General features: G+C 69.3%; 41 protein-coding genes (2 of these 41 cut by a window edge). 27 read left to right on the forward strand and 14 right to left on the reverse strand.

What is annotated here, in order from left to right:
• The 9 genes from Q0654_RS21375 to Q0654_RS21415 all read left to right on the forward strand — a co-directional run.
• A protein-coding gene (locus Q0654_RS21375) for a S8 family serine peptidase (RefSeq protein WP_298857221.1) crosses the window boundary here: on the forward strand, window positions 1-2,851 show its 3' portion. The gene continues 1,262 nt to the left of window position 1, outside the view; 2,851 of the gene's 4,113 nt are visible here — the last part of the coding sequence; its start codon lies off the left edge, out of view; its stop codon occupies window positions 2,849-2,851.
• 160 nt (window positions 2,852-3,011) lie between these two features.
• Window positions 3,012-4,160: a pyridoxal phosphate-dependent aminotransferase gene (locus Q0654_RS21380; protein ID WP_298857223.1), complete on the forward strand. Its 1,149-nt coding sequence runs from the start codon at window positions 3,012-3,014 to the stop codon at window positions 4,158-4,160.
• Window positions 4,161-4,164: 4 nt separating this feature from the next.
• Entirely contained in the window at window positions 4,165-4,980 is an 816-nt protein-coding gene (locus tag Q0654_RS21385; protein ID WP_298857225.1) for an amidohydrolase, read from the forward strand.
• Window positions 4,981-5,180: 200 nt separating this feature from the next.
• The gene (locus tag Q0654_RS21390) at window positions 5,181-5,900 is read left to right on the forward strand and encodes a CsgG/HfaB family protein (RefSeq protein WP_298857227.1); all 720 of its coding nucleotides are present in this window, start codon (window positions 5,181-5,183) and stop codon (window positions 5,898-5,900) included.
• A 152-nt stretch (window positions 5,901-6,052) separates the two neighbouring features.
• The gene (locus Q0654_RS21395; protein ID WP_298857229.1) at window positions 6,053-6,367 is read left to right on the forward strand and encodes an Mpo1-like protein; all 315 of its coding nucleotides are present in this window, start codon (window positions 6,053-6,055) and stop codon (window positions 6,365-6,367) included.
• 110 nt (window positions 6,368-6,477) lie between these two features.
• Window positions 6,478-7,203: a response regulator transcription factor gene (locus tag Q0654_RS21400; protein ID WP_298857231.1), complete on the forward strand. Its 726-nt coding sequence runs from the start codon at window positions 6,478-6,480 to the stop codon at window positions 7,201-7,203.
• 313 nt (window positions 7,204-7,516) lie between these two features.
• A complete protein-coding gene (locus Q0654_RS21405) occupies window positions 7,517-8,842 on the forward strand; it encodes a HAMP domain-containing sensor histidine kinase (protein WP_298857233.1) in 1,326 nt (441 codons plus the stop codon).
• Window positions 8,843-9,047: 205 nt separating this feature from the next.
• Window positions 9,048-10,160 carry a DUF4397 domain-containing protein gene (locus Q0654_RS21410; RefSeq protein ID WP_298857235.1) on the forward strand — a complete coding sequence of 371 codons (1,113 nt, stop codon included), beginning with the start codon at window positions 9,048-9,050 and terminating at the stop codon, window positions 10,158-10,160.
• Between the two features lie 152 nt (window positions 10,161-10,312).
• Complete coding sequence (locus tag Q0654_RS21415; RefSeq protein WP_298857237.1) at window positions 10,313-11,767, forward strand: S8 family serine peptidase; 1,455 nt, start codon at window positions 10,313-10,315, stop codon at window positions 11,765-11,767.
• A 13-nt stretch (window positions 11,768-11,780) separates the two neighbouring features.
• Here the strand turns inward: Q0654_RS21415 and Q0654_RS21420 are convergent, their stop codons facing one another.
• A complete protein-coding gene (locus tag Q0654_RS21420; protein WP_298857238.1) occupies window positions 11,781-13,094 on the reverse strand; it encodes a hypothetical protein in 1,314 nt (437 codons plus the stop codon).
• A gap of 178 nt (window positions 13,095-13,272) precedes the next feature.
• Here Q0654_RS21420 and Q0654_RS21425 point away from each other — a divergent pair, with 178 nt between their 5' ends.
• The 3 genes from Q0654_RS21425 to Q0654_RS21435 all read left to right on the forward strand — a co-directional run bounded on the left by Q0654_RS21425 (window position 13,273) and on the right by Q0654_RS21435 (window position 20,190).
• A complete protein-coding gene (locus Q0654_RS21425) occupies window positions 13,273-15,459 on the forward strand; it encodes a TonB-dependent receptor (protein WP_298857240.1) in 2,187 nt (728 codons plus the stop codon).
• Between the two features lie 197 nt (window positions 15,460-15,656).
• Entirely contained in the window at window positions 15,657-16,694 is a 1,038-nt protein-coding gene (locus tag Q0654_RS21430; protein WP_298857242.1) for a PHB depolymerase family esterase, read from the forward strand.
• Between the two features lie 175 nt (window positions 16,695-16,869).
• Window positions 16,870-20,190, forward strand: a complete 3,321-nt coding sequence (locus Q0654_RS21435; RefSeq protein ID WP_298857244.1) for a PAS-domain containing protein — start codon at window positions 16,870-16,872, stop codon at window positions 20,188-20,190.
• A 293-nt stretch (window positions 20,191-20,483) separates the two neighbouring features.
• Here Q0654_RS21435 and Q0654_RS21440 read toward each other — a convergent pair whose 3' ends face one another.
• Window positions 20,484-21,794, reverse strand: coding sequence for an amidohydrolase family protein (locus Q0654_RS21440; protein ID WP_298857246.1), 1,311 nt, complete (start codon window positions 21,792-21,794; stop codon window positions 20,484-20,486).
• A 222-nt stretch (window positions 21,795-22,016) separates the two neighbouring features.
• On the opposite strand from Q0654_RS21440, the gene Q0654_RS21445 reads away from it, so the two are divergent.
• From Q0654_RS21445 to Q0654_RS21455, 3 genes are all read left to right on the forward strand, one after another.
• Window positions 22,017-23,009 carry a zinc-dependent alcohol dehydrogenase family protein gene (locus tag Q0654_RS21445; protein ID WP_298857248.1) on the forward strand — a complete coding sequence of 331 codons (993 nt, stop codon included), beginning with the start codon at window positions 22,017-22,019 and terminating at the stop codon, window positions 23,007-23,009.
• Between the two features lie 202 nt (window positions 23,010-23,211).
• Entirely contained in the window at window positions 23,212-24,348 is a 1,137-nt protein-coding gene (locus tag Q0654_RS21450) for a glycosyltransferase family 1 protein (protein WP_298857250.1), read from the forward strand.
• Entirely contained in the window at window positions 24,345-24,881 is a 537-nt protein-coding gene (locus Q0654_RS21455; protein WP_298857252.1) for a phosphatase PAP2 family protein, read from the forward strand. The genes Q0654_RS21450 and Q0654_RS21455 overlap by 4 nt, the downstream gene beginning before the upstream one ends.
• Before the next feature lie 156 nt (window positions 24,882-25,037).
• Here Q0654_RS21455 and Q0654_RS21460 read toward each other — a convergent pair whose 3' ends face one another.
• Window positions 25,038-26,420 (reverse strand): GGDEF domain-containing protein, encoded by a 1,383-nt coding sequence (locus Q0654_RS21460; protein WP_298857254.1) that lies wholly within the window; start codon window positions 26,418-26,420, stop codon window positions 25,038-25,040.
• A 140-nt stretch (window positions 26,421-26,560) separates the two neighbouring features.
• On the opposite strand from Q0654_RS21460, the gene Q0654_RS21465 reads away from it, so the two are divergent.
• Window positions 26,561-26,989, forward strand: coding sequence for a universal stress protein (locus Q0654_RS21465; protein WP_298857255.1), 429 nt, complete (start codon window positions 26,561-26,563; stop codon window positions 26,987-26,989).
• Window positions 26,990-27,011: 22 nt separating this feature from the next.
• Here the strand turns inward: Q0654_RS21465 and Q0654_RS21470 are convergent, their stop codons facing one another.
• From Q0654_RS21470 to Q0654_RS21500, 7 genes are all read right to left on the reverse strand, one after another.
• Window positions 27,012-27,869, reverse strand: a complete 858-nt coding sequence (locus Q0654_RS21470; RefSeq protein WP_298857257.1) for an NYN domain-containing protein — start codon at window positions 27,867-27,869, stop codon at window positions 27,012-27,014.
• Between the two features lie 32 nt (window positions 27,870-27,901).
• Window positions 27,902-28,222, reverse strand: coding sequence for a DUF1820 family protein (locus tag Q0654_RS21475; RefSeq protein ID WP_298857259.1), 321 nt, complete (start codon window positions 28,220-28,222; stop codon window positions 27,902-27,904).
• A gap of 93 nt (window positions 28,223-28,315) precedes the next feature.
• Entirely contained in the window at window positions 28,316-28,999 is a 684-nt protein-coding gene (locus Q0654_RS21480) for a rhomboid family intramembrane serine protease (RefSeq protein WP_298857319.1), read from the reverse strand.
• Between the two features lie 16 nt (window positions 29,000-29,015).
• Entirely contained in the window at window positions 29,016-29,867 is an 852-nt protein-coding gene (locus Q0654_RS21485; protein ID WP_298857261.1) for a general secretion pathway protein GspB, read from the reverse strand.
• Window positions 29,868-29,877: 10 nt separating this feature from the next.
• Entirely contained in the window at window positions 29,878-31,494 is a 1,617-nt protein-coding gene (locus tag Q0654_RS21490; RefSeq protein ID WP_298857264.1) for an ExeA family protein, read from the reverse strand.
• Window positions 31,495-31,601: 107 nt separating this feature from the next.
• Window positions 31,602-32,222, reverse strand: coding sequence for a thymidine kinase (locus Q0654_RS21495; RefSeq protein WP_298857266.1), 621 nt, complete (start codon window positions 32,220-32,222; stop codon window positions 31,602-31,604).
• A gap of 87 nt (window positions 32,223-32,309) precedes the next feature.
• Window positions 32,310-34,634, reverse strand: a complete 2,325-nt coding sequence (locus Q0654_RS21500; protein ID WP_298857268.1) for a hypothetical protein — start codon at window positions 34,632-34,634, stop codon at window positions 32,310-32,312.
• Between the two features lie 199 nt (window positions 34,635-34,833).
• Here Q0654_RS21500 and Q0654_RS21505 point away from each other — a divergent pair, with 199 nt between their 5' ends.
• From Q0654_RS21505 to pyrF, 4 genes are all read left to right on the forward strand, one after another.
• Window positions 34,834-35,406 carry a hypothetical protein gene (locus tag Q0654_RS21505; protein ID WP_298857271.1) on the forward strand — a complete coding sequence of 191 codons (573 nt, stop codon included), beginning with the start codon at window positions 34,834-34,836 and terminating at the stop codon, window positions 35,404-35,406.
• The gene (locus Q0654_RS21510; protein WP_298857273.1) at window positions 35,403-37,889 is read left to right on the forward strand and encodes an Ig-like domain-containing protein; all 2,487 of its coding nucleotides are present in this window, start codon (window positions 35,403-35,405) and stop codon (window positions 37,887-37,889) included. The genes Q0654_RS21505 and Q0654_RS21510 overlap by 4 nt, the downstream gene beginning before the upstream one ends.
• Window positions 37,890-37,990: 101 nt before the next feature.
• Window positions 37,991-39,973, forward strand: coding sequence for a UvrD-helicase domain-containing protein (locus tag Q0654_RS21515; RefSeq protein WP_298857275.1), 1,983 nt, complete (start codon window positions 37,991-37,993; stop codon window positions 39,971-39,973).
• A gap of 387 nt (window positions 39,974-40,360) precedes the next feature.
• Window positions 40,361-41,071, forward strand: a complete 711-nt coding sequence (gene pyrF, locus Q0654_RS21520; protein WP_298857277.1) for an orotidine-5'-phosphate decarboxylase — start codon at window positions 40,361-40,363, stop codon at window positions 41,069-41,071.
• A 487-nt stretch (window positions 41,072-41,558) separates the two neighbouring features.
• Here pyrF and rpsT read toward each other — a convergent pair whose 3' ends face one another.
• Window positions 41,559-41,822: a 30S ribosomal protein S20 gene (rpsT, locus tag Q0654_RS21525; RefSeq protein WP_091243082.1), complete on the reverse strand. Its 264-nt coding sequence runs from the start codon at window positions 41,820-41,822 to the stop codon at window positions 41,559-41,561.
• A 401-nt stretch (window positions 41,823-42,223) separates the two neighbouring features.
• Between rpsT and murJ the strand changes: the two genes are divergently transcribed.
• From murJ to lspA, 4 genes are all read left to right on the forward strand, one after another.
• Complete coding sequence (murJ, locus tag Q0654_RS21530; RefSeq protein ID WP_298857281.1) at window positions 42,224-43,831, forward strand: murein biosynthesis integral membrane protein MurJ; 1,608 nt, start codon at window positions 42,224-42,226, stop codon at window positions 43,829-43,831.
• Window positions 43,832-44,195: 364 nt separating this feature from the next.
• Complete coding sequence (locus tag Q0654_RS21535; RefSeq protein WP_298857283.1) at window positions 44,196-45,173, forward strand: bifunctional riboflavin kinase/FAD synthetase; 978 nt, start codon at window positions 44,196-44,198, stop codon at window positions 45,171-45,173.
• Between the two features lie 56 nt (window positions 45,174-45,229).
• On the forward strand, window positions 45,230-48,058 hold the full coding sequence (ileS, locus tag Q0654_RS21540) for an isoleucine--tRNA ligase (protein WP_298857321.1): 2,829 nt from the start codon (window positions 45,230-45,232) through the stop codon (window positions 48,056-48,058).
• Window positions 48,058-48,564: a signal peptidase II gene (lspA, locus tag Q0654_RS21545; RefSeq protein ID WP_298857285.1), complete on the forward strand. Its 507-nt coding sequence runs from the start codon at window positions 48,058-48,060 to the stop codon at window positions 48,562-48,564. Before ileS ends, lspA begins: the two co-directional genes overlap by 1 nt.
• A 67-nt stretch (window positions 48,565-48,631) precedes the next feature.
• Here lspA and Q0654_RS21550 read toward each other — a convergent pair whose 3' ends face one another.
• From Q0654_RS21550 to Q0654_RS21560, 3 genes are all read right to left on the reverse strand, one after another.
• Window positions 48,632-50,752 carry a GGDEF and EAL domain-containing protein gene (locus tag Q0654_RS21550; protein ID WP_298857287.1) on the reverse strand — a complete coding sequence of 707 codons (2,121 nt, stop codon included), beginning with the start codon at window positions 50,750-50,752 and terminating at the stop codon, window positions 48,632-48,634.
• A gap of 143 nt (window positions 50,753-50,895) precedes the next feature.
• Complete coding sequence (upp, locus tag Q0654_RS21555; RefSeq protein ID WP_298857289.1) at window positions 50,896-51,522, reverse strand: uracil phosphoribosyltransferase; 627 nt, start codon at window positions 51,520-51,522, stop codon at window positions 50,896-50,898.
• 70 nt (window positions 51,523-51,592) lie between these two features.
• The gene (locus Q0654_RS21560) at window positions 51,593-52,456 is read right to left on the reverse strand and encodes a PhzF family phenazine biosynthesis protein (RefSeq protein WP_298857291.1); all 864 of its coding nucleotides are present in this window, start codon (window positions 52,454-52,456) and stop codon (window positions 51,593-51,595) included.
• Window positions 52,457-52,707: 251 nt separating this feature from the next.
• On the opposite strand from Q0654_RS21560, the gene Q0654_RS21565 reads away from it, so the two are divergent.
• The 3 genes in view from Q0654_RS21565 to murD are tightly spaced (each overlapping or abutting the next) and all read left to right on the forward strand, a layout consistent with a single transcriptional unit that may run on beyond the window.
• On the forward strand, window positions 52,708-55,338 hold the full coding sequence (locus Q0654_RS21565; RefSeq protein WP_298857292.1) for a bifunctional aspartate kinase/diaminopimelate decarboxylase: 2,631 nt from the start codon (window positions 52,708-52,710) through the stop codon (window positions 55,336-55,338).
• The gene (murL, locus tag Q0654_RS21570) at window positions 55,331-56,692 is read left to right on the forward strand and encodes a UDP-N-acetyl-alpha-D-muramoyl-L-alanyl-L-glutamate epimerase (protein WP_298857293.1); all 1,362 of its coding nucleotides are present in this window, start codon (window positions 55,331-55,333) and stop codon (window positions 56,690-56,692) included. The genes Q0654_RS21565 and murL overlap by 8 nt, the downstream gene beginning before the upstream one ends.
• Window positions 56,673-57,671, forward strand: partial view of a UDP-N-acetylmuramoyl-L-alanine--D-glutamate ligase gene (murD, locus tag Q0654_RS21575; protein ID WP_298857294.1) — the 5' portion only. The gene runs 618 nt beyond the window's last position; 999 of the gene's 1,617 nt are visible here — the first part of the coding sequence; it begins with the start codon at window positions 56,673-56,675; the stop codon falls past the right edge of the window. Before murL ends, murD begins: the two co-directional genes overlap by 20 nt.

A 57,671-nucleotide genomic window follows, 5' to 3' on the forward strand; every position in this document is an offset into this window, starting at 1 on the left:
CGCGCGCGTCGTGTTCCCCGCCGATTTCCCCGGCTGCGGCATCGGCACCGGGCTGGGGCTCGATATCGCCGGCACGCCGGACGGCAGCAGCAATCCCTGGGCTGACATCCCCAATCGCTTCAACGGCGAGATCGTGGTTTGCCTGCGCGGTACCCAGGCGCGGCTGGCCAAGAGCGACAACGTGCGGCGCGCCGGCGGCGGCGGCATGATCCTGGTGAACACCATCGGCGACGGCGAAAGCATCGCCAGCGATCCGCACCTGGTGCCCTCGACCCATCTGGGCTACCAGGCGGGCGAGCAGCTGAAGGCTTGGCTGTTTGCCGGCGGCCAGAGCGCCCGCATCGAGGGGGCGCGGCTGATCGAGGACGCTTCGCTCGGCAATCGCCTGTCCGCGAGCAGCGGCCGCGGCCCGATCGCTTACGGCGGCGTGATGCTGCCCTCGATCGCCGCGCCGGGCACCAGCATCCTGGCGGCGGCCCCGACGGGTGACGGCGTGAGGACGATGAGCGGCACCTCGATGGCCGCGCCCCACGTGGCTGGCGCCGCGGCCCTGCTGCGCGCGCTGCGGCCGGACTGGCGGGTCGACCAGATCCAGTCGGCGCTGATGCTGAGTGCGCGCCCGGGCCTGCTGGCCGAAGACGCGGTGACGCCAGCACGCCGGATCGACATCGGCGCCGGCGGGCTTGATGTGGCCGCCGCCGCCAGCGCTGGACTGGTGCTCGAAGTGAGCGGCGCGCAGTTCCGCGCGGCGCGGCCGAGCCAAGGCGGTGATCCGCGAAGCCTGAACCTGCCGGGCCTGCTGCATGAGCACTGTCGCGGCAACTGCAGCCTGTCGAGAACCCTTCGGGATGTCGCCGGCGGTGCCCGCTGGAGAGCCAGCGTGAGTCTGCCGGGCGGTGTCGCCAGCGTCAGCCCGTCCAGCTTCGAGCTGGCCGCGGGCGCAAGCCGCCGGCTGGACGTGAACGTCGACCTCAGCCAGGGCGCCGACATCGGCCGATGGCTGGACGGCGAGATCAGGCTCGAACGACTCGATGCGCCCGGCGAGCTGCGCCTGCCGCTGGCGGTGTACGCCGATCCGGGCGACCTGCCGCAGCGGATCGAGCTGGGCGCCCAGCCGGATGCCGGCATGCGCGATGTCGAGCTCACCGGTCTGGCCGAACTGCGTGATCTGGTGGTGGACGCCGGGGCATGGAGCAAGGTCAGCAGCGAAACCTGGAACCTCGCGCCGGCGCCGATCTCGGGAACGGCCTACTCGGCGCCCGGCGAGGGCAGTTTCCATTACCTGTTGGAGCTGCCGGCCGCGACGGCGGGTGCTCCCCGCAGCTTCCGTCTGCTGGCCGAAGCGTCCGGTGCCAGCACGCTGGGTGTGTACGTCGGTGTCGACTACAACGGCAATGGCAAGCCGGAGGAGGTCGAGCAGCTCTGCGCGGCTCAGGGAGCGTCCCCACGCTGTGAGCTCGACATCGCCCAGAGCGGCAGCATGAACCGGATCTGGGTGATGGCGCGCAACCAGACGGCGGTCACGACGCCGCCGGCAGCGGTCGAGCTGCGCGCCGTGCTGCTCGACCCTCAGCCCGCTCAGAAGCCGAAAGCAGTGGCGAGTGCGCCCGCTGTCACGTCCGCGGGCGCCAGCCTGCCCATTCGCCTGTCGTGGAACGACCCCGACTGGCCGGCCGGCGAGCGTCGAGCCTTCCTGTTGAGCCTGCGCTCGCGCGACGGCGCCGAGCCCTTCGCGCGGATTCCGATCACCCTGCAGCGCGATGCGTCGGCACCGGTGCCGCGGCTACTGGTCGAAGGCCGGGACATCAGCGTGACGCTGGCGCCCGGCGAAACCCGCACGGCCTTCTTCATCGACGTGCCCGGCGACGCGCGGCGCCTGCTGATGTTCGCCGACGGTGGCCGCAATGTCCGCATCGACCTGGCGCGTGACAGCGCGCCCAGCATGCCGGCCGCGATCCCACCCCCGAACCTTTCGGCTGCGACCAACGGTGTGGTCGGCAATGCGATCGGCGCCGAGATGGTGACTTACCAGCTCATGCCTGGTCGGGTATGGGCGATCCTCCGCAACATCGGCACGGAGCCCACCACCGCCTCGATCAAGCTGAGCATTGACGCCCAGCAGCGCATCGAGCCGCGCTTCGGCGCCTGGTACAACCCGCAGCGCAGCGGATCGGGTCTCTTCCTGTACCGCTTCGGCGGCAGCTGGGGCTATGTCTGGTACACCTATCTCCAGGACGGGACGCCGACCTGGTACATCGGTTCCGCGCCCGCGCCGGAGGGCGTCAACGCGCGCTGGTCGGCGCCGATCCTGCGCATGACCTGGAACGGCAGCGTGGCGCGCCCGGTCGAAGTCGGGCGGATCGTGATCGCGCCGCTCGCAGACGACCGCATGCAGTTCGCCTACGAGCTCGATGGCCAGTTCGGCAGCGAGCCCTTGCGCTGGATCGGCGGCGAGCGCTGCGCGGCGGCGCAGGGTCAGTCGCTGGACCTGAACGGGCTGTGGTACGACCTCTCGAACTCCGGTTTCGGCTACAGCCTTGATGTCTCGCCTGATGCCGAGGTGGTTGCGAGCTTCCTCTACGACGGCCGCGGCTGGCCGCGCTGGGTCCTGGGCGCAGGACGTCCCTTCGGTGGCGGAATGATCGATCTGATGCAGTACCGCGGCAACTGCCCACTTTGCGTCTATGGCGAGGTGCAGTCGCAGGTGGTGGGCGGCGTGCAGGTGGTGTACGCCAATGGTGAGCCCGCACGGCTTGATACCGCCTTGGACTTCGCGGTGCCGCTGTCCGGCAGCTGGGCACGCAGCCATCCCATGAACCGGCTTTCCACCAGCCTCGGGTGTCCGCCCTGAGCCAGAGGCTCCGAGCGTCGCTCCCCTGCCTGATTTCGCCAGCGTCGCCTGGTGACCCGTTTCGGTGGAGATCTGCAGCTTTCGCAGTCGCGCCACGACGCCCTGCGACGGGGATTCCGCTAACCTTGCGCGCCCCTTCGATGCCGAGCGCGAGAGCCTGATGCAGATCGAGACCAAGCTGCCCAAGGTGGGCACCACCATCTTCACCGTGATGTCGCAGCTGGCCGCCCAGCACGGCGCCGTCAATCTGGGCCAGGGATTCCCCGATTTCGAGACGCCGGCCTTCCTGCAGGACGCCCTGGTGCGCGCCATGCGCGCCGGTCGCAACCAGTACGCGCCGATGCACGGCGTGGCCCCGCTGCGCGAGCAGATCGCGGCGAAGACGCTGGCGCTGTACGGCGCGAAGATCGACGCCGAGCGCGAAATCACGGTCACCAGCGGTGCCACCGAGGCGATCTTCGCCGCGATCCACGCGGTGGTACGGCCGGGCGAGGAAGTGATCCTGCTCGATCCCTGCTACGACTGCTATGAGCCGGCGGTGGATCTGGCCGGCGGCGTGGCCGTACACATCCCGCTGAATCCCGGCGACTTCAGCGTCGACTGGCAGCGCGTGCGCGAGGCGGTGACGGCAAACACCCGGATGATCCTGGTCAACTCGCCGCACAACCCCTCGGGCGCGGTGTTCGCCCAGGCCGATCTGGATGCGCTCGCCCAAATCGTGCGCGACACCGGCATCTTCGTGCTCTCCGACGAGGTCTACGAGCACATCGTCTTCGACGGCCAGCCGCACATGAGCGTGCTGCGCCACCCGGAGCTCGCCGCACGCAGCTTCGTGGTGTCTAGCTTCGGCAAGACCTACCACTGCACCGGCTGGAAGCTCGGCTATGCGGTGGCGCCGGCCGCGCTCACGGCCGAGTTCCGCAAAGTCCACCAGTACCTGACCTTCTGCAGCTTCGCGCCGGCGCAGTGGGCGCTGGCCGAGATGCTGGAACAGCATCCCGAGCATCACCTCGAGCTGCCGGACTTCTACCAGCGCAAGCGCGACGCCTTCCGGGCCCAGCTCGCTGCGACGCGCTTCCGCTGCCTGCCAGTGCCCGGCGGCTACTTCCAGCTGGTCGACTACTCGGCGATCTCGGACATGGGCGATCTCGAATTCTGTCGCTGGCTCACCGTCGAGAAGGGCGTCACCGCGATTCCGCTGTCGCCGTTCTATGCCGAGGCGCCCGCCAACCAGCGGGTGATCCGACTGTGCTTCGCCAAGACCGAGGCCACCATGGCCGCAGCGGTCGAGCGTCTGGCGAAGGTCTGAGCCCATGCATGCTCCCACCGCTCCGAGCCGCGACCTGCGCGTTTCGCTGGTGCAGGCCGCCACCGTCTGGCATGACCCCGCCGCCAACCGCGCCCTTTATGGCGAGCTGGTGCGGCCGCTGGCCGGTCAGACCGATCTCGTGGTGCTGCCGGAAACCTTCACCTCGGGCTTCTCCAACGCCGCGATCGGTGAGGCCGAAACCATGGACGGCCCCAGTGTGGCCTGGCTGCGCGCGCTGGCCATGGAGATCGGTGCCGCCGTCACCGGCTCGATGGTGATCCGCGAAGGCGACACCGTGTTCAACCGTCTGCTGTTCGCCACCCCCGACGGCGCGCTGGCGCAGTACGACAAACGCCACCTGTTCCGCATGGCTGGCGAGCACGAGCGCTATGCCGCCGGCGGCCCGAAGCTGGTGGTGGAGTGGTGCGGCTGGCGGATCTGTCCCCAGGTCTGTTACGACCTGCGCTTCCCGGTGTTCGCCCGCAACGTGTTCGACGAGGCCGCGCAGCGTTTCGACTATGACCTCATCCTCTGGGTCGCCAACTGGCCGGCCGCCCGCCGCTACGCCTGGCAGACCCTGCTGCGCGCCCGCGCCATCGAGAACCTGTCCTGCGTGATCGGCGTGAATCGCGTCGGAGTCGACGGCAACGAGATTGCATATGCCGGTGACAGCGTCGCGCTCGATGCCCTGGGCCAGCCCCTGGTCGAACTCGGCCCCCTGCCGCAGGTGGTGACCTCCAGGCTGGAGGCCGCCGTCCTGAACGCCCACCGCGCGCGTTTCCCGGCCCAGCTCGACGCGGATCGGTTCCAGCTGCTGTGAGTCTGCCCTGGAGGGGCTCGCCCGGCTGGAACATGAACAGCGCGGATGCGGTCGCCGGGGAGGATGGCTTGTTTTGCCGCCCAGCCCCGTTTGTGCTGTCTGAGTCCGGGGTGAAGGCGTAGGCTTTCACGCGGGGTTTGCAGTTGGGACGCTCCGCGCCGGAGTCGTTCCTCATGGGGTTCCAACAGGGAGAACACGCAATGATCAAGTCGATGATGGCCTGCGTTCTGGCGGTGGCGGCGCTGGCCGGCATGCAGAGCGCGAACGCGCAGCGCGGCGAGCGCGTGAGCGTGGCCGTGGCCGAGTTCAAGAACGAGTCGGGTGCAGGCTGGTGGCGCGGTGGGGTCGGCTGGGAACTGTCCGGCATGCTGGCCAACGAGCTGGTCGCCACCCGCGCCTTCAGCGTCGTAGAGCGTTCGCGGCTGGAGTCCGTGCTGCAGGAGCAGAACCTCGCCGCTTCGGGCCGGATGGCGCCAGGCCAGGGCGCGCGGATCGGTCAGCTGACCGGTGCCCAGTACCTGATCATGGGCACGGTCACGAGCTACGAGGAGCAGACTTCCAGCACGGGCGGCGGCATCAGCTTCCGCGGTGTGTCGCTGGGCGGCAAGTCGAGCAAGGCCTACGTGGCCGTCGACCTGCGCGTGGTCAACAGCGAGACCGGCGAGATCGAGTTCGTGCGCACCATCGAGGGTGAGGCCAAGAGCGGCGGCATGAGCGTGGGTCTGTACCGCGGCGGCTTCGGCGGCGCGCTGGCCAACGAGAACAACACTCCGGCCGGCAAGGCCATCCGCGCGGCCCTGGTCATGATCACCGACTATCTCGAGTGCGTGATGGTCAAGCAGGACCGCTGCATGCGCGAGTTCGACGCGGCCGACGACCGCCGCCGCGAGCGTACCCGCGGTGCCCTGAGCATCGACTGAGAGCGGGTCCGCGCGATGCGCTCGCGCGCCGGCCGATCATGCAAACGCCCCGGTCTGCCGGGGCGTTTGCACGTCTGCCTGCACCGCGCTGCAGCTTGATTCCTGGCGCCCCCGGCAGCAGGGTTGCTGCCTGCGCCCAGCCGGAGCTGTCCATGGCCACTGCCGACACCCGCTTCCAGAGCTTCAGCGAGTTCTATCCCTACTACCTTGCCGAGCACGCCAACCGCAGTTGCCGCCGGCTGCATTTCGTCGGCAGCAGTGGCGCGCTGGTCTGCGCGCTGATCGCGCTCGCCAGCCTCGATCCGCGCTGGCTGCTGGCCGCCCTGGTCTGTGGTTACGGCTTCGCCTGGATCGGCCACTTCGTGTTCGAGAAGAACCGCCCGGCGACGTTCAAGCACCCGCTCTATTCCTTCCTCGGCGACTGGGTGATGTACCGCGACATCCTGATCGGACGGATTCCCTTCTGAACCGGGCGGAAGCGCCCCGAGGCATCGGCACTTTGTCAAGAGCGGTTCACGCGCGTCTCACTCGCCCCGTGGTCAATTCACGTCCGTGAAAACCCCACCGGAGCCCAGCCATGAAGTCTCGCGAAGAATCCGCCGGTCTGATCCTCCTGATCGAGGACAACCGCAACATCTCTGAAATGGTCGGCGAATACCTCGAGCGCAAAGGCTTCGGGGTGGATTACGCCAGCGACGGCGCCGACGGCCTGCGCCTCGCCGTTGAAAACAGCTACGACGTGATCGTGCTTGACCTGATGCTGCCGCGCATCGATGGCCTGGAGGTGTGCCGCCGCCTGCGCCAGGAAGCCAAGAAGTCGACGCCGGTGCTGATGTTGACCGCGCGGGACACCCTTGATGACAAGGTCCGCGGCCTGGAGGCCGGGGGAGACGACTACCTGGTCAAGCCTTTCGCCATCCAGGAACTCGAAGCGCGCGTACGTGCCCTGATCCGCCGCGATCGCCGCCAGGTCAGCGCCGAAGTGCTCAAGGTCGGCGACCTGGTGCTGGACACGGCCACCCTGCGCCTGACCCGTGGCGGTCGCGACCTGCAGCTGTCGCCGATCGGCTTGAAGCTGCTCACCATCCTGATGCGCGAATCGCCGCGCGTGGTCAGCCGTCGCGACATCGAGCGCGAGATCTGGGGCGACGCGCTGCCCGACTCCGACACCCTGCGCAGCCACCTGTACAACCTGCGCAAGGTGATCGACAAGCCCTTCGAGAAGCAGCTGCTGCACACCATCCACAGCGCGGGCTACCGCCTGGCTGAGCTGGAGACCGAGCCGGCGCAGCGGGTGGGGTGATTCAAAGCCGGGATTGGAGATTCGGGATTCGGGATTTGCAAGAGCAGCGTTCGGCAAGGCTCACCACCGCGCTTCGAATCCAAGACCCAGTCCTTCGCGTCACGCTACGCTGAAAAACGGGCTCCGCGCACTACGCGGAGCCCGTGTGCTTTCCGGGCTTCAATGCCTGACGTGGCAGCTGCAGCCTGTACGGTCGTCGTCCAGCGGCCACCGCGCTTCACGGCCGCATCCATCGCTGTGCGACATGCTCGCCCCGCCTGCAGCCTCAATGCCGCGGGCTGCGAATCCCCAATCCCGAATCCCGGCAAAGAAAATGCGCATCTCCACCGGCCTGCGCCGCAAGATCTGGGCGGCGTTCATCCTGCAGATCGCGGCGATCAGCTGCGCCACCGTGCTCGGCGTCTACGGCGCCTCGGCCGTGCTCAAGGACGTGCTGATCCAGCGCGCACTGACCGACGAGGCCGCGCACTACCGCGAGCGTCTGGCGCGTGACCCGCAGGCGCCGCCGCCCGATACCTACAACATGCAGGGCTACCTGCAGCGACACGGCGAGAGCGAGAACGTGCTCCCCGAGAACCTGCGCGGCCTGGCCTCGGGCTACTACGGTCTGCCGGCCGAGCGCGGTGGTTCGCTGGTGCTGGTGCAGGAGGGCGAGGGCGGCACGCTCGTTCTGGTGTTCGACGCCGAGCAGGTCAATGCGCTGGCCTTCTTCTTCGGCGCGGTGCCGTTGGTGCTGGTGCTGGTGGTGATCTACATCATCGCCTGGGCCACCTACCGCATCTCGCGCCGCGCGGTCTCGCCGGTGATCTGGCTGGCTGGCGTGGTCCAGCACTGGGACCCCAAGAACCCCAATCTTGAAGCGCTGTCGCCGGAACAGCTGCCGCTCGATGTCGAGGGCGAGGTGCTGGTGCTGGCCCAGGCCCTGCACGAGTTCGCCTCGCGCATCGATGCCTTCGTGCAGCGCGAACGCGACTTCACCCGCGATGCCAGCCACGAGCTGCGGAGCCCGCTGACGGTGATCCGCATCGCCTGCGACGTGCTCTGTGCGGAAGACGATCTGCCGCCCTACGCGAAGCGGCAGATCAAGCGCATCCTAGGCTCGGCGCGCGACATGGAGGGACTGATCGAGTCCTTCCTCATCCTTGCCCGCGAGGGCGATGCCGATCTGCCGGAAGAGGACTTCGTGATCAACGAGGTCGTGGCCGACGAGGTCGAGAAAGCCCGGCCGCTGCTCGGGGACAAGCCGGTGGAGCTGCGCATCGAGGAGCACGCCGCGTTTTCCCTGCACGGCAGTCCACGTGTGCTGCGGGTGATCCTGTCCAACCTGATCCGCAATGCCTGCGCCTACACCGATCGCGGCAGCGTGGTGGTGCAGATCCACAACGACCACGTCTGCGTTCAGGACACCGGCTGCGGCATGACGCCCGACGAGCTTGAGCGCGCCTTCGATCCGTTCTTCCGCGGCGGCCTGCGCAAGGAAGGGGGCCAGGGCGTCGGTCTGACCATCGTGCGCAGGCTGTCCGCGCGTTTCGGCTGGCCGGTCACCCTGGAAAGCGAGGCGGGGCAGGGCACCCGTGCCCTCGTGCGATTCCCGAGCGCGTTCGCGGCAGGTCGTGCCGAGGCGGCTGCGGAGGTCTGATCGACCGCCTATCCCTGGCTGCGTGCCGTCCATCGGTGGTCCTGCATGCCCGTTTCACCCGGGGGCGATGGCGCTTTGATCGATGTGCAGGCGGGGTCGGCTCACCTTGATGGTGCCGTCATTTTTCGTGCAGCGTCGCTTGACGTTCAGGCGGATACATATTCGCCGCGCCTCATTTCAAGCGCGCCCTACGGAGACCCCATCCATGAAGCCGATCCACGCCCTGCTGCCCGCCGGACTCTCCGGCATTCTCCTGCTTGCACCCGCGCTTGCCCTCGCCGACGCCCGCGTCCTCGTCGGCCATTTCGCCCCGTTCAGCGACGATCTGGCGGCGACCGCGGTGGACGTCCGCATCAACGGCGCCACGGCGCTGACCAACGTCCGCTATGGCGACTTCACCAGCTATATCCCGCTGCCGGCGGGCGCCTACGCGCTGGAGGTCGTTCTGGCGGGAACCAACACCGTGGCGATCAGCGCCAACGTGACCCTGGCCGACAATACCGATTACACCGTGCTTGCCACCGGCGGTGCCAACGGCCAGCCGCTGGCGCTGCAGCCGCTGGTCGACGACAACCGCCCGCCGGCGACCGGGAACCTGAAGCTCCGCGTGATCCACGCCGCGCCCTTCGGCCCGGATGCCGAGTCCACGGCGGTATCGATCCGCACCGACCGCGGCGCCGTGGTGGGTGGACTCACCAACGTGCCCTTCTTCGCCGCCAGTGGTTACCTGGAGATCCCGGCCGGCAACTACGACCTGAAGGTGGCAACGCCGGACGGCGGGACCAATCTGATCGACCTGGCGCCGGTCGACCTGCCTGCAGGCGCGGTGCTGTCGGTGCTTGCGACCGGCGATGGCGTCAACCAGCCGCTCGGCTTCACCGCGCTGCCGCTGGGCGCGCTGCCGACCGAGACGCCGGTCGATCTGAGCGTCAACGGCATGTGGTACACGCCCGAGTTCAGCGGCCAGGGCTTCGTGTTCACGCCGCGCCCGGGCGAGAACCGCCTGGTTGGCAGCTGGTACGCGTTCGATGCCAACGGCGGCAAGATCTGGTTCACCCTCGACAGCGCCGCGGTCTCGCTGGGTACCGCAGCGGTCACCGGCGGCGGCTTCAACGGTCGCAGCGCCGAACTCGCGGTGCTCAACACCACTGGCGGCCGCTTCCTCGCGCCGAACCCTGTGCAGACCGCGCCGATCGGTCGGGTGCGCATCGACTTCGCGGACTGCAATTCCGCGGTTGCCGAGATCCTGCTCGACGGCCAGCCCGCGCGCAGCATTCCGCTGCTGAACATCACCCCCTCGGGTATCTGCTCGCTGTAAGCCCAGCCTGGGCGAGCCCTGTGCATCGGGGCTCGCCCTGCTCTTTGGGCTCCAGTGGCGGCCTGCGCAGGCGCCCCAAGCCCTTTGCCTGATCCACGCATTCGTCGTGATGCGCTAGCCTGTCGCTCTCCTTGCAGGTGGTGGACCGCGACATGCCGAGTTTTTCCCTCGCAGTATTCGCGGCAGCCGCCGTGCTCGGCAGCGCGCAGCCCGCGCAAGAGCCCGTCCTCGTGGTCTGGGAGGCGCAGGCGGATCTGTCGTCCATGGCCGGCCTCGCCGGCGATGCGCGCGCGCTGTCGGCCTACCGGCACCTGCAGGCGGTGGCTTCAGCCCAGCGCGAGACCGCGGAACGGCTGGCGGCGGCACACGGTGGCCACGTGCTGCGCCACTACACCGTCCTCAACGCCAGCCTGATCCGCCTGCCCGCGGCCGCGCGTGCGGCCGTGCGGAGCGAGGCAGGCGTGGCTTTCCTGGTGCCGGAGCGCAGCTTCAAGATGCGACTGCCCGAGCCGACCGACATTGGAGACAACTCGGCGACGCAGCGCGCGGTGGAAGCCAGCCTCAGCCTGATCCGCGTGCCCGAAGTCTGGGCCCTGGGGCACGAAGGGCAGGGCATCACCGTGGCCGGCGCCGACACCGGCGTGCGCTGGAATCATGAGGCCCTGATCGACCAGTACCGCGGCAACAGCGGCGGCAGCGTCAGCCACGCCTACCACTGGCACGACGCCGTGCACGTCGCCGGCAGCAGCTGCGGCGCGAACAGCCCCGTACCCTGCGACGACCATTCGCACGGCAGCCATACCGTCGGCACCATGGTGGGCGCCGGCGGCGTCAACCAGATCGGCATCGCCCCGCAGGCGAAATGGATCGCCTGCCGCAACATGAATGCGGGCGATGGCTCGCCGGCGACCTATCTCGAGTGCATGGACTGGTTCCTGGCCCCGACCGACGCGGCCGGGCAGAACCCGCAGCCGCTGCTCGCCCCGCACGTGATCAACAACTCCTGGGGCTGTCCGCCCAGCGAAGGCTGCACCACGCAGCAGAGCGCACTGCTGGAAGCGGCGGTCAACAACCTGCGTGCCGCCGGCATCCTGTTTGTCGCAGCGGCCGGCAATTCCGGCTCCAGCTGCGGCTCGATCACCGATCCGCCGGCCTATTTCGCGGGCTCGCTGACCGTCGGCAACAGCCGGCTCGACGGCACCATCAACAACAGCAGCTCACGCGGCCCGATCACCATCGACGGCAGCGGACGCATGAAGCCCGACCTGAGCGCGCCGGGCACGACGATCCGTTCGGCTCTGAACAGCGGCGGCTACGGCAACATGACCGGCACCAGCATGGCGGCCCCGCATGTGGCCGGTGTCGCCGCCCTGGTGATGTCCGCCTTTCCGCAGTACCGGCGCAATCCCGAAGCGCTGGAGGTTCTGCTGACGCGCGCCGTGGTGCCGATGAGCCTCACCCAGACCTGCGGCGGGGTGGCGCCGACCACGTATCCGAACCCGGTCGCGGGTCACGGACGCATCGACGCGCTGCTGGCGATCCAGCTGGCCGCCGAGTCGGCTGGCCCGATGTTTGCCAACGGTTTCGAGCTGCAGGCGGTGCGCTGATCCTGCCTTGCGCTCATAGCCCCAGCGCGAACAGCAGCAGGCAGAGGATCAGCCCCAGGCCCGGCACGATCACGGTGAGTGCAGCCATCGGCCCGTAGGCCGCGCGATGGGTCTCGCCGCAGATGGCGCGGATGGTGGTGACCACGTAGCCGTTGTGCGGCAGCGAGTCGAGCACGCCCGAGGAGATGGCCACCGAGCGGTGCAGCTGCTCGGGGTTGACGCCCTGCCCGAGGAAGATCGGTGCGAGGATCGGCAGTGCGATCACCTGCCCACCCGAGGCCGAACCGGTGATGGCGGCGACGATGCTGACCGCCACCGCGGCGCTGACCAGCCCCCCGCCCGGCAAATGGGTCACCCAGTCGACGATCAGCAGGAAGGCCGGCGCGACCTTGGCGACGGCGCCGAAGCCGACCACCGCAGCGGTGTTGCCGATCGCGATCAGTGCGCCAGTGCTGCCCTCGGCGATCGCCTTGCCAGGGTCGCGTCGCGAGCTGAAGCACAGCGCATACACGCCGATGCAGCCGGCCAGCAGGGCGAGGATCAGGGCCGAAGTCTGCAGGCTGTCGTGGAAGACGAAGCTGACCACCAGCACCAGCGCCGGGCCCACCAGCGCCCGCCATACCGCGGGCAGGGCGATGTCCTGCGGCTGCGGATCGTTGGCGCGGGCTTCGAAGTGCTCGCCGCGCAGCTTGGCGCGCTTCAGCATCCACACCAGCCAGGCGTAGCCGGCTGCGGCCATGAAGATCGCGGTGACCAGGCTGGCCTGCCAGGCGGCCCACGGCGTGGTGCCGAGGTATTGGATGGGAATCCAGTTCTGGATCTCGGGCGAACCCGCCGAGGTCATGGTGAAAGTGACCGACCCGAAGGCCAGCGCGGCCGGAATGAAGCGCCGCGGCAGATCGGCTTCGCGGAACAGGGCCAGCGCCGTGGGGTAGACCGAGAACGCGACCACGAACAGGCTGACCCCGCCGTAGGTGAGGATCGCGCAGGCCACCACCACCGCCAGCGCCGCACGCTGCGCGCCGATGCCGGTGACGATCCAGCGCGCCACGCTGTCGGCGGCACCGGTGTCCTCCATCAGCTTTCCGAAGATCGAGCCGAGCAGGAACATGAAGAACCAGCTGGCGATGAAGCTGGTGAAGCCGCCCATGTAGGCGGTGATCACGTTGGCCTGGCCTTCGCCTGCCAGCGGCGGCAGCAGGGCGATGTCCGAAGTGATCGCCACCAGCAGCGCGCACAGCGGCGTGGCCACGAACAGGTTCATGCCGCGGATTGTCAGCAGCATCAGGAGCAGCAGGGCAGTGACGAGCCCGATCAGGCTGAGCATGGGCAAGCGCTTTCAGTCATCGACGGCGGCGAGTATTCGCAGGCCACGCCGCGCATCGTCACTGTACGAAGGTACAAGTGTCCGCTTCCGGGGCCGCACCTAGGCTTGCGCAGCATCGGCAGCCTGCGCCCGTCGCCCAGGCGCCGTGAAACCACGAACGTCCTGGAGGGGAATCCACATGATGCGCAAGCCGCTCAGCTTCATCATCGGTGCACTGCTGGCCGCACCGTACGCCGTCCAAGCGCAGCAGGCGCCGGCGCAGGGCGAGGAGGCGAAGCCGAACACGCTCGACGCCATCACCGTGTCGGCGCGCAAGCGCGAGGAATCCCTACAGGAAGTGCCGGTCGCGGTGACCGCGTTCACCGCCGACGGACTCGACAAGCTCAATGTCGAAGACATCGGCGACCTCGGTGCCTTCGTCCCCAACCTGACCGTCTACGCCGCGCGCGGCTCGTCCAGTACGCTCACTGCCTACATTCGCGCGGTCGGCCAGAGCGACCCGCTGTGGGGTGTCGATCCGGGTGTGGGCCTGTACCTGGACGACGTCTATGTGGCGCGTCCGCAGGGCGCGCTGCTGGATGTGTTCGACGTCGAGCGCATCGAGGTGCTGCGCGGGCCGCAGGGTTCGCTGTACGGCAAGAACACCATCGGCGGTGCGATCAAGTACGTGTCGTCGGCGCTGGAAGAGGATTTCTACGGCCGCGGCTCGATCACCTTCGGCAACTACAGCCAGCTCGACACCAAGGCCAGCGTCAACCTGCCGCTCGGCGGCGGCTGGGCAACGCGCCTCGCGGTGGCCTCGCTCTCGCGCGACGGCTACGGCGAGAACATCCGCACCGGCCAGGACGTGTCCGACAAGGAGATCCTCGCAGCGCGCGCCACCCTGGGCTACCTCGGTTCGCCGGACTTCAGCGCGAAGTTCTCGGTCGACTGGATGGACGACCAGAGCGGCGTGCGCGGCGCCAAGATGCTGGGCCCGAACACCAATGTGGTCATTCCCGTCGCCACCGTGCCGGCCCTCGACAGCCGCTACGACGTCCGCAACGGCATGCCGAACATCAACGACACCTCGATGCTCGGTGCCTCGGCGACGCTGAGCTGGAACCTTGGCGACGCCTGGGTGCTGAAGTCGGTGACCGCCTATCGCGAATCGGACACCGAGACCAATATCGACTTCGACACGCTCCCGAACACCATCGCCGACGTCAAGGCGTTCTATTCGGATGACCAGCTCTCGCAGGAGTTCCAGCTGAACTACGACGCCGGCGGCAAGGTCCGCGGCGTGGCCGGCCTGTACTGGTTCACCGGTTCGGCCGGTGGTCAGGTGCTGAACAATTTCTACGGCCTGTCCTTCGGCGACACCCAGGGCGTGGTCGATACCGACAGCGTGGCGGTCTACGGCGAGTTCACCTGGGACTTCGCCGAGCGCTGGGCGCTGACCCTGGGCGGCCGCTACACCGACGAGAAGAAGACTGCCGACGTGTACAACATCGGCTACACCGACGCGAGCTTCACCCGCCCCAGCGGCGTGGTGGCGGCCGACTTCGAGGACTCGGTGAGCTTCCAGAACTTCTCGCCCAAGGTCTCGCTGGACTTCAAGGTGAGCGAGGACATCCTGCTGTACGCCCTGGCCAGCCGCGGCTTCAAGTCCGGCGGCTTCAACATCCGCGCCCAGGCCACCGCGGTGCCGCGTTCGCGCCTGCCCTTCGACGACGAGACCGTCACCACCTTCGAGGTCGGCGCCAAGAACGCGTTCCTCGACGATCGCCTGTTCGTCAACCTCGCCTACTTCAACAGCGACTACAAGGACATCCAGCTGTCGGTGTTCACCGCCGTACCGAACAGCAATCCGCCGGTGTTCTTCGGCGACTTCACCAATGCCGGCAAGGGCTCGGTCGACGGCATCGAGCTGGAGTACCAGGCCCTGCTGTCGCCGAGCTTCACCCTGCAGGGCAACTTCGCCTGGCTGGACGCCGAGTACGACGAGTTCATCACCAACAACGTCAACGTTGCTGCGAACCAGAAGTTCACCAATGCGCCGGACTTCTCGGCGGCCATCACCGGCCTGCACACCCTGCAGCTCGATGGCGGCGGCAGCTTCACCACGCGCGTGAGCTACAGCTACCAGAGCGAGGTCTATCCGACCACCGACCTGTCCGAGGCGATCAAGCAGCCCGGCTATGGCCTCGTCTCGGCAGGCCTGATCTGGCAGACCGCTGGCGCCTGGCGTTTCGCGCTGGAAGGCGCCAACCTCGCCGACAAGGAGTACCGCACCACCGGCTACAACATCCCTGCGCTCGGCGTGCTCACCGGCTTCTACGGCGCGCCGCGCACCTACAGCCTGACGGCGACCTACGACTTCTGAGTCGAGGCCATCGCGCCACCGCGTCGGGCCCTGCGGCCGGCGCGGTGGCGGTCCCAGATCCCGCCGTTGGCTTGCCCGCGCCCTGTCTTCCGTCGCTACGATGCCTGCGCAAGCCTGGCCCACTTCCAGCGGCTCCCCCGCGTCCGGCCGGCGCCTCGCATGAGGCCCGGCCGATTTTTTTTCGCAAGGTATCGACCATGTCCGATGCGCGCATGCAGTGCTTGTCGTCCTTCACCGCCCTTGCTCTCGCGCTCGCACTGGCGGGCTGCGCAAGTCGCGCGGAGTCGCCGCCGCTGCCGACGCTGCAGCTGGATCGCGAGCGCGTGGCCGTGGTCGGCCTGTCTTCGGGCGCCTATATGGCGACCCAGGCGCATATTGCGCTGTCGGATCGCATCCATGGTGCCGCGCTGATCGCCGGTGGGCCCTACGGCTGTGCCGGCGGCGACCTCGGCCAGGCGCTGGGCGTGTGCATGAAAGCGGAGCCGGCGGCACCCGATGCCGCCGCGCTGGCCGCGCAGGTTCGCGCGCGCGCCGCCGACGGCAGCATCGCCGCGCTCGCGGGCCTTGAGGGTGATCGCGTGCTGGTGCTGCACGGCGCCAGTGACCTGAAGGTCGCGCCCGCGGTCGGCCAGGCGGCGGTGGATCTGTATCGCGCCCTGCAGGGCGATGCGCCGGACCTCGACGTCGCCGCCCAGCTGGACGGCACTTACGGTCATCTGCTGCCGCTGGCGGGCGAGGGCGATCAATGCGCGGATCCTCCGGCGCCATATGTGGGTCGCTGTGGATTCGATGCGCCGGGGCGGGTGTTTACGCAGTTGTTCGGCGCGGCACCGCGCGCGGCGGAGGCGGCCAGCGGGGCGCTGCTGCCGTTCAACCAGGCGGCGCTGGTGGGCGAGGGCTCGGATCCGATCCTCGCCGAGGTCGGCTACCTCTACGTGCCGCCGCAGTGCGAAAGCGAATCCTGCGGCCTGCTGCTGGCCTTCCACGGCTGCCTGCAGAACGCCGACAAGGTCGGCGAGGCCTTCGTCCGCGAAGGCGGCTTCAATCGCTGGGCCGATGCCTACGGCGTGGTCGTACTCTATCCGCAGACCCGCGCGAGCTTCGCGCCCTTGAATCCGAACGCATGCTGGGACTGGTGGGGCTACACCGGCGCCGACTACGACCTGCGCTCCGGCGCGCAGATCCAGTGGCTGGCGCGTGCTCTGGATGCCCTGGGCCTGGAGGCCGCGCGCTGAGCCTGGCGGTGCGGCTGCTCGTCCCGCTCGCGGGTGTCGCAGCGAGGGGGCGAATGCTTGGGCCAGGCGTGGGCGGTGATGCCGGGTCACAGCACTGGGCCCCCGCCTGCGCGGGGGCGACGAGGCATCCGGGTTGCAGCGGCGTATCGACGGTCGCGCCGGGGGCGGTAGGCGCATGAGCGTCGCCCTGCTGGTGGGCGCGGGCCTGGTCTGGCTGGGCCTGCTGTTCGGCGCGGCCCTGCTGGGCGAGCGCCGGCCCCAGCTGCTGCAGCGCCACTGGGGCCTGATCTACAGCCTCTCGCTGGCGGTCTACTGCACCAGCTGGACCTTCTACGGCACGGTCACCCAAGCCGCCCGTTCGGGCTGGTGGCTGCCGCCCACCTTCGTCGGCACGATCCTGCTTTATGTGTTCGGCATCGGCTTGCTGATGAAGCTGGTGAAGCTCGCGCAGGCGCATCGCGCGACCTCGCTGGCTGACTTCATCGCGACCCGGCTCGGCAAGAGCTCCTCACTGGCCGCGGTCATCACCCTGATTGCCGTGCTCGGCGTGCTGCCCTACATCGCCCTGCAGCTGAAGGCGGTGGCGATGAGCTTCGGCCTGTTGACCCGCGGCAACGCGGTGGACGCGCCGGCCTGGCAGGACAGCGCGCTCTACGTGGCCCTGGCCATGGCCCTGTTCGCGATCCTGTTCGGCGCGCGCAGCGCCAGCGCCACCGAGCACAACCGCGGCCTCGTGCTGGCGATGGCGGTGGAATCCCTGCTCAAGCTGGCGGCGATGCTGGCGCTCGGGGTCTACGTCTCGACGAACTTCGACATCAGCACGCCGCCCACGCCGGCCGCGGATGGCGCCAGCGGCTTCCCGGCGCTGATCGTGCTCGGGGTGCTGGCGATGTTCACCCTGCCGCACCAGTTCCACGTCGGCGTGGTCGAGTGCCGCGAGCAGACCCATCTGCGCAGTGCGCGCTGGCTGTTCCCGCTGTACATGCTGCTGATCGCCCTGCCGGTGCTGCCGATCGCCGCGGCCGGATCGGCGGTGCTGGCGCCGCTTGGCGTGCCTTCCGACCTGTACGTGCTGGCCCTGCCGCTGTCCGGCGGCGACAGCGGCTTTGCGCTACTGGCCTTCCTCGGCGGCCTGTCGGCGGCGACCGGCATGGTGATCCTGTCGACCCTGGCGCTCAGCCTGATGATCGGCAACCACTGGCTGGCGCCGCTGCTGCTGCGCGGCAGCTGGGGCGCGCGCGCCGGCCGCAACCTGCGCGGCAGCGTGCTGCTGCAGCGCCGGCTGATCATCCTCGCGGTCGTGCTGCTGGCCTGGATCTACAGCCGCGCCATCGCCGGGTCCGAGGCGCTGGCGGACATCGGCGCACTGAGCTTCTCGGCCCTGGCCACGCTGGCGCCGGCGCTCGGCTTCGCGATCTGGCGCCCGCAGACGCCGCCGCGCGCGGTGCTCTGGGGCCTCTTGGCCGGCTTCGCGCTGTGGTGCTGGGTGCTGCTGCTGCCGAGCCTGGTCGAGGGTTTCGGAGCCGCCAGCGTCTGGCTGCGCGAAGGGCCCTTCGGCATCGCCCTGCTGGCGCCGGACAGCGTGCTGGGGCTGGGCGAATGGAGCCGCACCGCGCGCGCGCTGGTGCTGAGCCTGCTTGGCGGCAGCGCGGTGACCTGGCTGCTGGCGCAGCGCGGCGAGTCGCGCGCGCAGTCGTCGATGCGCCCCACTGCCGGGCTGGATCGGCGCACCCTGGGCGAAGTCGCCGGGCGCTTTTTGTCGGAGGCGCGACTCGCCGCCCTGCTGCCGCTGGGCGAGGACGACAGCCGGGTCGACCTCGCGGCCGAGGCGCGCATCGAGTCGGAGCTCGCCACCGTGCTCGGGGCAGCTTCGGCACGCCTGCTGCTGGACGCCGCGCGGCGTGCCCACGGGCGCGACCTCGACACGGTTGCCGCCATCGTCGGCGAAGCCAGCGACGCCCTGCGCTTCAACCAGCGCCTGCTCGAGGCCGCGCTGGAAAACATGGCCCAGGGCATCAGCGTGGTCGATGCCGAATTGCGCCTGGTCGCCTGGAACGGCGTCTACCAGCGCCTGTTCGGCTTCTCCGACGCCGAGCTGCAGGTCGGCGTGCCGGTGGCGGAGCTGGTGCGCCACAACCTGCAGCGCGGTCTGGTGGGCGCAGTGGACATCGCGCGCGAGGTCGACAAGCGCATCGCCCACATGCGCGCCGGTACGCCCTATGTCACCGAGCGGCGCTTTCCCGATGGCCGCATCGTCGAGATCCGCGGCAACCCGATGCCGGGCGGCGGCTTCGTGGCGACGTTCACCGACGTCACCGATTTCCGTCGCGCGGAGGCCGCGCTGAAGCAGATCAACGAGACGCTGGAGCAGCGCGTCGCCGAGCGCACCGCCGAGTACCGCGCCGCGCGCGCCGAGGCCGAGCGCGCCAACCAGGCCAAGAGCCGCTTCCTGGCCGCGATCAGCCACGACCTCGCGCAGCCGCTGAACGCCGCGCACCTGTTCACCCATGCCCTGCAGCAGCGCAGCAGCGAACCGGTCCTGCGCGATTCGCTGGGCCAGATCGACGCGGCGCTGAGCTCAGCCGAGACCCTGCTGTCCGGCCTGCTCGATGTCTCGCGACTCGATGCGGGCGGGCTGGTGCCGAAGATCGAGGACTTCGCGCTCGACCCGCTGCTGCAGGGGCTCGCCTCCGAGTTCAGCCTGATGGCGCAGGACAAGGGCCTGCGCCTGCGCGCGGCGCGCACGCGCCTGTGGGTGCGTACCGATCCCAACCTGCTGCGCCGCGTGCTGCAGAATTTCCTGTCCAACGCGGTGCGCTATGCGCAGAGCGGCAGTGTGCTGCTGGGCGCGCGTCGACGCGGCGGGCACATCGAGATCGGCGTCTACGACCAGGGCCCGGGCATCGCGCCCGAGCACCAGCGGCTGATCTTCGAGGAGTTCCGCCGGCTGGATCGTGGCGGCCAGGGTCTCGGACTCGGGCTGTCGATCGCCGAGAGGATCGCGCGCCTGCTCGAGCTGCCGCTGAAGCTCAGCTCGCAGCCGCAGCGCGGCACCTGCTTCGCCGTCGTGGCGCTGCGTGCGCAGCCGCGCGCGGGTACGAGTGAGAGCCCGCCGCCTGCCGCCAGACCCAGCCTGCGCGCGCGCGTGCTGGTGGTCGACAACGATCCGGGCGTGCTCGCCGGCATGCAGGCTCTGCTCAGCGGCTGGGGCTGCGAAGTGCTGGCCTTGACGGACACTTCGAGCATCCGCGTGGCCCTGCTGTCGGCGCCGCCGGATCTGCTGCTGTTCGACTATCACCTCGATGGCGATTTGACCGGCATCGCCCTGCGCCGCCGTCTCGGCGAAGCCGCCGCGCTGATTCCCTGCGCGATCATCACCGCCGACCACAGCGAGGCGGTGCGGGCCGAGGTCGCCGAGGCCGGCTGCTGGCTGCTGCACAAGCCGCTCAAGCCGCTGGCCCTGCGCAGCCTGATGACGCGACTGCTCGCGAGCTGAAGGCACGCGATGTTGTCTGCGCGCTTCGATGGCCTGGTGTGCCACGCGAGCGGGAGTTCTGGCGATGAAGCGCCCAAGGCGCAGGAGTCTCACGCTTGGTGCGCCACAGGCGCACCTTATTCAATGGCCCTGTCTCGCCCGACTGCTGTGAAGGCGTCACCCGAGTTTGTAGGGTGCGCCTGTGGCGCACCGCCCGATGCCGTCGACTCCAAGGGCACGGGTGCCGAGCACGGGATGCGCAGCCCAATCCATGCTTTGAGCGTTCACGCCGTTGAGGCCCCCGGCACCAGCACTTAATCCGGACGCTTCAGCACCTGGCCGTCGCGCAGCACCCAGTCGACCCGCTTCAGCACGGTGACATCGGCCAGCGGATCGCCCTGGACCGCGATCAGGTCGGCCGCATGCCCCGGCGTGAGCGCGCCGACCGTGCCCGCAAGGCCAAGCAGATCGGCGGCATGCGTGGTGGCGGCTTCGATCGCCTGCATCGGCGTCAGGCCGTGCTTGACCAGCAGCTCGAATTCATCGGCATTGCGGCCGTGCAGGCTGACCCCGGCATCGGTGCCGAAGGCGATCTTGACGCCGGCCGGCACCGCACGCTCCAGCGCCTTGCCCGTGATGCCGATGCGCCAGTCGATCTTGCTGCGCACCTCGCCGGTGTAGGCATCGGGGTTGCTGGCGATGCGCTCCAGGTAGCCGTTCACCGTCGACAGGGTCGGCACGTAGTAGGCGCCGCTGTCGCGGAACAGCTTGAGGCTGGCGTCGTCCAGCAATGTTCCGTGCTCGATCGAATCCACGCCCAGGCGCAGGGCGAGGTTGATGCCGTCGGCGCCGTGCGCATGCACGGCGACCTTCTTGTCGTACATGCGCGCGGTCTCGACCACCGCGCGGGCCTCGTCCTCGAACATCTGCACGCCAAGGCCGGCACCGATGCGGCTGTTGACGCCGCCGGTGATGGTCATCTTGATCACGTCGGCGCCTTCCGAGATCTGCGTGCGCACCGCGCGCCGGCAGGCATCGACGCCGTCGCAGACATTGCCGTTGCGGTTCACCGCCGCGCGCAGGTCGCTGCGGAAGCCGAGCGTGGGATCGGCATGGCCCGAGGTCGCCGAGATGCTGCTGTTGGCGGTGAGGATGCGCGGGCCCTCGACCTTGCCGGCACGCACGGCATCGCGCAGCGCGCGGATCACGCCGTCGGAGTCACCGAGGTTGCGCACCGTGGTGAAGCCCGCCATCAGGGTCTTGCGCGCATTCATTTGCGCCTCGTAGGCGACATCGACCGGGTTCATCTGCACGCCGGCCAGCTGGCCGGCCACGCCGCCCTTGTCGGAGGACAGATGCACGTGGCTGTCGATCAGGCCCGGCAGCACGAAGTGCGCGCGCAGGTCCAGAACCTCGGCGGACTCGAGTCCGAAGGACGCAGCATCCAGATGCCCCTCGCGCACCTCGACCACGCGGCCATCGCGCACGTGCAGGGTGCTGGCCGCGCGCGGCGCCGTGCCCGGCGCGTCCAGCAGGCGCCCGGCCTGCACCAGCAGGTCGGCGGCGGAGGCGGGCAGGGCGAGGCAGAGCGAAAGTGCGGCGGCGAGCGGGGTGCGGATGGGCATGTGCATCTCCTGGAGGGCGGGCAGGGCGCTTGGCCCGCGATTCACGAGTGTAGGCGCGCCGCGGCGGCGGGCGATGTCCGTAAAGTCCTGATGTCTGGTTCTCTCCAACAAGCATTCCGCCCAGCGACAGACCGACGCGCGCGTCACCGCGAGACCTGGGCTTGCTACCCTCGCACCGAATCCCGAATCCCGAATCCCGAATCCCGAATCCTGAGGCTCCCCATGAAACGCGCCCAGTACGAAACCCGCGGCCCGGTGCCGCAGGATGTGATCCACGCCGTCGACTTCGAGCTGCCCGCACCTGCGCCCGGCGAGCTGCGCGTGCGCGTGGTGGCGGCGGCCATCAACCCCAGCGATGTGCTGACGCTGACCGGCGACTACGGCCAGCTGCCGCCGCTGCCGGCGATTGGCGGCAACGAGGGCGTGGGCCGCATCGAACTGATCGGCGAGGGCGTGCAGGGCTTCAGCGCGGGCCAGCTGGTGCTGCTGCCGGTCGGTTGCGGCAGCTGGAGCACGCATGTGCAGGCGCCGGCGGCGCAGTTCGTGCCGCTGCCCGAGGGTGCCGATGCGCGGCAGCTGGCGATGCTGGCGATCAATCCGCCGACCGCGCTGCTGATGCTGCGCCAGTTCGTCGACTTGCAGCCGGGCGAATGGGTGATCCAGAACGCCGCCAACTCGGCGGTCGGCGGCTACCTGATCGAGCTGGCCAAGCTGCGCGGCCTGAAGACCGTCAACGTGGTGCGCCGTGATTCGGCGCGTGAACAGATGGAGGCCAATCCCGGCGATGTGCTGCTGGTCGACGGCGATGACCTCGCCCAGCGCGTGGCCGAGGCCACCGGCAAGGCGAAGATCCGGCTCGGTATCGATGCGGTTGGCGGTATGGCCACCGAGCGCCTCGCGCGCTGCGTGGCCAGCGGCGGCACGGTGGTCAACTACGGAATGATGAGCGGTGAGCCCTGCCAGATCTCGGCCGCCTCGCTGGTGTTCCGCGACGTGCGCCTGGTCGGCTTCTGGCTGGCGCGCTGGTTCCGCAATGCCACTCGCGCCGAACAGGCCGAGGTCTATGGCGAGCTGACCCGGCTGATCGCCAAGGGCCAACTGCAGGCGCGGATCGCCGCGACCTTCCCGGTCAGCGAGATCCAGGAAGCCGTGGCCGAGGCGGCGCGCGGCGGCCGCAGCGGCAAGGTGCTGGTGGTGCCGGGGGCGGACGAGTAGCTCTGAAGCCGGGATTGGGGATTCGAGATTCGGGATTCGGCAGAGCGGCGATGCCGCGCGCGGGGCGTGCCGACGGCCAGGTTTCTTGGCTGAGCGAACGCAGCGGCGTTCCGGCCCGCGGCTCGTCCCCGGTCCAGCGCCTGTCATCCGCGCTTAACCTGCGCGTCACTCCGGCGACATGGCGGCGGCACAGGCTGGCGCCATGTCGATCGCCCGTCGTTTCTCGCTGGTCACCGAGACCTATCCGCCCGAGGTCAACGGCGTTGCCCTGACCGTGGCTGGGCTGGAGAACGGCCTGCGCGCCCTGGGCCATGCGGTCGAGGTGATCCGGCCGCGTCAGGCAGACGGCCCCGCGCGCGGCGATGAGCTGCTGACGGCGGGCGCGGCGCTGCCGCGCTATCCGGGCCTGCGCTTCGGCCTGCCGGCGGGGCGTCGACTGCTGTCGCGCTGGCAGGCGCAGCGACCCGATGCCATCTACGTGGCCACCGAGGGTCCGCTCGGCTGGTCGGCGGTGAAGGCGGCCAACCGGCTGGGGATTCCGGTTGCCACCGGCTTTCACACCCGCTTCGACGACTATGCCGGCCGCTATGGCGTCGGCTTTCTGCGGCCCTGGGTGTTCGCCTGGATGCGGCGCTTCCACAACAGTGCGCAGGCGACCCTCGTACCGACTCTGGAGCTGCAGGCCTTCCTGCGTGAGCATGGCTTCGCCCGGCCCTGCCTGCTGCGGCGCGCGGTGGATACCGCGCTGTTCCACCCGCAGCGACGTGCGGAAGCGGTGCGCGCGGCGCTGGGCCTCTCGCCCGACCAGCTCGCCCTGATCCACGTGGGCCGCATCGCGCCGGAAAAGAATCTCGGTCTCGCGGTGCGCGCCTTCCGTGCCCTGCAGCAGCAGCGCCCGGACGCGCGCTTCGTGTTCGTCGGCGACGGCCCGGCGCGCGCCGAGCTGACTGCGGCCAACCCCGACTTCCTGTTCACCGGCGTGCTGCGCGGCGAGAGCCTGGCCGCGCACTTCGCCAGCGCCGACCTGTTCGTTTTCCCCAGCCTGTCCGAGACCTTCGGCAACGTGACGCTCGAAGCCATGGCCAGCGGCGTCGCCACCGTGGCCTATGACTACGGCGCAGCGCGCGAACATCTGCGCGATGGCGAACACGGCGCGGCGCCGCCCTGTGGTGACGAGCTGCGCTTCGTCGATGCGGTGTGCGCGCTGGGAATCGACGATGCGCGCCGCGTGGCCTGCGGGCAGCGCGCGCGCGCCGCAGTGGCGCATCTCAGCCCGGCCAGCGTTGCCGCCAGCTTTGCTTTGCTGTTGACCGATCTGGCCGAAAGGAGAGCTGCATGAGTTCGCGCCTTGTCCGCGGCGAAGCCGCGTTCTGCCTCGCCGCCAACCGCTGGGGCCACCGCTCGCTGGTGCGGACCTACTTCTCGACCGTCAGTCGTCTCGGTGACGGCGTGTTCTGGTACGCGCTGATGGGCCTGATCGTGGTGTTCGACGGCTATGACGGCCTCGCGGCTTCGGCCCACATGGCCGCTACTGGAGCCGCGGCGCTGTTGCTCTACCGTGTGCTCAAGCGCTGGACCAAGCGTCCGCGCCCCTTCGCCTCGGACCGCCGCATCCGCCCGCTGGTGCACCCGCTGGACGAGTTCAGCTTCCCCTCGGGCCATACCCTGCACGCGGTGGCCTTCAGTCTGGTGGCACTCGCCCACTACCCGCAGCTGGCCGCCCTGCTGATCCCGTTCACCGCCAGCGTCGGCGCCTCGCGCGTGGTTCTGGGTCTGCACTATCCAAGCGACGTCCTGGCCGCCACCGGCATCGCCTGCGGCATCGGCGGGGTCGCGCTGTGGGCGGGGGGGATGGGGTGGCCGTTGGCTTGAGAGCTGGGATTGGGGATTCGGGATTCGGGATTCGACCGTAGGTTGTGGCGCCTTGCCGGGCATAGGACTGAGGTCGCGACACCCGTCCGGTCAAGTCTCGAAGCGCGCGGCGCGACCTGCGCGCTCTTGCGAATCCCGAATCCCCAATCCCCGCTCTCAACCCACCTCGCACCGATCGCGTCCGCCGCGCTTGGCGCGGTAGAGGGCCTGGTCGGCGCGGTCGAACACGCTCTCGCTGTCGTCCTCACCCTTGAGTTCGGTCAGGCCCACCGAGGTGGTCACCTTGACCGGGGTGCCGCCGAAGTGGAAACCGATCAGGGCGATCTTCCGGCGCAGGTCCTCGCAGAGGTGCTGCGCCTGCGCGAGGTCGGCGCCGGGCAGCAGGCTGATGAATTCCTCGCCGCCGACGCGGGCCACGAAGTCGGTGCTGCGCAGGTGCTTGCGCAGCACCTGCGCGACCGCGAACAGCACCTTGTCGCCCGCCTTGTGGCCGTAGCTGTCGTTGATCGCCTTGAAGGCGTCGATGTCCCAGACCGCCAGCGACACCGGCCGCCCGAAGCGCCGGAAGCGATCGATCTCCTCGGCCAGCGCCTGCTGGTAGGCGAGGCGGTTGGGGATGCGGGTCAGCGGATCGGTGGCCGCCATCTGCTGCTCGGCCTGCAGCGACTGCCGCAGCTGCGAGGTCTCGCGCTCGAGCTCGTCGATGCGCATGCGCATCGCGTCACCGCGCTCCTCCAGCTTGGCGATGCGCTGCTCCTCGCGGCTGCGGTAGTCCTGCACGTGGGTGTCGATCGCCGACAGGCGCGTGCTGACCTGCGCCTTCAGCTGGTCGAGTTCGGTGGCCTGGCGGGTGTGGCGGCCCAGCGAATCGACCTCGGTGCTGATCCGGCTGCTGAGCTCGCTGCGGCTGGCGCGCTCGTCCACGCGCGAGGCGCGGTCCTGCATCAGGTAGGTCGCGAATTCATCGAGTCGGCTGTCGACCTGGGCGAGCAGGCCCTCCATGCCAAGGCGCTCGCGATTGAGCTGCTGCTGCTGGCGGTTGATCAGTTCGGCCAGACCCTCGGCCAGCCCGATCAGCGCGTCCTTGCCGATGCCGGGCTCGATACGCTCGGCCAGTGCGCCGAGGTCCTCGCCGAGGCTCGGGTCTGGCGCCAGCTGCGCGATCAGGTGGCGCAGCAGGCCCGCACCGTGGTCGCCGGGCGGAGGCGCCGGCGCTGCAGCCGCGCTTGCCACCGCCTTCAGCGCCGGCGGTGGCGTGAAGCTGGGCGCGGCGGGGGCTTCGTCGAGGGCCACGATGGCCTCGGACAAGGCATCGATACGGCGCTCCAGAATCTCGATGTCGACTTTCTGGCGGATCGCCTGGGTGAATTCCGACAGCTCCTCGTCGAGCCGGTTGTCGAGCCCGCGACAGGCGATGCCGAGGCGGCCGATCGCCCGTCGCAGGGTCGCGTCCATGCGGTTCCACCGCGCCTCCTCGCGCTCGAAGCGGTCGATCGCATCGAGGTACTTGTCCTTCCAGTGTTCTTGGCTGTCGGGCATGGCGGGGCAGGATGGCAAGGGCGCGGCCAGCGTAGCAAGCCACGTGCCGTCGCGAGGCTTGACCACGCTCAAGACTGCGCTCGCCGGGCGCGGCACACTGCCGGCACCGACCGCCCGGTCGAGCCATGCGAGGAGAGGCCATGCGCAGCGTCCTGATTCCCTTCGACGGTTCCGATGGCGCCAAGCGCGCGCTGCAGTACGCGATCGACTTCGTCCGCGAGTACGGGCGGCTGTCGATCCATCTGCTCAACGTGCAGGACGAGCCGGTGGTCTACGGCGACTATCTCACCGCCAGCCTGCTCGACAGCCTGCGCAAGGCCGCCCTGCGCGCGGCCGGCGAGGTGCTGGACGGCGGACTGCAGATGCTGGCGGCGGCCGGCATCGAAGGCCAGGGCCACAGCGCGCTGGGCGGGGTCGCCGAGCAAGTCGCGCGCGCCGTGGATACGCATGGCTGCGACACCGTGATCATGGGCACCCGCGGCATGGGGGCGGTCTCCAACCTGCTGATGGGCTCGGTGGCGACGCGGGTGGTGCACCTGTCCAAGGTGCCGGTGCTGCTGGTCAAGTAGCCGCGCCGGCGGGCGCGGCCGCTCAGGCCTCGGCGGGTTCGTTCGGATCCGGCGCGGCGCGCTTCAGCTGGGTGACGAAGCGCGCGCGCAGCTGACGCTTCTCGTGCGGCATCAGATCGCGCTGCATGCGCTGGCGACCGACCGTCAGCAGCTGGCGGTCCAGCATCGGCGGCACCGACTGCGCGCCGGTGCCCAGCCCGATCCGCGCCTGGATCAGCTCATCCGGGTTGAGCATCCCGATCAGCGAGCCCGCGGCTTCGTCCAGCAGCTGCTGGACCAGGGCGGCGGCGGCCGGATCGTCGCCGTACTCGTCGTCCTCGCCGTGCTCGCTGCTGCTGCGGTCGTTGACCGTGGCGAACTTCTGCAGCTCTTCCAGGCCGATCAGGCCGGTGGTGTCGGCCTCCTGCTGCAGCATCGAGCTCTGGTTGCGTTCGCCGTCCGGGTCGGCGATGCCGACCAGATGCACTCGCACGCCGTACTGCTGGGCCAGGACAACGCCGACACGAATGTCCTCGTCGCCGGTCAGCACCACCGCATCGCTCATCGCGCGGTTCTGCGCCAGGTTGGCCATGTCCATGATCAGCAGCGAGTCGACGCCCTTCTGCTCGCCGGCCAGGCTGACCATGCCGAGGCGCAGCTTGACGTTCGACTGGTAGGCCAGCTTGCGGTGGGCGCCGGTCGGGCCCGAGCTGGTGCCGTCGTACCAGTACACGCGCAGCAGCTCGCGGCGGGTCAGCGCCTCGGACTGCTTGATGATGTAGTCGAGGAAATCCTCGTAGGACAGCGTGATCGCGCTGCGCGACTGCTTGATGCCGGTAAGCAGTTTGATGGCCGAGGCGTAGAGATAGCCGGCGTCGATGAAAACGGCAACACGATTCATGCAGGCGTCCATGGGTTCTGGTGGGGGCGCGGTCAGCGCGGTTTGCCCGGCATCGGGAAGGGGGTGATGACGCGCTCGCCGGTGGCCGAGTCGCGAATGCTCAGCTGGCCGCGGCGCTCGACTTCCTCGACGCGGACGATGGACTGCATGGGGAGGTGCAGGACGCGGGTGTCGCCGAACTCGCTGCGCAGACGCTCCTCGGTCGGATCGACCACCAGCGAGTCGTGGGCATCGAAGACCAGTTCGGCGACTTCGGTGAAGCCCCACAGGGCGCTGCTGCTGACGCGGCGCGCGTACAGCTCGTAGATCTTGCCGGCATTGAGGAAGGTGATCTTGTACAGACGGCTGCTCATGCGGCGGAGCCCGGGCTCGGGATCGGGGACATTGGGGCGAACGCGCGAGTATAGGCGGGCCGGGCCCTTATCAACAAAAGCCGGGAGGCATGCTCAGTTGCGCCGCAGCTTGCGCTCCACGCCCCGCCGCATGAACAAAGCAAGCACCATGCCGAGCGCGAAGCCGGACAGGTGTGCCCACCAGGCGACCGCACCGAAGGTCGGGCCGACGTAGGCGAACATCAGCTGCAGCAGCGCCCAGATGCCGATCAGCACCGAAGCGGGGGTGCGCACGAACTCGAGGAACACGCCCAGCGGCAGCACGATCGCGAGCTCCGCGCGCGGGAAAAGCACGAGGAAGGCGCCGATCAGCCCGGACACCGCGCCGCTGGAGCCGATGATCACCGCCGCGGTGCCGTCGAGCGACCAGGCCGCGCTCAGGTTGGCCGCCACCCCGCAGAGGAAGAACACCAGCAGGAAGCGCAGCGGCCCGAGGCTGCGTTCTGCCGGCAGGCCGAAGATCAGCAGGAACAGCAGGTTGCCCAGCAGATGCAGCCAGTTGGCGTGCAGGAACAGGGCGCTGACCAGGCTGAAGGCGCGGCCGTCGAGCAGGGCCGAGGTCAGTGCCGAGGGCGAAAACAGCGAGGCCGGTACGGTGCCCCAGCGCAGCAGCAGGCTGGCGCGCGCGTCGGGCTCCAGGGTGGCCAGCCAGACGAAGCCGGCCATGCTCAGCGCCACCAGCACCGGCGTCACCCAACGCAGGCGAGGGCGCCGGCGCCCCGGCACGCTGACGAACACGTTCATGCCGTCGGCCTCACGGCCGCGGCAGCCGGTAGCGGCGGCCGTCCAGTTCGAGCACGCTGCCGTCGCGACGGATCTCGGCCAGCCGCAGGCGCGCGTCGACGGCGTCGCCTTCGCGCAGGCGACGGCCGTCGATGATCACCACCCGTCCGGCCGGGTCCTCCGTATACACATGCATGCTGACCTTGAGAGGCGGCAGCTGCCCGCGCGCTTCGTGGCCGATGCTGGACAGTTCGGGCAGGTGCTCGGCTGCAGGCGGGGCGGGCGCAGCGGGGGCGACAGGCGGAGGGGTGGATGCACTCGAGGATGCGTAATCGACTGCGCTTGCTGTTGCCGTCGAGGGTGCTGCGGTAGGCGCCTCGGCGGGCTGTGCCGATGGCGCCGGTGCCTGCGGCGGCGTCGGCGTTGGCGCGACCGGCGCGTCGGCGGCAGGCACGCTCACCGGCAGCTGCGGCCGCGATTCGCGCTCGACCGAGGCGAACGCCGGATCGCTGGGCAGGCGTGTGGCCGGAGCCTCGATGACTGGCCCTGCGTCCGCGGATGGCGTGGCCTGCGCCTGCACGGCCGTCGACGGGAGCGGTGCCGAGGAGTGCACATCGGCGGTCGCCGGCGGCGCCGCGCTGCCGGCCTCCGGCCCCGGCTGCGGCGCGGAGGCCTGCCCGGGCGCCGGCATCGCGGTCTGGCTGCGCTGCCCGTACCAGTAGGCGGTGCCGCCGATGGCGAGCATCAGCACGGCCACGAGGGCCCACAGACCCACCGGCGCGCGCCGCCGTCGCGTCCGCGGCTGTGCGTCCATCAGGCCGGGCGCATGGCCGAGTCGGCGCTCGGCTTCCGATTTCTTGAGGGCTTCCAGGATCAGCGACATGGGCGGCCCTTCAGCGCAGACGGCGCAGGCGCGGCCCGCCCGGCAGATGGGTGGTGGCGGCCAGCAGAGTTTCAGGGCCGACGATGCCATCCGGCGCCAGGCCGTGCCGCGCCTGCAGGCGACGTACCGCATCCTCCATGGCGGCATCGAAACTTTGCGGACCCGGCGACAGTGCGGTGAGGTGGCGTGCCTCCACCAGCCGCTGCGCCAGCCAGTCGACCGCCGGGCCGACATCGCCGCGGCGCAGGTTGCCGCTGATGAAGCCGGGCGCGCGCCAGACGACGTGGAATTCGCCCAGCCACAGGCGCTCGAACAGCGCGCGCGGCGCTTCGACCGTTTCGCCGTCGAGCAGCAGGCGCACGCGCGCCTCGCCGCTGCCGAGCAGCACCGCCCAGGCTTCGCGATTGCCCGAGGTGAGTCGCAGCAGGACCGGGCGCCGCAGGGTTTCCAGCTTGGCGAGGTTGCCGGCGGCGCGCAGGCAGTACACGCCGGCGCCCAACTGCAGCGGACAGCGCTGGGCGGTGCGCACGTCGGCTTCGCGGGCGCGCAGGGTCCACAGCGCCAGCAGGTGGTTCCAGGCCGCGTAGCTGGTGCCGTCACTGGCCTCGATCAGTGAGCGCAGGCCGGCTTCGTCGATGCCGGGCGAGGCGGGCGCGGACGGCTCACTGGCGGTCGCCGCGGTGGTTGTCGTGTCTTCGGTGGCGACGGTGTCTGCCGGATGCTGGCCGCGCTGATGCCACAGGCCAGCGAACACCGCGGCCACCGCGAGTATGCCGGCCGCCGACAGCAGCCAGGGGCGCGCGCGCTGTGCAGTCGAGGCCAGCGCCTCGCGGGCGGCACGCTCGACGTCCTTCTCGCCGATCTGGCCGAGCTCGCCGACGTAGCCGGCGGTGAGCGCGCGATCGGCGATCACATTGATCAGTCGCGGCACGCCGCCGGCATGCTGGTGGATGCGCCGCACCGCCAGCCGCGAGAACGGAAAGCGCTGGCAGCCGGCGACCGCCAGCCGATGGCGCAGGTAGTCCTCGGTCTCGTCGGCCGACAGCGGCGTCAGATGGAAACGCGCGGTGATGCGCTGGGTGAGCTGGCGCAGCTCCGGCCGCGCCAGCGTCTCGCGCAGCTCCGGCTGGCCCAGCAGGATGATCTGCAGCAGCTTCTGGGTGGAGGTTTCGAGATTGGTCAGCAGGCGCACCTGCTCCAGCGCTTCGAAGCTGAGGTTCTGCGCCTCGTCGATGATCAGCACCACCCGCAGGCCGTCGCCGTAGGCGCGCAGCAGGTAGGTGTTCAACAGATCGACCAGGCCCTTCAGGCTGCCGCGCACCGGCTCGACCTCGAGCTTCAGCTCCTCGCAGATGGTTTCCACCAGCTCGACCGGCGACAGCCGCGGGTTGAGCACCAGGGCGACGCGCGTGTCGGCCGGCATCTGCTCCAGCAGCAGGCGGCACAGGGTCGTCTTGCCGGTGCCGACCTCGCCGGTGAGCTGCACGAAGCCGCCGCTGCCGCCCTGGCCGATGCCGTAGAGCAGGTGCGCGAGCGCGTCCCGATGGCGCTCCGAAAGAAACACGAAGCGCGGATCAGGGGTGATCGAGAAGGGCGGCTCGGCGAGGCCGTAGAACTGCAGGTACATCCTGTCGGCCAAGGGGCTGGAAGGGCTGGCGCACTGTAGGCCGTGGCCTTGAGGTGCGTGGTTAGGTCTTCGTTAAACGTGCGGCGGGCGGAGACTTCTGGCCGGCCCTAGAGCGGCAGCCTCGGCTGCTGCGGCTCGATCCCGTGGCGGCCCTCCATGATCGCCTTGAACTCGGCGCGCGAGACCGACACGTAGCGCTCGTTGCCGCCGATCTCGACCTGCGGGCCCTCGGAGACTGCGCGCCCGTTCTCATCGACCCGCACCACCATGGTCGCTTTCTTGCCGCTGTGGCAGATCGTCTTGATCTCGGTGATCGAGTCCGACCAGGCCAGCAGGTACTGGCTGCCCTCGAACAGCTCGCCGCGGAAGTCGGTGCGCAGGCCATAGGCCAGCACCGGGATCTTCAGGCGGTCGACGATCTCGGTGACCTGCCAGACCTGGGCCTTGCTGAGGAACTGCGCCTCGTCGACCAGCACGCAGTGCAGCGGGCCGTGCGCGGCGATGTCGCGCTGGGTCATCGCCAGCAGGTCGTCCTCGCGATCGAAGATCACCCCCGTCGCCTGCAGGCCGATCCGCGAGGCGACGATGCCGGCGCCGTAGCGGTTGTCCAGGCGTGGCGTGAAGATGCGCGTGCGCATGCCGCGCTCGTGGTAGTTGTGCGCGCTCTGCAGCAGGGTGGTGGTCTTCCCGGCATTCATCGCCGAGTAGTAGTAGTAGAGCTTGGCCAAGATCGGTTCCGTGCCGGCGGAAAGCGGCGGGAGTATGCCCGAAGGTGTCGGCGGTGGGCGCAGCTCGCGGCCGACCGGGGCGCCGGATCAGGGCTCGAAGCCGTTCGCGAAGATGCGGCCGGCGCGCACGTCGAGCGACCACACGCCGCGCCCGAGGGTGCCCGCATACAGGGTCCGCTGGGCGTGCACGTAGCGCAGGTCGAACACCAGCACGTCGGGCAGCAGGGTGCCCAGCAGATCCCAGGCCGAGCTGCCGCTGTCGGCGACATAGACGCCGGAGCGCGTACCAAGGGCGACGCGCGCCGGCTGGGCCACTCCGTCGGCATTGATGAACTCGATGGTCCGGAAGTCCTGCGAGCTGATCGCCGGCAGGTTGCCGGTGATGTCGGCCCAGCTCGCGCCGCTGTCCGACGAGAAGAACACCTGGTTGTCGTCGATGGCCCAGACCCGGTTCGGATTGACGGGGTCCAGGGCGACATCGGTCACCGTGTTGGCGCCGGCTGGCAGCGCGGTGGCGGCGACGAAGCTGGCGCCGGAGCGGCGAAACACCTGGTTGCCGCGACCGACATAGGCGATGTTGAAGTTGCCGGCGGCCCCGTAGGCCATGGCGTTGCGGTTGGCACCCGGGCCGCCCAGCGAGGTCAGCGTCGGCGAGGCCGAGTTGGCATTGGTGGACTCGTACAGCGTGTTGGTGCCGCCGACCAGCAGACGGCCGGGGTCGGCGATGTTGACTTCGACCGGAGTCACGAACTGCGGATCGGTGACGATGCCGCTGGTCGGTACCGACACGCTCGCGGACTGGACGTTGCTGGACGAGTAGGTCGCGCGCCTGAAGCCGCCGAGGTTCTGCGAGCTGATGAAGCGCAGACCGCTGGCGCCGGAATCCTCGATCGCCACGTCACCGCCGTCACCACCATTGATCGAGACCCAGACCGGATTCACCGCGGTCTGCTGCATGTGGGTGCCGTTGTCCTGGGTGCCGATGACCAGGATGTTGGACACCCGGTCATGGTCGAGATCGTGGACTTCCATCAGCCGGAGATTGCCGGCGACCGAGACCCAGGTGCCGGCCGATGACGTTGGCGAGGAGCGCCGGTAGATGCATCCGTCATCGACCTGCAGCAGGTTGCCGTTGGCGTCGAAGGCCATGTTGCGGCTGTCGGCGTGCGGCGTGGTGTTGCCGGCGTTGGCATCCATGATCGTGGTGAACTGCGTGCCCGCAGCGGCGGCCGCATTGCCGCGTCGGAGATTGGCGGTGAAGGGCGAGGCGGTGATGCGGTCGCCGCCGATGTAGACCAGATTCTGGTTGTTCGGGTCCACAGCGATCGAGGTATTGATGACACCCTGGCCGCCCGGATGCACCGGCGGCACGTCCATGGCCGTCCAGCTGCCGCCCTGGTTGGCCGAGCGGAACACGCCGGCGATCGCGCTGCTGTTGACGACGGCCACGAACACCGCACCGCTGGCGCCGGGCCCCACGGCCAGCCGCACGTTGTTGCTGGAGTTGCCCAGCGCAGTGATGCCGGCGCTGATGTCGGTCCAGCTGGCGCCACCGTCGTCGCTGCGCAGCACCCGTGCTGGCGAGCCCAGCACCGAAACGTAGAGGCGGCTTGGCGCGTCGCGGTTCACGGCCATGTCGCCGATGCCGCCGGCCGGAAGGCCGCCGCTGCCGGAGACGAGGCTCCAGCTGCCGCCGGTGTTCGTGCTGCGCCACAGGCCGCCGTTGCGCGAGGCGGCGAGAATCGTCGCGCCACGTGGCCAGACCGCCACGATTTTCTGTCCGAGCAGGGCAGTGGCGCCGAGATGGGTCCAGCTGCTGCCGCCGTTGGTGGTGCGGTAGAGGCCGACTTCATCGTCGCCGCGCTGGGCGAAGTTGCTCCAGCGACCCAGCCCGGCGACCAGGGTCTGGTGGGTAGTGTCGTTGGGGTCGAAGGCCAGCGCGCCGATCGACTGCGAGGGCAGGCGGTCGGACAGCGGCGTCCAGGTCGGCGATGTGGCGAGGGCATTGTTCGTGCGCCAGAGCCCACCGTTGACCGCGCCGATGTAGAGCACGTTGGCATTGGTCGGATGCGGGGCCAGCGCCTGGATCGCACCGCAGACCTCGTTGTTGGGCGGCACGTTGACCTGGGCGCTGCGGGTCGGCGCCGGGCCGCGATCGATCCAGGGCAGCGGTTCGATCAGCGAACCGCGGACGTCCTCGCGGTCCGGGCGTGGCGGCGGCAGGCGCGGCGCGCGGTATTCGGCCGGGTCGACCGGCTCGGCGCCACGGCGCGTGTAGCGCTGGCCCAGCAGTGCGTCGGCATCGACGAGGTCGGCGACACGCTCGCTGCGCACCGGCGCCTGGCAGCCTGCAAGCCCACAGGCGAGCGCTACGCCAACTGCCAGGCGTGCGGTTCTTGCGAAGATCGACATGGCGCTCCCCCGGGCACGAGCCGCGGCAAGGATGCGCTCTTCACCACGGCTTCAACAAGCGCAGGCAGCAGCGCGGAACGCTACCCACGCCCGCGCCATTGGGCAGCCGCGAGGCCGCGCCGGTCGGCGGCTTTGCTCTGCCGATGCCTCGATTCGGGGACACTTGGACGTGGATTCCCGCCCAGCTGTCCGCATGCGAATGACCGACCTCCGCCCCTGGCTGCTGCTCCTCGCCTGTCTCGCTGCTCCGGTCGAGGCAGCACGCGCCTGCGCCGATGACTCCAGGCCCCTGCTTGAGCTGCGCGTGACCAGCGACCGCGGCGAGGGCTTCGACCGCGTGCACCGCATCCGCGTGTCGGTCGACGGCTGCGTCAGCGTGCGGCGTCCGCCCTTCCATCGCGCGCCCGGCGAGTTCATCGCGCGTCTCGACGAAGCCGGACTCGCGGGGCTGCGCGCGCGTGCAGCCGATCCGGTCCTGCGGGCGATCGACCCGGTGCAGGCGCTCGACGAGGCGCGCGCAGCCATGGAGGCGCACGCGCTGGCCGAGGGCGCCCTGATGCGCACCCATGTCTCGCATCCCACTGGCTATGTCCTGCGTCTGTGGCAGGACGACGAAGTCGTGGAGATCAAGGCGGAGTCGATCTTCCAGCAGGCCGAGCTGCACCCGCGTTCGGCCGAGCTGGAGCGGCTGGCCGAAGCGATCCGCGAAGTGCTGGCGCTGGATGCCTTGCCGGAACTGACGCCGGCGGATTCGACCGGAGCTTCCCGATGAGCCGCTTGCGCGCCTGGACCGGGCTGCTGCTGGGGCTCACTGCGGTGGGTCAGGCCTCAGCCGGTGCCTTCATCTTCGCCGAGGACTTTCCCGACGCCGTCACCCACCCGCAGATCTACAGCGGCAGCGGCGGCGAGCGCCCCGACCTCACCGTCTGCCTTGATCGCAGCATCAACGCCAGCCTGACCAGCCAGGCCGAGCCGGCGGTGATCAAGGCCATCGACACCTGGAACCGCGGGCGCTCGCTGGGGGCGGACAACTACGCGCTGAACAATGCCACCGACATCGCTTCGGGTTACGACTTCGAGTCGGTGCTGCTGCATGAGCTCGGCCACTGCCAGGGCCTGAACCACGCCAACCACGCCAGCGAGTCCGGCTTCAACGATCCGCAGGCCAACGGCACCAAGTCGGCGCCCGGCCCCGACGGCGTGCTCAACCAGGGCGCCGGCAGCGACGGCATCCACGGCTCGCGCGACGACCTGCGCGGGGATGACGTCAACCTCCACTGGTACCTGCGCGGACAGAACAACCCGGGCCTGTTCAACCCGGTCGCCGACAGCACGACGATGGCGCGCGAGTTGAACTTCCTGCCTTCGGGCCATCGCTTCGCCGCCAATGCCGACCGCAGCGTGATGGCGGCGCTGGGCTTCGCCAACTCCGAGGCTGTGATGCAGCAGGGCACGCCGCCGCGCGAAGCCAAGCGCCATCTGCACCACGACGACCTGATGACGATCCGTTTCGCGCGCTCGGGCCTCAATCGCGTGCAGGGCAACAGCGATGATTACCGCTACCGCCTGCGCTATGTCGGCAGGCTGTCCAACCCGTCCAATGCCGACTGCAATGTGCGCATCCGCATCGATACCAGCACCGGCTTCGCGGTGTGTGGCGTCAGCGCCACCGCCATCAATGGCAACACCAGCCAGTGGCGCATCACCCAGGCGCAGATCGCGATGAACTCGCAGATCAACTGGTACTACTCGCCGGGGCCGAATACGGTGACCCAGATCAGTTCGACCTCGCCGAATCCGAGCCCGGTGGGGCAGGGCTACACGGTGAGCGTGCGCGTCTCGAAGGGCAGCGGCATCAGCATCAGCGGCAATCCCTTCGGCACGGTCGAAGTGGACGACGGCCAGGGCGCCAGCTGCAGCTTCGAGCTGGCCAGCGCCATGAACGGGCAGGGCAGCTGCGTGATGCCGGGCGGCAGCGCTGGTCCACGCATCCTCACCGCGCGTTATCTGGGCCGCGGCGGCTTCGACTACAGCGAGGCCACGGCCAGCCACAGCATCAGCAATACGGTCGCGACCACCACCACGATCACCTCGCGGGTGCCCAGCAGCACCGTGGTCGGCCAGAGCTACTCGGTCAATGTCAGCGTGACCGCGAACAGCGGCACGCCGACCGGCAGCGTGCAGGTCAGCGACGGCAGCAACAGCTGCCAGGCGACGCTGTCGGCCGGCAGCATGAGCTGCGCTCTGCCGTCCACCAGCGCGGGGACGCGCACCTTGAGCGCAAGCTATACGCCCAGCGGCAGTTTCGCTGCCAGCAGCGGCAGCGCCAGCCACGTGATCAGCCGTGCCAGCACGGTCTTCGCCAGCGGCGGCGTACAGCCCGCGCCATCGGCGCACGGGCGGACGGTGAGCGTCAGTTTCGCGCTGGCCAGCGTGGCCCCCAGCACCGCGACGCCGATGGGCACGGTGACGGTGCAGGCGGTGCCGGGCGGCGAAAGCTGCAGCGCCAGCGCCGCCAGCGGCGCCTGCAGCCTGACCCTGTTCGGGGTGGGCAGCCGCAGCCTCAATCTCAACTTCGCGCAGACGGCGGACTTCAATGCCGCCAGCGCCAGCCTGTCGCACCAGGTCATCGCCGCCGGCACCAGCACGCGGATCGAGTCGGTAAGTCCGACGCCGGTGCGAGTCGGCCAGCCGTATGACGTACTGGTGCGCGTCGAGAGCGCGAATGTCGTCCCCGATGGCAGCGTGCAGATCAGCGAAGCGGCGAGCGGCTGCACGGCTTTCCTCTCGGGCGGTGCCGGCAGCTGCCGGCTGGTCTCGGCCGGGGCCGGAACGCGGATGCTTCAGGCCACCTATGACGGCAGCGGCAACTTCCTCACCAGCAGCGCCAGCGGCAGCCAGAGCGTGCTGCGTGGGGCGACCGCATTGCGGGTGATCGGCCTGTATCCGCAGCCGTCCCCGGTCGATTCGACGCTGCAGGTGCGCTGGGCGCTCGACGTTCTGGCGCCGGCTGCCGGTAGCCCCGAGGGCATGGTCACGGTCACTGCGGGGCCGGGCGAGAGCTGCAGCGCTGCGCTGGCGGCGGGCGGCTGCGCGCTGGGCCTCGGTGCTGCAGGGCCGCGCAGCCTGCAGTTCAGCTATGCCGGCAGCGTCGATTTCGAGCCCGCGTCTGCAGTGGCCGCCCACCTCGTTGACGCGGATGCGCTGTTCGCCAGCGGCTTGGAGGCGATCGAGGCGGGCGTGCAGGGCGACTGAGGCACCCGCTGCCCGGGCATGCCGGATCGCCGCGCGGCTGGCACGACCACTAGAATGAGGCCCCAAGGCCGCACCCGGCCGTCCGCTACAGATCCCCTCGCATGTCCGGATTGAATCCCCAGCAGGCCGCCGCGGTGGCCTATCGCAGTGGCCCTTTGCTCGTGCTGGCCGGCGCCGGTTCGGGCAAGACCAAGGTGATCACCGAGAAGATCGTGCGGCTGGTGCGCGAGGACCATCTGGCGCCCAACAAGATCGCCGCGATCACCTTCACCAACAAGGCCGCGCGCGAGATGCGCGAGCGCGTCGGCAAGCTGATGAAGTCCGAGCAGGCGCAGGAGCTGACGGTCTGCACCTTCCACTCGATGGGGCTCAAGTTCCTGCAGATCGAGCACGAGGCGGCCGGCCTGCGTCGCGGGTTTTCGATCTTCGATTCCGACGACAGCACGTCGCTGCTCAAGGAACTGCTGCCCAAGGGCGCCAAGCCTGATGTAGTCGATGGCGTGCGCGGCCTGATCTCGCGCGCCAAGAACGATGTGCTCAGCCCCGAGCAGGCGATGGCCGCGGCGCGCAGTCCGCGCGAGCGCGAGGCGGCGGAGATCTATGCCGAATACCAGCGACGTCTGGGCGCCTTCAACGCGCTGGACTTCGACGATCTGATCCGCCTGCCGGTGGCCCTGCTCGCCGGCAGCGAAGACCTGCAGCGGACCTGGCGCGAGCGACTGCGCTACCTGCTGGTCGACGAGTACCAGGACAGCAACCCGGCGCAGTACGCGATGGTCAAGCTGCTGGCCGGGCCGCGCGGCATGTTCACCTGCGTCGGCGATGACGACCAGTCGATCTACGCCTGGCGTGGCGCGAACCCCGAGAACCTGAACCAGCTCAGCGTCGACTATCCGAACCTGCGGCTGATCAAGCTGGAGCAGAACTACCGCTGCGCCAAGCGCATCCTGCGCGCGGCGAATGCGCTGATCGCCAACAACCCGCACGAGCATCTGAAGGCGCTGTGGAGCGAGCACCGCGAGGGCGAGCCGATCCGCGTGTTCGAGTGCCGCGACGACGAGCACGAGGCCGAGCGCGTGGCTTCCGAGATCTCGCATCTCGCCGAGAAGCACCGCGCGCCCTGGAGTGATTTCGCCGTGCTGTTCCGCGGCAACCACCAGTCGCGGCCGCTGGAGAAAGCCCTGCAGCTGCTGCGCATTCCCTACCACCTCGCTGGCGGCACGGCCTTCCTCGATCGCGGCGAGGTCAAGGACACCCTCGCCTGGCTGCGACTCGTCGCGAATCCCGACGACGATGCCGCCTTCCTGCGCGCGGTGACCTCGCCCAAGCGCGAGATCGGCAGCACCACCCTGGCCAAGCTCGGCGAGCTCGCCGGCCAGCGCCACGAGAGCCTGCTCAAGGCCGCCGAGCGCAACGATGTGCTGAAGGTGCTGCCGGCGCGACCAGCGGCGGCGCTGGATGGCTTTGTGCAGCTGATCCGCCGCTTCCGCCAGCTGTCCAACGCGCTGCCGGCGGCGGACCTCTGCCGCAAGCTGATCGAGGATTCCGGCCTGCTCGCCGAGGTGCGCGCGACCTCGCGAGACGACAGCCTGTTCCAGCGTCGACGCGGCAACCTGGAAGAGCTGGCCGGCTGGCTTGAAGCCGCGCGCGGTGGCGGCGGGCCGGGCGAACTGGCGGCTCAGCTGGCCCTGCTGAGTCATGCGGATCGCGATGATCCGGGCGAGAGCGTGCGCCTGATGAGCCTGCACGGCAGCAAGGGCCTGGAGTTCCGCTACGTCTTCATCGTCGGCGTGCACGAGGGCTCGCTGCCGCATGACGCCAGCCTCGACGAAGGCAAGGTCGAGGAAGAGCGCCGACTGATGTACGTGGGCATCACCCGCGCCAAGGAGCTGCTGCACCTCTCGTATCCCAAGCGCGCCAAGCGTTTCGGCGAGGTCTCGAAGAACGAACCCAGTCGCTTCCTCTCCGAAATCCCGGCCGCCGAACTGCACTGGGTCGGCCGCGATGCCGAGAAGGATGCCGAGCGCCGCGAGGACGTGGCGGCGGCGAGTCTGGCCAAGCTGGCGGCTCTGTTCAACGACTGAATCGCCACGGGTTTTGGGGTTGCCCGCCGCGTTCTGCGCGAGCGGGCTCCCAGCTTCAGCTGTCCTGCGGCCCGCCCGCTTCGTGCAGTGTGGTTCGAGCCCACGACCTTGGGCGGCTCCCGGCCCAAACTGCCGAACTGTCTCCCGCATAGGGTGGGCCCTGGCCCACCGGAGCTTGATTCTGGCCATTTGCCCGACAACCGCATGCGGCTCATGTCGGACCCGCGCCCCACCTTGTTTTCCTGTGCATTGAGCTCATCGACGGGCGACTGCTCATCCGTGTTCGCCTGCGTGCCATGCGCGTGCCGAATCTTGTCCGCGAATCGCGCTGCCTCGCACTCGCGGTGGCCGACTAGAATGCGCAGGCCCCCGCTGCCCGAGTACGCCATGAGCCATGTCCCCGCGCGCCAGCGCCTGATCTTCGCCCTCGATGTTTCCACCGCCATCGAGGCCGACGCCTGGATCGAGCGCCTGGGCGACAGCGTCGCGTTCTACAAAATCGGCATGGAGCTGCTCAGCTCGGGCGACTACTTCCGCGTGCTGGAGAAGCTTGCGGATGCCGGCAAACGCATCTTCGTCGACCTCAAGTTCCACGATGTGCCGGCTACCGTGGGGCATGCCGTGCGCGGCCTGTCGCGCTGGCCCGTCGACTTCTGCACCATCCACGGCCAACAGCCGGCGATGATGCGCGCCGCCGCGGAGGCTGCGGGTGCGATGAAGATTCTCGCGGTGACCGTGCTGACCTCGATGGATGCCGAAGACCTTCAGGCCGACGGCATCAGCCGAACGCCGGTCGAACAGGTGCTGGCGCGCTCGGCGCTGGCGCAGGCCGCCGGCTGCCATGGCGTGATCGCCTCGGGCCAGGAAGCTGGCATGCTGCGCGCCGCGCGCGGCTCGGATTTCCTGATCGTCTGCCCGGGCATCCGCCCCGGCGGCCCGGCCGGCGACGACCAGAAGCGCACCGTTGGCGTGGCCGAAGCCTTTTCCGCGGGCGCCGACTACATCGTGGTGGGGCGGCCGATCCGCCAGGCGGCGGATCCGCGGCTGGCGGCGAATGCGATCGTCGATGAAATCGAGGCGGCGCTGGAAGCCACCTGAGCGGCAGATGTCCCCAGCCGATGCGGCAACGCTCTCCGTCGAGAGCGAGTGCTGCGGTGTCGCGGCGGTGAATGGGCGAGCTTGAGGCGGCCTTCACCCCTCTCCCTCGACCGCTCTCCTGCAAGGGGAGAGGGAAGAGAAGCCCTGGGCTGGCGCGCAAGTGAGGGTCAGGTTGCAGTCAGGAAAGTCTTTCTTCTCAGTGTGATGCATGACCTATTTCAGGTATTGCATCAGCATTCGGCCTGCTCTAGGCTTGCTGCTGCCACTGACGGTTCACCGCCGCAGCGAGCGCCCAAAGCCGAGCAGCCGCAAACAGGGCTGCCGACAACAAGAAAACGCCGGCCTCGATCCGGCTTGACGGGAGTCCCAGGGGGCTCCCGTTCTTGTTTGTGGGTGCTCCCGACGCACGATTCGAATCGCGGGCAACAAAAAAGCCGGCCCGAAGGCCGGCTTTCTGCTGTCCCGACACCGCTGCGCGGCTCGATACTTACGCCATCGCCTTGATGCGCGCCGTGAGGCGGCTCTTGTGGCGGGCAGCTTTGTTCTTGTGGATCAGACCGCGAGCAGCGTAGCGGTCAAGGACCGGCTCGGCAGCGGCCAGTGCGGCGCGGGCGGCATCGGCGGCGCCGGTGTCGATCGCCTTGATGACCTTCTTGATCGTGGTGCGCACCATGGAGCGGGCGCTGGCATTGCGGGCGCGGCGAACTTCGGACTGCTTCGCGCGCTTCTTAGCGGACTTGATATTGGCCAAGGGAAACTCCTCGAGGCGTAGCGGTAAGGGCGGGACAAGACGCGCAAGTATGCGGGGGAGGCGAGGGCGCGTCAATCCGGGCGCCGTGCGCCCGGACGGGATTCGGGATTGGGGATTGGACAGCTGGGATTCGGGATTCGGGATTGGGGATTCGACCGAAGGTCGGGCCGGGCGCGGAGACTCGCAGCCCCGGGCTTTGCTTACCCTCGCCGCGAAGCGTGGTTGACCGAGCGTGTGGCGTGAGGTCTGGGCTGGGGTAGCCTTGCGGCTGTGCAAGCTTTGATGCAAAGCGACCCCGCCGCTTCGCCGCGCCCGTGGTTGTCCGCTTTACGAATCCCCAATCCCCAATCCCCAATCCCGCGCGGCGGCGGCAACGCCGCCGCGCCGGCACAGCCGCCCAAATGCCCAACCTCCTCCGTTCGCTCGCCTCCTTCAGCGGCCCGACCTTTCTGTCGCGGATCCTGGGGCTGGTGCGCGAGATGGTCATCGCCCAGACCTTTGGCGCCAACGCGGCGACCGATGCGTTCTGGATCGCGTTCCGCATCCCCAATTTCTTCAGGCGGCTGTTCGCGGAGGGCTCGTTCTCGCTGGCCTTCGTGCCGGTGTTCACCGAGTACAAGCAGACCCGCGAGCAGGCCGAGCTGCGAGAGCTGATCGCGCGCACCGCCGGCACGCTGGGCGCCGTGCTGCTGGTGGTGACCGCGCTGGGCATGCTGTTCGCGCCGGAGATCGCGCGCCTGTTCGCGCCGGCCACGAGTGCGGAGGCCGGCAAGGTCGATCTGATCGCCGACCTGCTGCGGGTGACCTTTCCCTTCCTGCTGTTCGTCTCGCTGACCGCGCTGGCCGGTGGCGCGCTGAATGCCTATGGGCGCTTCGCCCTGCCGGCGGCGACGCCGATGATCTTGAACATCTGCATGATCGCCGCTGCCTGGTGGCTGGCGCCGCTGCTGGAGGTGCCGGTGATGGCGCTGGCCATCGCCATCCTGGTCGCCGGCGTGGTCCAGTTGCTGGTGCAGTTTCCGGCCCTGCGCCGGCTGGACCTGCTGGTCTGGCCCGCCTGGGGCGGCGCGCATGCCGGCGTGCGGCGGATCCTGAAGCTGATGGTGCCGACCCTGTTCGGCAGTTCGGTGGCCCAGGTCAATCTGCTGCTGGACACGGTGATCGCGGCCTTCCTGATCGCCGGTTCGCAGACGTGGCTGGCGCAGACCGATCGTCTGCTGGAGTTTCCGCTCGGCATCTTCGGCGTCGCACTGGGCACAGTGATCCTGCCGGCGCTGTCGAGGCATCACGTCGGTACCGACCCTGCAGGCTTCTCGCGCGCGCTGGACTGGGGCCTGCGCATGGCGCTGCTGATCGCGCTGCCGGCGATGCTGGGTCTGATGCTGTTGGCTGAGCCCATCCTCGCCACTCTGCTGCAGTACGGCGCTTTCACCGCCTTCGATACGCGGATGGTGGCGCTGTCGCTGATGACCGTCAGCCTCGGCCTGCCGGCCTTTGTGCTGATCAAGGTCGTCGCACCCGCCTTCTATGCCCGCCAGGACACTGCCACCCCGGTCAAGATCGGCATCCTTGCGATGATCGCCAACATGGGCTTCAACATCGCCTTCCTCGCCGCTCTGCTGTGGTGGCGTGCCGACGAGTTCGCGCCAGGCCTGAGCGTGTTCGAGAAGCTGGCTGCGCTGCCGGGCCTGCATCTCGCCCTGTCCGCGGCCAGCGTGGCCTCGGGCTGGCTGAACCTGCTGCTGCTGGCCTGGGTGCTGCGGCGCCAGGGCGTGTATCGCGCGCAGCCTGGCTGGAGCCGCCACCTGCTGCGCCTGGGCCTCGCCTGCGCGGCGATGGCGGCGGCGCTGTGGGCCGGCCTGCAGCTGTGGCCAGAGTTCGGCCTCTACGGCTGGCAGGGCCGCAGCTGGCGACTCGCCGTGCTGGTCGGCGGCGGTGCGGCAGTCTTCGGCCTGGTGATGCTGGCGCTGGGGTTCCGACCGCGAGACTTGAGGGAAGCGCCAGGCTAGGAGCCTGTCGGGCTTTGGTGGTCGAGGCGAAAGTTCGGCTGCGAGCGGGCAGGTTTTCGGCGATTTGCGGGCCCATAGCAGCGCTATGGGTCAAGAATTGGCGGAAAGATGGACCGCGCAGACGGACTTGCAGCCCGGCCATCCAAAGCCCGACAGGCTCCTAGAGCCTGAGGCAGATCTCCCCTCTCCCCTTGTGGGAGAGGGGCCTGATTCGGTGCGACTGGGTGCCCGGCAATCGAGTCGCTCGCAGCGGGTCCCCACAGGGCGAAAGCCCAAGCCCACCGCAGCCGCCCCAGCGAATCCCGAATCCCCAATCCCGAATCCGAGCGGCGCGCCCATGGCGCGCCGCTATACTCCGCCCCCCATGACCCGCCTATTCCGCGACCCGCTCGGGCCCTGCATCGCGCCGCGCGGCAGCATCGTCTGCGTCGGTGCCTTCGATGGACTGCACCTCGGCCACCGCGCCCTCCTGGGCGAGGTGGTGGCGCGTGCGCGCGCCTCAAGGCGTGAGGCCATCGCGCTCAGCTTCGAGCCGCTGCCGCGCGAACACTTCGCCCGCGCCAACCCGCCCGCACGCCTGCAGCTGCCGCGCTCGCGCTTCGAGGGCCTGGCCGCGCTGGGCTGCGATGCCGTTGGCCTGCTGAGGTTCAACGCGGCGCTGGCGTCGATGTCGGCCGAGGACTTCGTGCGCAAGGTGCTGGTCGAACGCCTGAATGCGCGCGAGGTGTGGGTGGGCCCGGACTTCCGCTTCGGTCGTGGCCGCGCCGGCGACGTCGAGCTGCTGAAGCGGATGGGTGCGGAGCTTGGCTTCGTCGCGCATTCGCTGGACATCGTCACCTGCGTCGACGGCGAGCGCGTGTCCAGCTCGCGCATCCGCGATGCGCTGTCGGCCGGCGCGCTGGAGCTGGCGTCCAGTCTGCTCGGTCGGCCCTATGCGATTTCTGGCCGCGTGGTGCGTGGACAGCAGCTCGGCCGCACCTTGGGCTATCCGACCGCCAACCAGCGCTTCGGCCGCTGCCTGCCTGCGCTGTGGGGCGTGTATGCGGTGCGCGCGCATGGCATCGCCGACGCGCCGCTGGCCGGCGTGGCCAGCCTCGGCACGCGGCCGGTGGTGCAGGGCAGGGAGCCCCTGCTCGAAACCCACATATTCGACTTCAGTGGCGACCTCTACGGACGTCGCCTCTCGATCGAGTTCGTCGCCAAACTGCGCGACGAGCTGAATTTCCCGGATCTTCCCGCCCTGATCGTGCAGATGGACCGCGATGCGGCCCGGGCGCGCGAGATCCTGTCCTCTGTCCCCGCGGCCGCGCGCGGCCGTCCTGCAAGCTGGAGCCCGGCGTGAGTTCGGAACCGAAAGACTACAAGCCCACCATCCATCTGCCGGAAACCGCCTTCGCCATGCGCGGCGACCTGCCCAAGCGCGAGCCCGACATGCTCGCCGCCTGGGAGGCTGCCGGCCGCTACCAGCAGATCCGCGAGAAGACCAAAGGCCGAAGCAAGCGCTTCGTGCTGCACGACGGCCCGCCGTACGCGAATGGCTCGATCCATATCGGTCACGCGGTGAACAAGATCCTGAAGGACATGGTGGTCAAGTCGAAGCTGCTGTCCGGCTACGACGCGCCCTATGTGCCGGGCTGGGACTGCCACGGCCTGCCGATCGAGCTGGCGGTGGAGAAGCAGGTCGGCAAGGTCGGACAGAAGGTCGACGCCCGCACCTTCCGCGCGAAGTGCCGCGAGTTCGCCGCCGAGCAGATCGAACTGCAGCGCCGGGACTTCAAGCGCCTCGGCGTGCTCGGCGACTGGGAGAACCCCTACCGCACGATGGACTTCTCGTTCGAAGCCGACATGCTTCGCGCGCTGGCGAAGATCGTCGAGAACGGTCATCTCTCGCGTGGCGCCAAGCCCGTGCACTGGTGCTTCGACTGCGGCTCGGCCCTGGCCGAGGCCGAGATCGAGTACGCCGACAAGACCTCGCCGATGATCGATGTGGCCTACGTGGCTGTAGATCAGGTGGCGATCGCCGCTGTGTTCGGCGTCGGAACGGACGGCGCGCCGATCGCGATCCCGATCTGGACCACCACGCCCTGGACCCTGCCGGCCAGCCTCGCGGTGAGCCTGGGCGCTGAACTCGACTACGTGCTGGTGGAAGCGACCGGTGATGGCCATTCACCGGTGCGCGTGGTCGTCGCCGAAGCCCTGCTCGAAGACGTCGGCGAGCGCTACGGCCTGAATGAGCCCGTTGTGCTCGGTCGTGCCAAGGGCGCTGCTCTGGAAGGCTTCAAGCTCAAGCATCCCTTCATCGCCATGCGCGAAGTGCCGGTGCTGCTGGGTGAGCACGTCACCACCGATGCCGGTACGGGTGCAGTGCACACCGCGCCCGGCCACGGCCAGGAGGACTTCGCGGTCTGCGCCAAGTACGGCATCACCGAGCAGTACAGTGCGGCCGAGATCAACCCGGTCGGCGGCAATGGCGTGTTCCTGCCGGGCACGCCCCTGGTCGAAGGCCAGTTCATCTGGAAGGCGAATGCCTCGATCATTGAAGCCCTGCGCGAGCGTGGCGTGCTGCTGGCGTTGGGCGAGCTGCTGCACAGCTATCCGCACTGCTGGCGACACAAGACGCCGGTGGCCTTCCGCGCCACCCCGCAGTGGTTCATCAGCATGGACGTCAACGGCCTGCGCCGCGCCGCACTCGATGCGATCCCGAAGGTGCGTTGGGTGCCGGAATGGGGCCAGGAGCGCATCCACGGCATGATCGAGAACCGCCCCGACTGGTGCATCAGCCGCCAGCGCACCTGGGGCGTGCCGATCGCGCTGTTCGTGCACAAGATCAGCGGTGAGATCCACCCGGACAGCGTCGCGATCATGCGCCGCGTCGCCGACCGCGTGCAGGAAGGTGGCGTGGATGTCTGGTACGACCTCGACGCGGCCGAGCTGATCGGCGCCGAGGCGGACCAGTACGACCGCGTCACCGACATCCTTGATGTGTGGTTCGATTCCGGCGTCACCCACCGCTGCGTGGTCGAGGCGCGAGAGGAACTCTCCGGCAAGGGCGTCGACGACTACCGCGTGATGTACCTGGAAGGCTCGGACCAGCACCGCGGCTGGTTCCATTCCTCGCTGCTGACCTCGGCTGGCATGTACGCGAAGGCCCCCTACAACCACGTGCTGACGCATGGCTTCACCGTCGATGCGCAGGGCCGCAAGATGTCGAAGTCGCTGGGCAACGTGGTCGCTCCGCAGAAAGTGATGGATACCCTGGGCGCCGACGTGCTGCGCCTGTGGGTGGCGTCCACCGACTACCGCAATGAGATGTCGGTCAGCGACGAGATCCTGAAGCGCACCACCGACGCCTACCGACGCATCCGCAACACCGCGCGCTTCCTCCTCGGCAATCTCGACGGCTTCGATCCCGCGCGCGATCTGCTGCCGCTGGACGAACTGCTGCTGCTCGATCGCTGGGCGGTGGCGGCGGCGCATGCGCTGCAGCAGCGCATCCTGCGCGCCTACGACGACTACGAGTTCCTCGACATCGTCCAGGCCGTGCAGCAGTTCTGCATCAACGAGCTGGGCGCGGTCTATCTGGACGTGACCAAGGATCGCCTGTACACCATGCAGGAGGACAGCCGCGGCCGCCGCTCGGCGCAGACCGCGATGTTCCATATCCTCGAAGCGATGGTGCGTTGGATCGCACCGATCACGAGCTTCACCGCCGAGGAGATCTGGCAGCACCTGCCGGGCGCGCGCGGCGCGTCGGTACTGTTCGAGACCTGGCACGAGGGTCTTGCGCCGCTGCCGGCCGATGCCGCCTTGAGCGCGGACGATTTCGAAGCCCTGCTGAAGATCCGCGCCGCACTCGGGGCCCTGCTGGAGCCCATGCGCAAGGCCGGCAAGCTGGGCGCCTCGCTGCAGGCGCGCGCGGCCGTGCATATCGACACCTCGAAGGGCCTCGGCGCCAAGCTCGGCGACCTGCAGGACGAGCTGCGCTTCCTGTTCATCACCTCCGAACTCAGCCTGGTGCCGGCTTCGTCCGAGCCGGCAATCGACGGCGAGATCGCCAAGGTCGAAGGCATGGACGTGCACGTCGAGGCGCGGCCCAGCGAGGCGGCGAAGTGCGTGCGCTGCTGGCACTACCGCGAGGACGTCGGCCAGCACGCCGGGCATCCCGAGCTGTGCGGCCGCTGTGTCGACAACGTCGATGGCGCCGGCGAGCAGAGGCTGTTCTTCTGATGACCGGAGCCACGAAGCCCGCGCTGCGCGACAGCGCCCTGGTCTGGCTGGCGCTGTCGATCGTGGTGATCGCGCTGGATCAGTGGACCAAGCAGGTGGCGCTGGGCGCGCTCGAGTACAACCGCCCAGTGCCGGTGATCGACGGCGTCCTCAACTGGACCCTGCTCTACAACTACGGGGCGGCCTTCAGCTTCCTCGGCAATGCCGGCGGCTGGCAGAAATGGCTGTTCAGCGGGCTGGCGGTGGTGATCAGCAGCCTGCTGGCGTATTGGCTGTCGCGCCTGCCGCGCGCGGACTGGAAGCAGGCCCTGCCGTTTGCGCTGGTGATCGGCGGCGCGGTCGGCAACCTGATCGATCGCCTGCGCTTCGGCTACGTGGTCGACTTCATCGACGTCTACTACGACGTGCACCACTGGCCGGCCTTCAATATCGCCGACTCGGCGATCGTGGTCGGCGCGGTGCTGATCGCCATTTCAGGCTTCGGTGCGCGCGAGGCGGCGAAGTAGTGCCTGCGCTCGGGCCTGAAGTCCGGTAGTCGGGCCGCGCGACAACGGCTGCGAGCCACGCGGTGCGTCATGGGCGGGGCCCTGGCCCACTGGAACCTGATCCTGGCTCCAGGCCGCGACCGAAGCCGCCCGCGCCATGCCGGTGCGCCTTCAGCCAGCGCCGCAGCTCCTGCAGCCGCATGGGTTTGGCGAACGCATAACCCTGGCCCGTGTCGCAGCCGAGTCCGCGGATCAGCTCAAGCTGCGGGGACGACTCGACCCCTTCGGCGACGACCTTCAGCTCCAGGCTGCTCGCCAGGGCACAGATCGCGCGGCAGATCTCCTGTGCGCTGCGCCGGCTGTCGATGTCGGTGATGAAGCTGCGGTCGATCTTCAGCCGCGACAGCGGCAGACGGTGCAGCAGGGCCAGGTTGGAATAGCCCGTGCCGAAGTCGTCGATGGCGACCTTGACCCCCAGCACCCGCAGCCGCTGCAGCAGGGCGCGCGTGGTTTCGATATCGGCGACCAGGGCGCGCTCGGTGATCTCCAGTTCGATCTGGTGGCCGCTCAGCGCATGGCGGTCGACTTCCTCGTTGAAGCGTTCGAGAAAGCCCGGGTCGGCCAGCTGCAGTGCGGAGACGTTGATGGCGACCGGCACGCTGTCGTCGAGATCGCCGTGCAGCGCAGCACGGGCCTCGCAGGCCAGGCGGATGACTTCGATGCCCAGATCGACGATGAGGTGGCTCTCCTCGGCGAAGGGGATGAACTCGAGGGGCCCGACCCGGCCGCGCTCCGGATGCTGCCAGCGCACCAGGGCCTCGACGCAGTTGATCGCGTTGCTCGAAAGCTCGATCTGCGGCTGCAGTTCGACGTAGAACTGACGTTCGCGCAGGGCGTTGCGCAGCTCCGACTCCATCCGTGCCGTTCGGCGTGCGCGCTCCTCCAGCTCGCTGCGGAAGAACTGGGCGCGGTTGCGGCCAGCATTCTTGGCCTCATACATCGCCATGTCGGCGCAGCGCAGCAGGGTATCGATGTCCTCGCTGTCGGCCGGACTGCTGGCCACGCCGATGCTCGCGGACAGATGCAGGCTGTGGCCTTCGACCTGGAAGGGCGTCGACAGCGCGCGCAGCAGCGACTGGCATGCCGGGACCGCGTCCTGGGGGTCTTTCAGATCCGGCAGCAGGGCGATGAACTCGTCGCCGCCCTGGCGCGAGACCGTGTCGCTGGCGCGCAGGGCCAGGCTGATGCGGCGCGCCGCCTGCTGCAGCAGCAGGTCGCCGACATGATGGCCGTGGGCGTCATTGACGTGCTTGAAGTGGTCGAGGTCGATGAACAGCACGGCCACGCACTGCCGGTGGCGCTGCGCCTGCACCAGCGCCTGCTGCAGGCGATCGCGCAGCAGCACGCGATTGGGCAGGCCGGTCAGGGCGTCGTGGTGGGCGAGGTGCTGGATCTGCTGCGCCGCCAGCTTCGCTTCGCTGACGTCGAGGAACATCGCGACGTAATGCCCGGCCTGGCCGTGCGGATCGCGCACGGTCGAGACCGTCATCTGTTGCGTGTACAGGCTGCCGTCGCGGCGGCGGTTCACCAGCTCTCCGTGCCAGTGGCCGCCCTCGCGCAGCGAGGCCCACATGCGCTCGTAGAACTCCGCGCCCTGCTGGCCCGAAGACAGCACCCTCGGCGTCGCGCCCAGCACTTCGGTCGCCGCATAGCCGGTGATGCGCTCGAAAGCCGGATTGACCCGCAGGATGCGGCCCTCGAGGTCGGTGATCATCACCGCCTGCTGGGCCGAGTCGAGCACGGCCGCCGCCAGCCGCAGCTCCTCGATGTCCTGCAGCAGCTCGGTCAGGTCGTGGAAGGCGGCCTGCAGGCCGATCACCGTCCCCGTGCTGTCGTACAGCGGCACCTTGCAGACCCAGACGCGGCGCAGTTCGCCGGTCCTGGGGATGCGGTGATCCTCGATCCGCACCAGGGTCTCGCCCAGCTCCATCACCCGCCGGTCGTCCTCGCGGTAGGCCCGGGCGAGGTCGGGCGGATACACGTCCTCGGCCCGCAGTCCGAGCGCCTGCCCGGCACTGCAGCCGAGCAGGGCGAGCATCTGCGGGTTGGTGTAGCGCAGACACCCTTCGCGGTCGATGCGGTACATCGCCAGCGGCAGGCCCTCGACCAGCTCGCGGAATGCCAGGTGCGCGTTTGCCTGCGTGTCCACCCCGAGCTCAGTCGCGGGCGTTGGCGGGTTCGGGAAGCTGGGGGCTTGGCTCAGCATGGGCGGTCAGTGGCGTCCAGTCGATCTTCAATCAAGAGCCTGGCCAAGCACGAATCGCGCCTGCCGCAGGGCGTGCGGGCGCACGCCTACTTGGTGCCGAAGATCTTGTCGCCGGCGTCGCCCAGTCCCGGCAGGATGTACCCGTGTTCGTTGAGCCGTTCGTCAATCGAGGCGGTATAGAGTTCGACGTCGGGGTGGGTGTCGGCCAGGCGCTGCAGGCCCTCGGGCGCGGCGACCAGGAACAGGCCCTTGATCCGCTTGCAGCCGGCGTCCTTCAGTAGCTTGATGGTGGCGATCAGGGTGCCGCCGGTGGCCAGCATGGGGTCGACGATCAGCGCGGTGCGCTCGTCCATGTGGCCGCTGAGTTTCTCGTAGTAGGTCACCGGCCGCAGGCTGTCTTCGTCGCGGGCGATGCCGACCACGCTGACGCGCGCCGCCGGGATCAGCTCCAGCACGCCCGGCAGCATGCCCAGGCCCGCGCGCAGGATCGGCACGATGGTGATCTTCTTGCCCTTGATCCGCTGCACCGTCACCGGCCCGGACCAGCACTCGATCACCTCGTCTTCGGTTTCCAGGTCCTTGGTGGCTTCGTAGGTCAGCAGCGAGGCGACTTCACCGGCCAGGGTGCGGAACTCGCGGGTGCTGATGTGCGCCTCGCGCATCAGGCCGAGCTTGTGCTGAATCAGGGGATGACGGACTTCGACGACGGGCATGGGCGGCTCTCGGACGCGTGGACTGCCGGGCATCCCACCCCATCCGCGCGCGCGAGGCAAGCGTGGCGCGTCAGGCCTCGATATGCCCGCGGATGCAGGTGCGGGCCTGGCCGCCGATCCACAGCCGTCCTTCGCCATCGACCTCGACGCGGACGCGGCCGTCGTGGCCGCATTCACGCCCCTGGCTACTGGCGTAGCTGGAGGCGGGCAGGGCGCCGCGGGCCTGCAGGTAGGCGCCGATCGCACCATTGCCGCTGCCGCAGACAGGATCCTCGGGGATGCCGTCGGCCGGCACGAAGCTGCGCACCACCAGATCGGCCTCGCCGCTGCCGTCGCGGCCATAGACGCTGATGCCGACCGCGCCGGTGGCAAGGCTGAGCCGGGTCAGCGCCGGCAGATCCGGCTGCAGCGCACGCACTGCTTCGCCGGAAGCAAGACCCGCGACGATCCACACCGGACCGACATTGACGGCGGCGGCGGGTGTCAGCGGCGCTGCGAGCGCCGCTTCCAGCTGGGCCTGGTCGATGGCGGCCAGCGGGGTGAGTTTCGGCTCCGGCAGGCGCACGAACAGCTCGCGCGTCGCACCCTCACCGCGCAAACGCAGCGGCAGGCGGCCGGCAGCACATTCCTGGATCAGCTGTCCCTGCGCATCGGGCGCAGCGAGACCGGCCTCCAGCACCACATGTGCCGTGCCGATGCTGGGATGGCCGGCGAAGGGCAGCTCCTGGCGCGGGGTGAAGATGCGCACGCGGTAGCTGCCGCCAGGCGTTTCGGGCGGCAGCACGAAGGTCGTTTCGGACAGATTGGTCCAGCGGGCGAGGCGCTGCATGCTGGCGCCGTCGAGGCCCTCGGCATTGAGCACCACGGCGACCGGATTGCCGCCGAAGGGGCGGCAGGCGAAGACGTCGATCTGGGCGAAGTCGCGGACGCGCATCTGGGGTTCCATCGGCAGGCGGAGCTTGCGATTGGGCAGGATCGCGAGGTCTGCGTCAAACTTCCGGCGCTGTGTTGCTGCCCGAAACGTGGCCGCTTGGAACATGGCCGAGGCCATGCGGTCGCGCCATATCTCCCCGTCCACGCTGGCGAGCGGCACGTTCGCTTGTCATGCTGCGCCGCCGCGCGGAGTGGGCCCCAGCCTCCGCCGCGCGGCCCACACCCATCACAGCCACCACGAGGAACCCGACCTTGTCCGCCTCCGTTACCGACCCCGCCACCCGCCCGACCCCTGCTCCGACCGCGTCCTGGTCGGTGCTGAAATTCGGTGGGACCAGCGTGTCGAAACGCAGCCGCTGGGACAACATCGGCAACCTCGCCGCTGCCCGCCGCGCCGAAGGCGGGCCGGTGCTGGTGGTGGTGTCGGCGGTCTCGGGCATCACCAATGCCCTGCAGGCGATCATCGATGCCGCTGGCGATGCAGCGAAGCAGGCCGAGGCTGCCGAGACCATCGTTCAGCGCCACATCGATTTCGCCGCCGAGCTGGGTGTCGATGCCGAAGCCGTGCTCGGCGTGCGCTTCGCCGAGCTGCGCGCGCTGGCCGCCGATCCGCGCGCGGCCGCGGCCGAGATCCCCTGGCAGGCCGAGCTGCTGAGCCAGGGCGAGCTGATGTCGAGCGCGCTTGGCGCGGCCTACCTGCGCAGTCAGGGCCATCCGATTGCGTGGGTCGATGCGCGCGAGCATCTGCGCGCGATCGAGTTGCCGCACCAGAGCGCGTGGTCTCGACATCTGTCGGTCAACTGCCACACCACGCCCGAGCCCGGCTTCGCCGAACGCTTCGCCCAGCAGGGCGAGCTGCTGATCACCCAGGGCTTCATCGCCCGCGATTCGGCGGGCCGCACGGCGATCCTCGGGCGCGGCGGCTCCGACACCTCGGCCGCCTATTTCGGCGCCCTGCTGAAGGCCGCGCGCGTCGAAATCTGGACCGATGTGCCCGGTATGTTCAGTGCGAATCCGCGCCAGGTACCGCAGGCGCGCCTGCTCTCGCGGCTGGACTACGAAGAAGCGCAGGAGATCGCCACCACCGGCGCCAAGGTGCTGCATCCGCGCTGCATCGGCCCCTGCCGCGAGCGCCGCGTGCCGCTGTGGGTTCGCGACACCGAGCGGCCGGATTTCCCGGGCACATTGATCGACGCGGTGGCCGCCGATGCGCCGCCCGGCGTCAAGGCGATCTCCTCGCGCCGCGGCATCGTGCTGGTGTCGATGGAGTCGATCGGCATGTGGCAGCAGGTCGGCTTTCTCGCCGATGTGTTCGAGCGTTTTCGCGCGCACGGGCTTTCGGTCGATCTGATTGGTTCCGCCGAATCCAACGTCACGGTCTCGCTGGACCCGTCCGAGAACCTGGTCAATTCCAACGTGCTCGACGCGCTGTGTGCCGATCTCGAGCCCTTCTGCCGGGTCAAGGTGATCGCGCCCTGCGCGGCGATCACGCTCGTCGGCCGCGGCATGCGCTCGCTGCTGCACAAGCTCTCCGACGTGCTGGCCGAGTTCGGCCGCGAGCGCGTGCACTTGATCTCGCAGAGCTCGAACGACCTCAACCTGACCTTCGTGGTCGACGAGGCCGTGGCCGAAGGGATGCTGCCCAAGCTGCACGGCATGCTGATCGCCAGCACCGCGATGCCGGTCGATGAGACCGCGGTGTTCGGCCCAAGCTGGCTGGAACTCTGCGGCACCGAGGCCAGGCGCAGCGCACCCTGGTGGCGGGCACGCGTGGCCGAGCTGCTGCCGCGTGCGGGCGATGCGCCACGCTATGTCTACCACCTGCCGACCGTCCGCCAGCGCGCGCGCGATCTCGCCGCCATCGCCTGCGTCGACCGCCGCTACTACGCGATCAAGGCCAATCCGCATCCGGCCATCCTCAGCCTGCTGGTCGACGAGGGCTTCGGTCTGGAATGCGTGTCGATCGGCGAGCTGGAGCACGTGTTCGCCGCGGTGCCAGGTTTGGAACCCGCGCGCGTGCTGTTCACGCCCAGCTTCGCGCCGCGTGCCGAGTACGCCCGCGCCCGCGAACTAGGCGTGCGCATGACGATCGACAGCGCCTACCCGTTGCGCCACTGGGCGGAGATCTTCCGCGGCGCCGAACTGGTGCTGCGCATCGATCCGGGCTTTGGCAGCGGCCATCACGAGAAGGTGCGCACCGGCGGCAAGGGCGCCAAGTTTGGCCTCCCGGCCAGCGGGCTGGCGCCGGTGCTGGAGGCCGCGCGTGCCGCCGGTGCGCGCATCACCGGCCTGCACGCGCACATCGGCAGCGGCGTCTTCGACGCCGGCCACTGGCGCACGGTCTATGCGCAGCTGGCGGCGATCGCCGACGGCATCGGCAGCATCGAGAGCATCGATGTCGGCGGCGGCCTGGGCGTGCCCTACGAGCCCGATGCCCCCGACTTCGACCTCGGCGGCTATGCGGCGGCGCTGGCGGAACTCAAGCAGGCCTATCCGCAGTACGCGCTGTGGATCGAGCCGGGCCGCTTTCTGGTGGCCGAGGCCGGCGTGCTGCTGACCCGCGTGACCCAGGTGGTCGAGAAGTCCGGCGTGCGCCGCGTCGGACTTGCCGCCGGCATGAATGCGCTGATGCGTCCGGCCCTGTACGGTGCCTACCACGAGATCGTCAATCTCTCGAAGTTCGACGCCGCGCCCGGTGCGCCGGCCGACGTGGTCGGCCCGATCTGCGAGAGCAGCGACGTGCTGGGCCGCAGGCGGCGCCTGCCGGATGCCACCGCCGAAGGCGATGTCGCGCTGATCGCCACAGCGGGTGCCTATGGCGCGGTGATGGCCAACACCTACAATCTGCGCCCCCTGCCGAGCGAGGATGTGCTGGATGACTGAGTGGACCTTCGATCGCGACGCGATCCGCAGCTTCCGCTTCGTCGCCAGCCGGCTCGATGCGCAGTCCGGCGCCGTCGAGCTGGAGTACCGCTTCGACGAGGGCCCGCTGCTGGTCGAGCGCCTGCGCATTCCGGGTGCGCCCTTCGCACTCGACGGCGCGCGCGCGCTCGCCGTGGGCCGCGCACTGGACCTGCTGCACTGGATCGCCGGCGTCAGCTACTACAAGGCCGCCGTGCCGCCGCAGCTGGTGTTCGAGCGCGACCAGCCCTCGCTGAAAGCGCGCGGCCTTCTGCGCGAGGTGTACCGGCTGGGCCTCGGCGAATTCGCCCATCGCAACGGGCTGGACCTCGAAGCGCGGCTCAACTTCCCCGTGCCCGGGCCTTCGCCTTCGACCGCACCGGCGCTGGGTCTGCGTCGGCATGCGCTGGTGGCGATCGGCGGCGGCAAGGATTCGCTTGTCTCGATCGAGAGCCTGCGCGCGCTGGGCGTCGAGCAGACCGTGAGCTGGATCGGCAGCTCGCAGCTGATCGCCGCCTGCGCCGAGCGCACGGGCCTGCCGGGCCTGAAGATCGAGCGCGCGATCGCGCCCGAGCTGTTCGAGCTGAATCGGCAGGGCGCGTACAACGGCCACATCCCGGTCACCGCGATCAACTCGGCGATCCTGGCGCTGGCGGCCCTGCTGCAGGGCGTCGACCAGGTGGTGTTCTCGAACGAGCGTTCGGCCAGCTATGGCAGCCAGATCCCCGGCACCGGCGAGGTCAACCACCAGTGGAGCAAGGGCTGGGACTTCGAACAGCACTTCGCCGCCCTGCTGCGCGACGAGGTCGCCGCCGACCTGCGCTACTACTCGCTGCTGCGGTCGTGGTCGGAGCTCGCCATCGCGCGCCAGTTCGCGCGCATCGAGGGCTACGACCGCCACTTCTCCAGCTGCAACCGCAACTTCCATCTGCTGGGCGAGCGCCCCGCCGAGCGCTGGTGCGGGATTTGCCCGAAGTGCCACTTCGTGTTCCTGGCACTCGCGCCCTTCATGCCCAAACCGCGGCTGGTGTCGATCTTCGGCCGCAACCTGCTGGACGAGCCGCAGCTGGCCGCGGGTTTTGACGCATTGATCGAATACCGCGACCACAAGCCCTTCGAATGCGTGGGCGAGGCGGTCGAGTCGCGCGCCGCCTTTGCGCATCTCGCACAGAGTCCGGCCTGGCGTGAGGACGCCTTGGTCGCGCGCTTCCGCGAGGAGATCCTGCCCCAGCTCAATGCCGCCGAGCTCGATCTCGATGGGCAGCTGCAGCCGGCCGGCCCGCACGGCGTGCCGATGGAGCTGATGGATCGCCTGCATGCGCGTTTCGGCGCTTGAGGGCCGCGCCACCGCCGTCTGGGGCTATGGGCGCGAGGGCAGGGCGGCGCTGCGGGCACTGCTGAGCGTTCTGGAAGCGGCCGGGGCGGCACGCTCGCCTTCTCCGTCCGTCGGAACTACGCCCACCGCCCACGAGAGTCGGCCGTCCGGCGGTTCTGCTGTGGATCCCCGCCTTCGCGGGGATGACGAATTCCAGGTCGGGGTGACGCTGATCCAGCGCGCGGTCGGCGCAGCGACTGCCCCACGTCCCGCGCTGATCTGCAGCGCCGACGAAGCGGAGGCTGCCCGCGCGGAGTTCGGCGACAGGATCGACCTGCATGTGGGCGAACCTTCGCTGGATCTGCTGCGGCGTTTCGATTGGATCGTGAAGTCGCCGGGCATCAGTCCGTATCGCGGCGTGGCGGCCGAGGCGCTGCAGGCGGGCGTGCGCTTCACGTCCGGCACTGCGCTGTGGTTCGGCGAGCATCAGGCGTGTGATCCGCAGGTGCCGACCCTGTGCATCACCGCCAGCAAGGGCAAGAGCACCACCACCGCGCTGGTCGCGCACCTGCTGCGCGCCAGTGGTCGGCGCGTGGCGCTGGCCGGCAATATCGGCCTGCCGCTGCTGGAGCTGCTGCTGCCTGAGACGACGGCGGCAGGTTCTGTGGACGTAGCTGCGTTGGCGACGCCCGCGGTCGATGCCTACGTCATCGAGCTGTCGAGCTACCAGACCGGTGATGCCATTGCGCCCGATGTGGCGATGCTGCTGAACCTCTATCCCGAGCACCTCGACTGGCATGGCAGCGAGGCGCGCTACTACGACGACAAGTGCGCGCTGATCGAGGGCGTGGGCGCGAAGCAGGTGGTGCTGAACGCTGAGAACCCGACCCTGGTGCAGCGCTTCGGCGCGCGGGCTGATGCGATCTGGTTCGGCACCCCGCAGGGCTGGCACTTCGATGCCGCGAGCGGCGGCATCCTGCGCGGCAGCGAGCGCGTGTTC

This window comes from uncultured Aquimonas sp. (genome assembly GCF_937888285.1).
Classification (GTDB): domain Bacteria; phylum Pseudomonadota; class Gammaproteobacteria; order Xanthomonadales; family Xanthomonadaceae; genus Aquimonas.

Bases quoted from the DNA above. Each gene is read 5' to 3' on its own strand.
- upp (WP_298857289.1), bottom strand. From the start codon at position 51,522: ATGCCCGTCGTCGAAGTCCGTCATCCCCTGATTCAGCACAAGCTCGGC.
- Q0654_RS21435 (WP_298857244.1), top strand. From the start codon at position 16,870: ATGAGCGTCGCCCTGCTGGTGGGCGCGGGCCTGGTCTGGCTGGGCCTG.
- Q0654_RS21430 (WP_298857242.1), top strand. From the start codon at position 15,657: ATGTCCGATGCGCGCATGCAGTGCTTGTCGTCCTTCACCGCCCTTGCT.
- Q0654_RS21535 (WP_298857283.1), top strand. From the start codon at position 44,196: ATGACCCGCCTATTCCGCGACCCGCTCGGGCCCTGCATCGCGCCGCGC.
- murJ (WP_298857281.1), top strand. From the start codon at position 42,224: ATGCCCAACCTCCTCCGTTCGCTCGCCTCCTTCAGCGGCCCGACCTTT.
- Q0654_RS21500 (WP_298857268.1), bottom strand. From the start codon at position 34,634: ATGTCGATCTTCGCAAGAACCGCACGCCTGGCAGTTGGCGTAGCGCTC.
- Q0654_RS21460 (WP_298857254.1), bottom strand. From the start codon at position 26,420: ATGCCCGACAGCCAAGAACACTGGAAGGACAAGTACCTCGATGCGATC.
- lspA (WP_298857285.1), top strand. From the start codon at position 48,058: ATGACCGGAGCCACGAAGCCCGCGCTGCGCGACAGCGCCCTGGTCTGG.
- Q0654_RS21515 (WP_298857275.1), top strand. From the start codon at position 37,991: ATGTCCGGATTGAATCCCCAGCAGGCCGCCGCGGTGGCCTATCGCAGT.
- Q0654_RS21470 (WP_298857257.1), bottom strand. From the start codon at position 27,869: ATGAATCGTGTTGCCGTTTTCATCGACGCCGGCTATCTCTACGCCTCG.
- ileS (WP_298857321.1), top strand. From the start codon at position 45,230: ATGCGCGGCGACCTGCCCAAGCGCGAGCCCGACATGCTCGCCGCCTGG.
- Q0654_RS21415 (WP_298857237.1), top strand. From the start codon at position 10,313: ATGCCGAGTTTTTCCCTCGCAGTATTCGCGGCAGCCGCCGTGCTCGGC.
- Q0654_RS21385 (WP_298857225.1), top strand. From the start codon at position 4,165: ATGCATGCTCCCACCGCTCCGAGCCGCGACCTGCGCGTTTCGCTGGTG.
- Q0654_RS21420 (WP_298857238.1), bottom strand. From the start codon at position 13,094: ATGCTCAGCCTGATCGGGCTCGTCACTGCCCTGCTGCTCCTGATGCTG.
- Q0654_RS21505 (WP_298857271.1), top strand. From the start codon at position 34,834: ATGACCGACCTCCGCCCCTGGCTGCTGCTCCTCGCCTGTCTCGCTGCT.
- Q0654_RS21410 (WP_298857235.1), top strand. From the start codon at position 9,048: ATGAAGCCGATCCACGCCCTGCTGCCCGCCGGACTCTCCGGCATTCTC.
- Q0654_RS21445 (WP_298857248.1), top strand. From the start codon at position 22,017: ATGAAACGCGCCCAGTACGAAACCCGCGGCCCGGTGCCGCAGGATGTG.
- Q0654_RS21450 (WP_298857250.1), top strand. From the start codon at position 23,212: ATGTCGATCGCCCGTCGTTTCTCGCTGGTCACCGAGACCTATCCGCCC.
- Q0654_RS21475 (WP_298857259.1), bottom strand. From the start codon at position 28,222: ATGAGCAGCCGTCTGTACAAGATCACCTTCCTCAATGCCGGCAAGATC.
- Q0654_RS21405 (WP_298857233.1), top strand. From the start codon at position 7,517: ATGCGCATCTCCACCGGCCTGCGCCGCAAGATCTGGGCGGCGTTCATC.
- Q0654_RS21380 (WP_298857223.1), top strand. From the start codon at position 3,012: ATGCAGATCGAGACCAAGCTGCCCAAGGTGGGCACCACCATCTTCACC.
- murL (WP_298857293.1), top strand. From the start codon at position 55,331: ATGACTGAGTGGACCTTCGATCGCGACGCGATCCGCAGCTTCCGCTTC.
- Q0654_RS21510 (WP_298857273.1), top strand. From the start codon at position 35,403: ATGAGCCGCTTGCGCGCCTGGACCGGGCTGCTGCTGGGGCTCACTGCG.
- pyrF (WP_298857277.1), top strand. From the start codon at position 40,361: ATGAGCCATGTCCCCGCGCGCCAGCGCCTGATCTTCGCCCTCGATGTT.
- Q0654_RS21455 (WP_298857252.1), top strand. From the start codon at position 24,345: ATGAGTTCGCGCCTTGTCCGCGGCGAAGCCGCGTTCTGCCTCGCCGCC.
- Q0654_RS21560 (WP_298857291.1), bottom strand. From the start codon at position 52,456: ATGCGCGTCCGCGACTTCGCCCAGATCGACGTCTTCGCCTGCCGCCCC.
- Q0654_RS21465 (WP_298857255.1), top strand. From the start codon at position 26,561: ATGCGCAGCGTCCTGATTCCCTTCGACGGTTCCGATGGCGCCAAGCGC.
- Q0654_RS21395 (WP_298857229.1), top strand. From the start codon at position 6,053: ATGGCCACTGCCGACACCCGCTTCCAGAGCTTCAGCGAGTTCTATCCC.
- Q0654_RS21485 (WP_298857261.1), bottom strand. From the start codon at position 29,867: ATGTCGCTGATCCTGGAAGCCCTCAAGAAATCGGAAGCCGAGCGCCGA.
- Q0654_RS21440 (WP_298857246.1), bottom strand. From the start codon at position 21,794: ATGCCCATCCGCACCCCGCTCGCCGCCGCACTTTCGCTCTGCCTCGCC.
- Q0654_RS21490 (WP_298857264.1), bottom strand. From the start codon at position 31,494: ATGTACCTGCAGTTCTACGGCCTCGCCGAGCCGCCCTTCTCGATCACC.
- Q0654_RS21400 (WP_298857231.1), top strand. From the start codon at position 6,478: ATGAAGTCTCGCGAAGAATCCGCCGGTCTGATCCTCCTGATCGAGGAC.
- Q0654_RS21425 (WP_298857240.1), top strand. From the start codon at position 13,273: ATGATGCGCAAGCCGCTCAGCTTCATCATCGGTGCACTGCTGGCCGCA.
- Q0654_RS21390 (WP_298857227.1), top strand. From the start codon at position 5,181: ATGATCAAGTCGATGATGGCCTGCGTTCTGGCGGTGGCGGCGCTGGCC.